Annotated in this window: 60 protein-coding genes, 5 tRNA genes and 1 other RNA gene (1 of these 66 running past the window's edge); 39 read left to right on the top strand and 27 right to left on the bottom strand. The window is 34.9% G+C overall.

Features of this window, described 5'->3' with window-relative positions:
• The 15 genes from A2530_RS09820 to A2530_RS09750 all read left to right on the top strand — a co-directional run.
• Positions 1-669: the 3' portion of a radical SAM protein gene (locus tag A2530_RS09820; RefSeq protein WP_294883638.1), read on the top strand. Its footprint begins 426 nt before the window's first position; the window shows 669 of its 1,095 coding nt (coding positions 427-1,095); its start codon lies beyond the left edge, outside the window; it ends in the stop codon at positions 667-669.
• Positions 666-1,325, top strand: coding sequence for a PDDEXK nuclease domain-containing protein (locus A2530_RS09815; protein ID WP_294883639.1), 660 nt, complete (start codon positions 666-668; stop codon positions 1,323-1,325). The genes A2530_RS09820 and A2530_RS09815 overlap by 4 nt, the downstream gene beginning before the upstream one ends.
• 42 nt (positions 1,326-1,367) lie before the next feature.
• Positions 1,368-2,366: an SDR family oxidoreductase gene (locus A2530_RS09810; protein ID WP_294883641.1), complete on the top strand. Its 999-nt coding sequence runs from the start codon at positions 1,368-1,370 to the stop codon at positions 2,364-2,366.
• Entirely contained in the window at positions 2,367-3,158 is a 792-nt protein-coding gene (locus A2530_RS09805; protein WP_294883643.1) for a 1-deoxy-D-xylulose-5-phosphate synthase N-terminal domain-containing protein, read from the top strand.
• Positions 3,151-3,639: a transketolase gene (locus A2530_RS09800; protein ID WP_294883644.1), complete on the top strand. Its 489-nt coding sequence runs from the start codon at positions 3,151-3,153 to the stop codon at positions 3,637-3,639. Before A2530_RS09805 ends, A2530_RS09800 begins: the two co-directional genes overlap by 8 nt.
• A 10-nt stretch (positions 3,640-3,649) precedes the next feature.
• Positions 3,650-4,759 carry a radical SAM protein gene (locus tag A2530_RS09795; protein WP_294883645.1) on the top strand — a complete coding sequence of 370 codons (1,110 nt, stop codon included), beginning with the start codon at positions 3,650-3,652 and terminating at the stop codon, positions 4,757-4,759.
• Between the two features lie 11 nt (positions 4,760-4,770).
• Positions 4,771-6,207, top strand: coding sequence for a radical SAM protein (locus A2530_RS09790; RefSeq protein WP_294883647.1), 1,437 nt, complete (start codon positions 4,771-4,773; stop codon positions 6,205-6,207).
• A gap of 37 nt (positions 6,208-6,244) precedes the next feature.
• Entirely contained in the window at positions 6,245-7,663 is a 1,419-nt protein-coding gene (locus tag A2530_RS09785; RefSeq protein WP_294883649.1) for a PfkB family carbohydrate kinase, read from the top strand.
• Entirely contained in the window at positions 7,664-8,377 is a 714-nt protein-coding gene (locus A2530_RS09780; protein ID WP_294883650.1) for a nucleotidyltransferase family protein, read from the top strand.
• 127 nt (positions 8,378-8,504) lie between these two features.
• Complete coding sequence (locus tag A2530_RS09775; protein ID WP_294883651.1) at positions 8,505-10,064, top strand: type I restriction-modification system subunit M; 1,560 nt, start codon at positions 8,505-8,507, stop codon at positions 10,062-10,064.
• Positions 10,061-11,113 carry a virulence RhuM family protein gene (locus A2530_RS09770; RefSeq protein WP_294883652.1) on the top strand — a complete coding sequence of 351 codons (1,053 nt, stop codon included), beginning with the start codon at positions 10,061-10,063 and terminating at the stop codon, positions 11,111-11,113. Before A2530_RS09775 ends, A2530_RS09770 begins: the two co-directional genes overlap by 4 nt.
• Positions 11,106-12,290, top strand: coding sequence for a restriction endonuclease subunit S (locus A2530_RS09765; protein WP_294883653.1), 1,185 nt, complete (start codon positions 11,106-11,108; stop codon positions 12,288-12,290). Before A2530_RS09770 ends, A2530_RS09765 begins: the two co-directional genes overlap by 8 nt.
• 1 nt (position 12,291) lies before the next feature.
• The gene (locus tag A2530_RS09760) at positions 12,292-13,530 is read left to right on the top strand and encodes an AAA family ATPase (RefSeq protein WP_294883654.1); all 1,239 of its coding nucleotides are present in this window, start codon (positions 12,292-12,294) and stop codon (positions 13,528-13,530) included.
• Positions 13,520-16,624 carry a type I restriction endonuclease subunit R gene (locus A2530_RS09755; protein ID WP_294883655.1) on the top strand — a complete coding sequence of 1,035 codons (3,105 nt, stop codon included), beginning with the start codon at positions 13,520-13,522 and terminating at the stop codon, positions 16,622-16,624. Before A2530_RS09760 ends, A2530_RS09755 begins: the two co-directional genes overlap by 11 nt.
• A 55-nt stretch (positions 16,625-16,679) precedes the next feature.
• Positions 16,680-16,982, top strand: a complete 303-nt coding sequence (locus A2530_RS09750) for a winged helix-turn-helix domain-containing protein (RefSeq protein WP_294883656.1) — start codon at positions 16,680-16,682, stop codon at positions 16,980-16,982.
• A 161-nt stretch (positions 16,983-17,143) separates the two neighbouring features.
• Here A2530_RS09750 and A2530_RS09745 read toward each other — a convergent pair whose 3' ends face one another.
• From A2530_RS09745 to A2530_RS09690, 12 genes are read right to left on the bottom strand one after another with little or no spacing between them, the layout of a single operon-like run.
• Positions 17,144-19,144, bottom strand: coding sequence for a 6-hydroxymethylpterin diphosphokinase MptE-like protein (locus A2530_RS09745; protein WP_294883657.1), 2,001 nt, complete (start codon positions 19,142-19,144; stop codon positions 17,144-17,146).
• A gap of 12 nt (positions 19,145-19,156) precedes the next feature.
• Positions 19,157-19,825, bottom strand: a complete 669-nt coding sequence (locus A2530_RS09740; RefSeq protein WP_294883658.1) for a PIG-L deacetylase family protein — start codon at positions 19,823-19,825, stop codon at positions 19,157-19,159.
• Positions 19,818-20,525 (bottom strand): WbqC family protein, encoded by a 708-nt coding sequence (locus A2530_RS09735; RefSeq protein ID WP_294883659.1) that lies wholly within the window; start codon positions 20,523-20,525, stop codon positions 19,818-19,820. The genes A2530_RS09740 and A2530_RS09735 overlap by 8 nt, the downstream gene beginning before the upstream one ends.
• A complete protein-coding gene (locus tag A2530_RS09730) occupies positions 20,522-21,832 on the bottom strand; it encodes a radical SAM protein (protein WP_294883660.1) in 1,311 nt (436 codons plus the stop codon). The genes A2530_RS09735 and A2530_RS09730 overlap by 4 nt, the downstream gene beginning before the upstream one ends.
• Complete coding sequence (locus tag A2530_RS09725) at positions 21,822-22,253, bottom strand: DapH/DapD/GlmU-related protein (protein ID WP_294883661.1); 432 nt, start codon at positions 22,251-22,253, stop codon at positions 21,822-21,824. The genes A2530_RS09730 and A2530_RS09725 overlap by 11 nt, the downstream gene beginning before the upstream one ends.
• On the bottom strand, positions 22,250-23,266 hold the full coding sequence (locus A2530_RS09720; RefSeq protein WP_294883662.1) for an N-acetylneuraminate synthase family protein: 1,017 nt from the start codon (positions 23,264-23,266) through the stop codon (positions 22,250-22,252). Before A2530_RS09720 ends, A2530_RS09725 begins: the two co-directional genes overlap by 4 nt.
• Positions 23,263-24,153 carry a UDP-2,4-diacetamido-2,4,6-trideoxy-beta-L-altropyranose hydrolase gene (pseG, locus tag A2530_RS09715; RefSeq protein ID WP_294883663.1) on the bottom strand — a complete coding sequence of 297 codons (891 nt, stop codon included), beginning with the start codon at positions 24,151-24,153 and terminating at the stop codon, positions 23,263-23,265. Before pseG ends, A2530_RS09720 begins: the two co-directional genes overlap by 4 nt.
• On the bottom strand, positions 24,150-24,845 hold the full coding sequence (gene pseF, locus A2530_RS09710; RefSeq protein ID WP_294883664.1) for a pseudaminic acid cytidylyltransferase: 696 nt from the start codon (positions 24,843-24,845) through the stop codon (positions 24,150-24,152). Before pseF ends, pseG begins: the two co-directional genes overlap by 4 nt.
• Entirely contained in the window at positions 24,838-25,989 is a 1,152-nt protein-coding gene (locus tag A2530_RS09705) for a tetratricopeptide repeat protein (RefSeq protein WP_294883665.1), read from the bottom strand. The genes pseF and A2530_RS09705 overlap by 8 nt, the downstream gene beginning before the upstream one ends.
• Positions 25,989-27,116 (bottom strand): UDP-4-amino-4,6-dideoxy-N-acetyl-beta-L-altrosamine transaminase, encoded by a 1,128-nt coding sequence (gene pseC, locus A2530_RS09700; RefSeq protein ID WP_294883666.1) that lies wholly within the window; start codon positions 27,114-27,116, stop codon positions 25,989-25,991. The genes A2530_RS09705 and pseC overlap by 1 nt, the downstream gene beginning before the upstream one ends.
• The gene (pseB, locus tag A2530_RS09695; RefSeq protein WP_294883667.1) at positions 27,117-28,124 is read right to left on the bottom strand and encodes a UDP-N-acetylglucosamine 4,6-dehydratase (inverting); all 1,008 of its coding nucleotides are present in this window, start codon (positions 28,122-28,124) and stop codon (positions 27,117-27,119) included. It lies immediately after the preceding gene.
• 47 nt (positions 28,125-28,171) lie between these two features.
• The gene (locus A2530_RS09690) at positions 28,172-29,071 is read right to left on the bottom strand and encodes a class I SAM-dependent methyltransferase (protein ID WP_294883669.1); all 900 of its coding nucleotides are present in this window, start codon (positions 29,069-29,071) and stop codon (positions 28,172-28,174) included.
• A 172-nt stretch (positions 29,072-29,243) separates the two neighbouring features.
• Here A2530_RS09690 and fliD point away from each other — a divergent pair, with 172 nt between their 5' ends.
• From fliD to A2530_RS09675, 3 genes are all read left to right on the top strand, one after another.
• Complete coding sequence (gene fliD / locus A2530_RS09685) at positions 29,244-30,611, top strand: flagellar filament capping protein FliD (protein ID WP_294883670.1); 1,368 nt, start codon at positions 29,244-29,246, stop codon at positions 30,609-30,611.
• Positions 30,612-30,701: 90 nt separating this feature from the next.
• Positions 30,702-31,076, top strand: coding sequence for a flagellar export chaperone FliS (fliS, locus tag A2530_RS09680; protein WP_294883671.1), 375 nt, complete (start codon positions 30,702-30,704; stop codon positions 31,074-31,076).
• Positions 31,063-31,317 carry a hypothetical protein gene (locus tag A2530_RS09675; protein WP_294883673.1) on the top strand — a complete coding sequence of 85 codons (255 nt, stop codon included), beginning with the start codon at positions 31,063-31,065 and terminating at the stop codon, positions 31,315-31,317. The genes fliS and A2530_RS09675 overlap by 14 nt, the downstream gene beginning before the upstream one ends.
• Here A2530_RS09675 and A2530_RS09670 read toward each other — a convergent pair.
• Both A2530_RS09670 and A2530_RS09665 read right to left on the bottom strand, forming a co-directional pair.
• Positions 31,312-31,998 carry an SDR family oxidoreductase gene (locus A2530_RS09670; protein WP_294884124.1) on the bottom strand — a complete coding sequence of 229 codons (687 nt, stop codon included), beginning with the start codon at positions 31,996-31,998 and terminating at the stop codon, positions 31,312-31,314. The two genes, A2530_RS09675 and A2530_RS09670, sit on opposite strands and share 6 nt — an antisense overlap.
• A 5-nt stretch (positions 31,999-32,003) precedes the next feature.
• Complete coding sequence (locus A2530_RS09665; RefSeq protein WP_294883675.1) at positions 32,004-32,537, bottom strand: hypothetical protein; 534 nt, start codon at positions 32,535-32,537, stop codon at positions 32,004-32,006.
• Positions 32,538-32,577: 40 nt separating this feature from the next.
• Between A2530_RS09665 and A2530_RS09660 the strand changes: the two genes are divergently transcribed.
• Both A2530_RS09660 and ffs read left to right on the top strand, forming a co-directional pair.
• Positions 32,578-32,916 carry an Hpt domain-containing protein gene (locus tag A2530_RS09660; RefSeq protein ID WP_294883676.1) on the top strand — a complete coding sequence of 113 codons (339 nt, stop codon included), beginning with the start codon at positions 32,578-32,580 and terminating at the stop codon, positions 32,914-32,916.
• Positions 32,917-32,959: 43 nt separating this feature from the next.
• Positions 32,960-33,057, top strand: an RNA gene (gene ffs / locus A2530_RS09655) — signal recognition particle sRNA small type.
• Between the two features lie 140 nt (positions 33,058-33,197).
• On the opposite strand, the gene A2530_RS09650 is transcribed toward ffs, so the two are convergent.
• Positions 33,198-33,425, bottom strand: a complete 228-nt coding sequence (locus tag A2530_RS09650) for a hypothetical protein (protein ID WP_294883678.1) — start codon at positions 33,423-33,425, stop codon at positions 33,198-33,200.
• A gap of 95 nt (positions 33,426-33,520) precedes the next feature.
• On the opposite strand from A2530_RS09650, the gene rpmI reads away from it, so the two are divergent.
• The gene (rpmI, locus tag A2530_RS09645; protein ID WP_294883679.1) at positions 33,521-33,712 is read left to right on the top strand and encodes a 50S ribosomal protein L35; all 192 of its coding nucleotides are present in this window, start codon (positions 33,521-33,523) and stop codon (positions 33,710-33,712) included.
• 105 nt (positions 33,713-33,817) lie between these two features.
• Entirely contained in the window at positions 33,818-34,177 is a 360-nt protein-coding gene (gene rplT, locus A2530_RS09640) for a 50S ribosomal protein L20 (RefSeq protein WP_294883680.1), read from the top strand.
• Positions 34,178-34,197: 20 nt separating this feature from the next.
• Here rplT and A2530_RS09635 read toward each other — a convergent pair whose 3' ends face one another.
• The 6 genes from A2530_RS09635 to A2530_RS09610 are packed head-to-tail and all read right to left on the bottom strand — an operon-like array spanning position 34,198 to position 41,331.
• Positions 34,198-35,889 (bottom strand): response regulator, encoded by a 1,692-nt coding sequence (locus A2530_RS09635; protein ID WP_294883681.1) that lies wholly within the window; start codon positions 35,887-35,889, stop codon positions 34,198-34,200.
• Positions 35,889-37,865: a methyl-accepting chemotaxis protein gene (locus tag A2530_RS09630; protein ID WP_294883682.1), complete on the bottom strand. Its 1,977-nt coding sequence runs from the start codon at positions 37,863-37,865 to the stop codon at positions 35,889-35,891. The genes A2530_RS09635 and A2530_RS09630 overlap by 1 nt, the downstream gene beginning before the upstream one ends.
• A 1-nt stretch (position 37,866) precedes the next feature.
• Complete coding sequence (locus A2530_RS09625) at positions 37,867-38,157, bottom strand: hypothetical protein (RefSeq protein ID WP_294883684.1); 291 nt, start codon at positions 38,155-38,157, stop codon at positions 37,867-37,869.
• Between the two features lie 56 nt (positions 38,158-38,213).
• Positions 38,214-39,398, bottom strand: coding sequence for a replication-associated recombination protein A (locus tag A2530_RS09620; protein ID WP_294883685.1), 1,185 nt, complete (start codon positions 39,396-39,398; stop codon positions 38,214-38,216).
• Positions 39,399-39,400: 2 nt separating this feature from the next.
• The gene (locus tag A2530_RS09615) at positions 39,401-40,372 is read right to left on the bottom strand and encodes a pseudouridine synthase (RefSeq protein WP_294883686.1); all 972 of its coding nucleotides are present in this window, start codon (positions 40,370-40,372) and stop codon (positions 39,401-39,403) included.
• Complete coding sequence (locus A2530_RS09610) at positions 40,369-41,331, bottom strand: SIS domain-containing protein (RefSeq protein WP_294883688.1); 963 nt, start codon at positions 41,329-41,331, stop codon at positions 40,369-40,371. Before A2530_RS09610 ends, A2530_RS09615 begins: the two co-directional genes overlap by 4 nt.
• Before the next feature lie 111 nt (positions 41,332-41,442).
• Between A2530_RS09610 and A2530_RS09605 the strand changes: the two genes are divergently transcribed.
• The 3 genes from A2530_RS09605 to A2530_RS09595 are packed head-to-tail and all read left to right on the top strand — an operon-like array spanning position 41,443 to position 44,346.
• Complete coding sequence (locus A2530_RS09605) at positions 41,443-42,177, top strand: ATP-binding protein (RefSeq protein WP_294883690.1); 735 nt, start codon at positions 41,443-41,445, stop codon at positions 42,175-42,177.
• 2 nt (positions 42,178-42,179) lie between these two features.
• Positions 42,180-43,544 carry an NAD(P)H-hydrate dehydratase gene (locus tag A2530_RS09600; protein ID WP_294883691.1) on the top strand — a complete coding sequence of 455 codons (1,365 nt, stop codon included), beginning with the start codon at positions 42,180-42,182 and terminating at the stop codon, positions 43,542-43,544.
• 22 nt (positions 43,545-43,566) lie between these two features.
• Entirely contained in the window at positions 43,567-44,346 is a 780-nt protein-coding gene (locus A2530_RS09595; protein ID WP_294883693.1) for a thiazole synthase, read from the top strand.
• A gap of 50 nt (positions 44,347-44,396) precedes the next feature.
• Here A2530_RS09595 and A2530_RS09590 read toward each other — a convergent pair whose 3' ends face one another.
• Together A2530_RS09590 and A2530_RS09585 are read right to left on the bottom strand one after the other, a co-directional pair.
• A complete protein-coding gene (locus A2530_RS09590; protein WP_294883694.1) occupies positions 44,397-44,672 on the bottom strand; it encodes a hypothetical protein in 276 nt (91 codons plus the stop codon).
• Positions 44,669-46,114 (bottom strand): sodium:alanine symporter family protein, encoded by a 1,446-nt coding sequence (locus A2530_RS09585; RefSeq protein ID WP_294883696.1) that lies wholly within the window; start codon positions 46,112-46,114, stop codon positions 44,669-44,671. The genes A2530_RS09590 and A2530_RS09585 overlap by 4 nt, the downstream gene beginning before the upstream one ends.
• A gap of 172 nt (positions 46,115-46,286) precedes the next feature.
• Between A2530_RS09585 and A2530_RS09580 the strand changes: the two genes are divergently transcribed.
• The 6 genes from A2530_RS09580 (at position 46,287) to A2530_RS09555 (ending at position 48,901) form a co-directional block, all read left to right on the top strand.
• Positions 46,287-46,364 (top strand) — tRNA-Pro (locus A2530_RS09580).
• A 29-nt stretch (positions 46,365-46,393) separates the two neighbouring features.
• Positions 46,394-46,470 (top strand) — tRNA-His (locus A2530_RS09575).
• A gap of 47 nt (positions 46,471-46,517) precedes the next feature.
• A tRNA-Arg gene (locus A2530_RS09570) sits at positions 46,518-46,594 on the top strand.
• A gap of 14 nt (positions 46,595-46,608) precedes the next feature.
• Positions 46,609-46,685 (top strand) — tRNA-Arg (locus A2530_RS09565).
• Positions 46,686-46,711: 26 nt separating this feature from the next.
• A tRNA-Leu gene (locus tag A2530_RS09560) sits at positions 46,712-46,796 on the top strand.
• A gap of 119 nt (positions 46,797-46,915) precedes the next feature.
• The gene (locus A2530_RS09555; RefSeq protein ID WP_294883698.1) at positions 46,916-48,901 is read left to right on the top strand and encodes a diguanylate cyclase; all 1,986 of its coding nucleotides are present in this window, start codon (positions 46,916-46,918) and stop codon (positions 48,899-48,901) included.
• 5 nt (positions 48,902-48,906) lie between these two features.
• Here A2530_RS09555 and A2530_RS09550 read toward each other — a convergent pair whose 3' ends face one another.
• Positions 48,907-50,520, bottom strand: a complete 1,614-nt coding sequence (locus tag A2530_RS09550) for a phosphoethanolamine transferase (RefSeq protein WP_294883699.1) — start codon at positions 50,518-50,520, stop codon at positions 48,907-48,909.
• A gap of 74 nt (positions 50,521-50,594) precedes the next feature.
• Complete coding sequence (locus A2530_RS09545) at positions 50,595-51,245, bottom strand: MqnA/MqnD/SBP family protein (RefSeq protein ID WP_294883701.1); 651 nt, start codon at positions 51,243-51,245, stop codon at positions 50,595-50,597.
• A 102-nt stretch (positions 51,246-51,347) separates the two neighbouring features.
• Between A2530_RS09545 and A2530_RS09540 the strand changes: the two genes are divergently transcribed.
• Genes A2530_RS09540 through glp form a run of 3 tightly spaced genes read left to right on the top strand, consistent with a single transcriptional unit; the run spans position 51,348 to position 53,218 of the window.
• Positions 51,348-51,569 carry a MoaD/ThiS family protein gene (locus A2530_RS09540; RefSeq protein ID WP_294883703.1) on the top strand — a complete coding sequence of 74 codons (222 nt, stop codon included), beginning with the start codon at positions 51,348-51,350 and terminating at the stop codon, positions 51,567-51,569.
• A gap of 3 nt (positions 51,570-51,572) precedes the next feature.
• A complete protein-coding gene (locus A2530_RS09535) occupies positions 51,573-52,010 on the top strand; it encodes a molybdenum cofactor biosynthesis protein MoaE (RefSeq protein ID WP_294883705.1) in 438 nt (145 codons plus the stop codon).
• Complete coding sequence (gene glp, locus A2530_RS09530) at positions 52,007-53,218, top strand: gephyrin-like molybdotransferase Glp (RefSeq protein ID WP_294883706.1); 1,212 nt, start codon at positions 52,007-52,009, stop codon at positions 53,216-53,218. The genes A2530_RS09535 and glp overlap by 4 nt, the downstream gene beginning before the upstream one ends.
• Here glp and A2530_RS09525 read toward each other — a convergent pair.
• Both A2530_RS09525 and A2530_RS09520 read right to left on the bottom strand, forming a co-directional pair.
• Positions 53,215-53,772, bottom strand: a complete 558-nt coding sequence (locus tag A2530_RS09525) for a ribonuclease HII (RefSeq protein ID WP_294883707.1) — start codon at positions 53,770-53,772, stop codon at positions 53,215-53,217. The two genes, glp and A2530_RS09525, sit on opposite strands and share 4 nt — an antisense overlap.
• Positions 53,773-53,777: 5 nt before the next feature.
• Positions 53,778-54,842: an ATP-binding protein gene (locus A2530_RS09520; RefSeq protein ID WP_294883709.1), complete on the bottom strand. Its 1,065-nt coding sequence runs from the start codon at positions 54,840-54,842 to the stop codon at positions 53,778-53,780.
• A 156-nt stretch (positions 54,843-54,998) separates the two neighbouring features.
• On the opposite strand from A2530_RS09520, the gene rpsJ reads away from it, so the two are divergent.
• Genes rpsJ through rplB form a run of 5 tightly spaced genes read left to right on the top strand, consistent with a single transcriptional unit; the run spans position 54,999 to position 57,631 of the window.
• The gene (gene rpsJ, locus A2530_RS09515) at positions 54,999-55,310 is read left to right on the top strand and encodes a 30S ribosomal protein S10 (RefSeq protein WP_011371921.1); all 312 of its coding nucleotides are present in this window, start codon (positions 54,999-55,001) and stop codon (positions 55,308-55,310) included.
• Positions 55,311-55,319: 9 nt separating this feature from the next.
• A complete protein-coding gene (gene rplC / locus A2530_RS09510) occupies positions 55,320-55,895 on the top strand; it encodes a 50S ribosomal protein L3 (protein ID WP_294883711.1) in 576 nt (191 codons plus the stop codon).
• Positions 55,895-56,509: a 50S ribosomal protein L4 gene (gene rplD, locus A2530_RS09505; protein WP_294883712.1), complete on the top strand. Its 615-nt coding sequence runs from the start codon at positions 55,895-55,897 to the stop codon at positions 56,507-56,509. The genes rplC and rplD overlap by 1 nt, the downstream gene beginning before the upstream one ends.
• A complete protein-coding gene (locus A2530_RS09500; protein ID WP_294883713.1) occupies positions 56,509-56,790 on the top strand; it encodes a 50S ribosomal protein L23 in 282 nt (93 codons plus the stop codon). The genes rplD and A2530_RS09500 overlap by 1 nt, the downstream gene beginning before the upstream one ends.
• A 1-nt stretch (position 56,791) precedes the next feature.
• A complete protein-coding gene (gene rplB / locus A2530_RS09495) occupies positions 56,792-57,631 on the top strand; it encodes a 50S ribosomal protein L2 (protein ID WP_294883715.1) in 840 nt (279 codons plus the stop codon).
• The last annotated feature ends 40 nt before the right edge of the window (positions 57,632-57,671 follow it).

Here is a 57,671-nt window from a genome sequence, read left to right as displayed (position 1 = left end):
TTAAATGCGGGGACAGCTAAAAGTTACGCCGAGATTCATAGAACAAAAGAGATGGATTTCAAGAGAGTTACGGATAATCTAAAATATGCTCTTGAGTATAGAAGGGCCAATAACCTTACATGTACAATCGGAGTGCAGATGCTTTTGCTTCCTGAAAACAAAGATGAAGCAAAAATTTTAGCCCTTACATGTAAAGAGATGGGAGTTGATTATCTGGTAATTAAACCATATTCGCAACATCTCTCAAGCAAAACACATAAATACGAAGATATAGACTACGCTACTATGCTTCATCTTGAAGAGGAGCTGAATGCAATTTCAGATGAGAATTTCAACGTAGTATTTCGCGCAAATACGATGAAAAAGTATGTTGAAAAAAAACAGCCATATACTACATGTCACTCAACACCGTTTTTTTGGGGTTACATTGCAGCAGACGGTAAAGTATTCGGCTGTAGCGCATATCTGGGTAAGGATGAGTTTTGCTACGGAAATATTTATGAGAACAGTTTTTCGCAGATTTGGGAAGGAGACAAAAGAAGAGTCTCCTACAACTATGTACAAAATGAGTTGGACATAAAAAACTGCAGGGTTAATTGCAGAATGGATGAGGTAAATCGCTATTTGTGGAGACTAAAAAATCCGCAAGAACATGATAATTTTATATGAAAACGCAAACTGCTAATATTCAAAAAAATGGCACTCTATATATAGAGATAAAAACTCTGCTGCAAAATGCAAGAAATAGAGTTTATCAAACCATAAACACAACAATGACAGAAACCTATTGGCAGATAGGAAAAAGAATTGTTGAAGAGGAACAAAACGGGCATAGCAGAGCGGAGTATGGAGCGGGACTTATAAAAAATCTTTCAGATGAACTCACAATAGAGTTTGGTAAAGGTTTTTCGGTAGATAATTTAGAAAATATGCGAAAATTCTATTTGGTTTACTCAAAATCGGAGACAGCGTCTCGGAAATTTGCTCTTAGCTGGTCGCATTATATTTTTCTTACCAGAATAAACCATGAAGACGAAAGAAATTTTTATGAAATAGAAGCTATGCAAAATAGCTGGACTCTAAGAGAGTTAAAAGATCAAGATATTGGGCAGATGATGATGTATGTAAACTATTTTGACCGAGTAGAAAAAACAGAAGATGAAAATCTAACTATTGGGATAATTCTTTGCAAAGATAAAAGTAAGGCACTTGTTGAGATGACACTTCCAAAAGAGAATAGACAAATTTATGCAAGTAAGTACCTCACAATCTTACCAAATAAAGAGGAGTTGCAAAAGCTTTTGCAAGAGGAAATTAATGAGTAAACTATATAAAAAAATGAAATTTAAATCTAAAAAGAGATGCAAATGAAAAAACAAAAAGCAGTTGTTACGGGAGGAGCTGGATTTATCGGCTCACACATGGTTGATTTGTTGGTATCTAAAAACTATAAGGTTACGGTCATAGATAATCTTGCAAACGGCAGATTGGACAATCTTGAACACCATAAAGGCAAGATAGAGTTTGTTCAAGTCGATATTGGGGATTATGAGGTTGATTTAACTCCTTACTTTGAAGATGCTCATTATGTTTTTCACTATGCCGCACTCGCTGATATAGTTCCATCTATAAACAACCCTCTAAAGTATCATAAAGCAAATGTTGACGGAACATTGCAGGTTTTAGAAGCTGCAAAAAAGAGTAAAAATCTTAAAAAATTCATCTATGCGGCTTCTAGCTCATGTTATGGAATCCCTGAAATCTATCCAACTCCGGAATCAAGTCCAATAAAACCGGAGTACCCTTATGCACATACAAAAACGGTAGGCGAACAGTATGCTATGCACTGGGCTAAGGTTTACGATATGCCGGTAATTTCTATGAGATTTTTTAACGTTTACGGTGTAAGACACAGAACAAGCGGAGCATACGGCGCCGTATTTGGCGTATTTTTGGCTCAACTGCTTAACGATAAACCTTTAACGATTGTCGGAGACGGAAAGCAGACAAGAGATTTTACTTATGTGACCGATATAGTCGATGCTTGCTATTTGGCAAGCCAAAGTAACTTTACGAATGAAATCTTTAACGTTGGAAGCGATAACACTTATAGTATTAACTATTTGGTCGATTTACTAGGCGGAGATAGGGTTTATATACCAAAAAGACCGGGTGAGCCTGATAGTACTTATGCAGATATTAGAAAGATTAAAAGAGAGTTAGGCTGGTATCCTAAGGTTAGTTTTGAAGAGGGGGTAAAGATAATGCTTGAAAATATAGAGCTGTGGAGAGAAGCTCCTCTTTGGGATGAAAATAGCATTAAAGAGGCTACAAAAGATTGGTTTGAATGTTTGGGAGATAAATAGGTGTTGAGTTCACAAGAGATACGAAAAGAGACGATAGCACTATCTTGTAATAGTCAAGCCGGACATTTGGCTCCATCGCTTTCAACTGTTGAGATGTTAATAGTACTTTTTCGAGATTTTTTAGAGTATGACAAAAACGATGCAAAAAGCCAGAAAAGGGACAGACTCATTTTTAGCAAAGGGCACGGCGCATACGCTTACTATGTTATTTTAAATAAACTCGGGTTTTTGCCTAAAGAGGAGTTAGAGACTTTTTACGGCAGTGCGTCCATAAAAGGGTGTTTGACTCAAAATTTAGACTATATGATAGAGGCTTCGACCGGTTCTTTGGGACATGGTCTGCCAATAGCAGTAGGTATAGCTCAAGCATTTAAAATGCAAAATAAAAAGAATAAAGTTGTTTGTATAGTAGGGGATGGAGAGATGCAAGAGGGAAGCAACTTTGAAGCACTTGCACTAGCATATAGATTTGAGCTTGACAACCTGCTTTTAATTGTTGATGCAAACGGACTTCAAGCTATGGATAGAGTTGAAAATGTAGGACTTGATAATGACAGACTATCCAAAGTTCTGAATGCTTATACGGATAATTTTAATAGGGTTGATGGTCATAATGAAGAGTTTTTAAAAAGTGCTATGAATAAATTTTTCAACGATAAAAACAATACTTTGTCAATTTTAGTATGTGATACCGTTAAAGGTAGAGGGATTGAAATGTGTGAGAACTCAATTGCATACCACTTTAGATGTCCGACTCAAGATGGATATGTAATAGGTTGTGATGATGAGTAAATTAGTTTCAAAACAAGAAGTTATGCGTGAGATATATCACTATTTTGCGAAAGATGACAAGATGACGCTTCTTGTCGGAGATATGGGTTTTGCTGTACTGGATGATTTTTTTAACAATCATAAAGAGAGAACTTTTAACACCGGAATTTGCGAACAGGCAACTATTAGTATGAGTGCAGGAATGTATCTAGCCGGTCTCAAGCCGATAGTTTATTCACAAGTGCCGTTTTTGATTATGAGAGCGTATGAGCAGATACGATATGATTTAAATGAACACAAAATGGATGTTAAACTAATCGGCGTAGGTGCCGATAACTACTTTGAGAAGCTCGGCAGAAGTCACTGTATGGATAGTGATGATGTGCAAATGATGAAAATCTTTAAAAATTTTATGATTTTTGCACCGACAAAAGAGAGTTTAAAAGAAGATATAAAAAGAATGTTTGGGTATAACGGTCCTACATATTTAAGATGCATATAAAGGGGTAAAAATGGCAGAATTAATTTTAGACGGCTCTAAAATTTTATGGCATCAAGATAGATTAAATGAGTGGAAAAGAGGTGATAGGATTGTTCCGATTACCATAGATATGGCTCTTACTCAGGCTTGTCAGTACAACTGCGAATTTTGTTATGCAAATATGCAAAGAAATAAACCGCATAAGATTACATTTGAAATTATGAAAAACTTTATGGATGATTGTGCAGAGGTCGGTGTTAAAGCAATAAGCTTAGTGAGTGACGGAGAGAGTACGGCAAACCCTATCTATGAAGATGTAATAGTATATGGGAAAAAAGTCGGACTTGATATGGCGATAGCTACTCATGGAAATACGCTCACAGAAGCAGTTCTACGAAAAATATTACCCGCTCTTACATATCTTAGGTTTAATTTCAGTGCAGGAGAACCTGCCAGATATAGTGAAATCATGGGTGTGCCGCAAGAGAAATTTTACGAGACATGTGAAAATATAAAAACTGCGATGAGGGTTAAAAAAGAGTTAGGTCTTGATGTAACAATCGGTATGCAGATGGTATTTATGCCAAAGTACAGTGACCAGATTATACCTCTTGCCAAATTAGGAAAAGAGTTAAAACCGGATTATCTTGTTATAAAACATTGCAGTGATGATGAACATGGAACTTTAGGTGTTGACTATAACGAGTATGAAAAATCTTATGATTTGCTAAGAGAGGCTGAGAGTTATAGTGATGATGAGTATTTAGTAAAAGCAAAATGGTCTAAAATAACATCAAAGGGGATAAGAAACTATAGTAGATGCTACGGGACACCATTTCATCTTCAAATGTCGGGAACAGGGCTTATAGCACCGTGTGGAAGTTTTTTTAACGAGAAGTATAAACAGTATCATATAGCAAATATCACAGAACCTGGTGTGAGGTTTAAAGATATACTAAAAAGCGACAGATATTGGGAAGTTATGGATTTTTTAGCATCAGATAAATTTGATGCCTGCAGTATGTGCGAGACTTTATGTCTGCAAGATAAAACAAATGAAGTGCTTGATGCTTATAAAAAAGGTAAAAATTCTCTTGATAAGCCAAGTGCAGATTTACCTCAGCATATAAATTTTATATAGGAAAATTTTTGATGGCTGATACAAAAAAAAGATTATTGCTTATATATCCAAATCAGAGATGGCAAAAAGATGATGTAAATACCGTATGGGATTTAAATCCTGCCACACTTTGTTTGCTCGCTGCCGTTGTAAAAGATATTGTAGATATAAAAATTATAGATGCTCAATTTTATGACATGAGTAAAGAGGATTTTCAAGCTCAAGTTCAAGAGTATAATCCTGATTTTTTTGGAGTATCTGTAATGACATCCGAATATCAGGATACTCTTGATATTGCAATAGATATAGCTAAAAAAATCAATCCTGCTATTATTACTATTGCCGGCGGTATTCATGTCACGACTAAATACAGCTATGCTATGAAAAACAATAATTTGGATTATGGAATAAGAGGAGAGGGCGAATATGCGCTAAGAGAACTTCTTTTGTATTTAACAAATCAGGCATCGTTTCCAAGCAGAGGGATTATCTATAGAAAAGGCAAAGAAGTTATTGCACAAGATCAGGTTTTTATTGAAGATTTGACAAAATTGCCATGGCCCAATTATTCTTTTGTAAAGTTTGAAGATTATGCAAACAGAGGTGCAAGAGTTAGCCCGAATAGACCTACTGCATATCCTACATACAGAATACTTACTACAAGAGGGTGTCCTTTTGGATGCTCTTTTTGTCAGGTTGAACTAATAGCAGGAAAAAAAGTAAGAGCAAGAGACCCAGAAGATGTGGTTAATGAACTTTTGTATATGAAGGAGAGATACGGCATTAAATCGATAATGTTTGAGGATGATAACTTGCTTATGGCACAAGCAGGAAATTATGCTAAAAAACTATTTAGATTAATGATAGAAAAAGAGTTAAATCTTGAGTGGGTAGGGATAGCATTCGCACTATTTTTATTTACAGACGAGATTCTTGATTTAATGCAGAAGTCTGGCTGTAAAGGGGTAAACGTATCGATTGAGTCTGGTACAAAAAGAGTTTTGAAAGAGATAGTAAAAAAACCGATTAAAGATTTAAAACTGATTCCTGAAATTATACAAAAAGTACATGATAGAGGTATATACTGTATTGCAAGTTTTATTATCGGATTTCCTGGAGAAACATGGGAAGAGATAAGGCAAACTATCTTTTTTGCGGAGCATTGCGGTGCAGATTATGTAAAAATATTTGTTGCCGTACCGCTTTATGGAACGGAACTCTACAACATAGCTTTAGCAACAAATTCACTTACGCATGATGATGAATTTCCAAAAACGGACTGGAGACACAGCCAAATAAAATCTGACGAATGGAGTGCAAAAGATATCTCTATTTTAAGAGCATATGAGTGGGACAGAATAAATTTTGCACCTCATAAAATAGATAAAGTGGCTGAAATTTGGGGCGTGGATAAAGAGCAGTTAAAAGAAATCAGAAAAAAAACCAGAGATAGTTTAAAGTTTGTATGATGTTAGATTACTTTAGTAAATTTGGGAAAAATCATAAATGAAAAAAATAAAAGTATTTGTAAGCGGTGACTTTAATATACTTCATCCCGGGCATCTAAGACTTTTAAAGTTTGCTAAAGAGAGCGGGGATTATCTGCTTGTCGGAGTGAACTGTGACAACGTTAGTAACAAAGGTATCAGTCAAGATATAAGATTGGAATCGGTTCGTGCAGCGAGTTATGTCGATGAAGCTTTTATTCTTGATATTCCCGCAGTCGAGTATATAAAAAAACATAAACCAGATATCGTCGTAAAGGGGAAAGAACACGAATTAAAAGATAATCCCGAGACGGATATCTTAAACGGTTACGGCGGAAAATTGCTTTTTAGTTCGGGAGAGATAGGTTTTTCTTCTATAGATTTGCTTAGAAAAGAGTTTTATCTTTTAAATAAAAACCTCAACCATAACAACGCCTATCAGTTGAGACACAACTTTAATTTTAACAGTCTAAAATCAACGATAGAGAGATTCTCAACTCTGAATGTCCTTGTTATAGGGGATACGATAATAGACGAGTATATTACATGTGAGCCTCTTGGCATGAGTCAAGAAGACCCTACCATAGTCGTCTCTCCGCTTATGAACGATAAGTTTATAGGCGGTGCGGCGATAGTGGCAGGACATGCAAAAACGCTCGGCGCGAAAGTAAAATTTGTATCCGTAATCGGCGATGATGCGAACTTCTCTTATGTGGAAGAGGGGCTTAAAAAGCTCGGCATAGAAACCTACCTTTATAAGGACTCAACGCGTCCCACAACTCTCAAGCAGAGATTTCGTGCCAACTCAAAAACACTTTTACGCGTAAACCATCTTAAACAGCACTCCATAAGCAAAGCTATAGAAAAAGATATTCTCAAAGAGATATCCAAACATGTAAAAGATGTCGATTTGATTATTTTCTCTGATTTTAGTTACGGTGTTTTGAATAAAAGTATTATTAACGGTATTATGGCTTTGGCTAAAGACAACTCAGTATTGATGGCGGCGGACTCTCAAAGCTCATCGCAAATAGGCGATATTTCCAAATTTGAAGATATGACTTTGGTAACTCCTACCGAGAGAGAGATAAGGCTCTCTTTGGGCGATTTTGAGTCGGGTTTGGTCGTGTTATCTGATAAACTAGCCCAAAAATCAAGAGCAAAATATATCTTCACAACTCTAGGTGCAGAGGGCGTTATGATATACAACAACACCAAAGGCGAACTCTTAACGGATAACGTAAACGCCCTTAGCTCTATAGTAAAAGACGTAAGCGGCGCAGGGGATTCGCTTCTTACATGTAGCGCTATGGCTCTTTGCGTGGGGGCAAGTGTCTGGGAGAGCGCTTATCTTGGTTCTATTGCCGCGGCTATTCAAGTAAGCCGCGTGGGAAATATCCCGATACAAAAAGAAGAAATCCTTAAAGAGCTAGAGTAGATGAAGGCACTGCTTTTAGCCGCCGGGCTTGGCACAAGACTGCGCCCAGTTACAAACCGTACCCCAAAATGTTTAGTTCCCATCAATGCAAAACCTCTCTTGGAGTATTGGCTTGAAAACCTTGCTCAAGCAGGAGTAGATGAGTTTTTGATAAATACCTCTTATCTCTGTGAGCAGGTCGAGGAGTTTGTCTCTACATGTAAATATAAAGATATGATAACTTTAGTACATGAAAAGGAGCTTTTAAATACAGGCGGAACGGTGTCGGCAAACAGCGATTTCTTCGGTGGCAAAGCGTTTATGCTTGTTCATGCCGACAATCTCTCTTTTTGCGATTTTAAAGCTTTTTTAAACTCACATGTAAACCGCCCGAATGGGTGTGAAATAACGATGATGACTTTTAAAACCGACAATCCTTCATCATGCGGAATCGTAGAGCTTGATGAGTTTGGAGTTGTACAGAAATTTTATGAAAAGGTACAAAATCCGCCATCTGATTTGGCAAACGGCGCAGTTTACATTTGTGAACCGAGTGTCATAGAGTTTATAAAAAGTCTGGGCAAAAAAGAGGTTGATTTCAGTCTTGACGTTTTGCCAAATTTTATGGGAAAAATAAACACTTTTTTAAATGATGTCTATCACAGAGATATCGGCACTGTCGAGAGTTACGCTTTGGCGCAGGTTGAGATAAAACTTAATTTTATTGACTTTTAGATAAAATTTTAATAACAGAATTAATCAATTATTTTCAAAATTTAAAAGCAGTAACTTCTGATGAAATGTATCAGTAAGTTAGGCTATTTGCATACAATAAAGAATAAAAATTACAAGGAACTATCTAATGACAAGTACACAACAACGAACCGAACTACAAAATCAAATTTGGAAAATCGCAAATGATGTAAGAGGGAGTGTTGATGGATGGGATTTTAAGCAGTATATTTTAGGTACTTTATTTTATCGATTTATTAGTGAGAACTTTGCCAATTACATTGAGGGTGGAGATGAGAGTGTCAATTATGCTTCTTTACCAAATAATGTAATAACACCTGAGATCAAAGATGATGCTATCAAAACAAAAGGTTACTTCATCTATCCAAAACAACTATTTGTAAATGTTGCTAAAAATGCAAATGATAATCCAAATCTAAACACAGAGTTAAGTGCTGCATTTTCTGCTATTGAAAGTTCGGCTAATGGGTATCCATCAGAACAGGACATTAAAGGACTCTTTGCAGATTTTGACACTACAAGCAATAGACTTGGAAATACGGTAAAAGATAAAAACAGTCGTTTGAGTTCAGTTTTAAAAGGTGTGGCAGGTCTTAACTTTGGTAAATTTGAAGAGAATCATATAGATCTTTTTGGTGATGCTTATGAATTTTTAATCTCAAAATATGCAGCAAATGCAGGTAAATCTGGTGGAGAGTTTTTTACTCCTCAAAGTGTATCTAAACTTATCGCTCAACTTGCAATGCATAAACAAGAGAAAGTAAATAAAATCTATGACCCCGCAGCTGGTTCTGGTTCACTACTTCTACAAGCTAAAAAGCACTTTGATGCACACATAGTTGAAGATGGATTTTTTGGGCAAGAGATAAACCACACTACTTACAATCTAGCTCGGATGAATATGTTTTTACACAATATCAACTACGATAAATTTAACATAGCTTTAGGTAATACTCTCATAGACCCCCATTTTGGAGATGATAAGCCATTTGATGCGATAGTCTCTAACCCTCCATACAGCGTAAACTGGATAGGAAGCGATGACCCGACACTTATAAACGACGATAGATATGCACCCGCTGGAGTACTCGCACCAAAATCAAAAGCAGATTTTGCTTTTGTGCTTCATTGTCTTAGCTACCTTTCGCCTAGAGGTCGTGCGGCTATTGTTTGTTTCCCCGGTATTTTTTATAGAGGCGGAGCAGAAGCAAAGATACGAAAATATTTAGTAGATGGCAACTATGTAGAGAGTGTTATATCACTAGCTCCAAATCTTTTTTTTGGAACATCAATCGCAGTTAATATCTTGGTACTTTCAAGACATAAAACCGATAATAAAACACAGTTTATAGATGCAAGTGGACTTTATAAAAAACAGACCAACAATAATATATTAACCTATGATGGCGAAAACAATCATATAGAACAGATTATGAAAGTGTTTGATAGCAAAGCTGACATCGCTCATTTTGCTAAGTGTGTGGATAATGAAGCAATTGCAGATGCAGATAATGATTATAACCTATCGGTCAGTTCGTATGTAGAAGCCAAAGATACAAGAGAAAAAGTAGATATAAAAAGTCTCAATGCTGAACTAAAAACAACCGTTTCAAAAATTAATACTTTAAGAAGTGAGATAGATAAGATTGTAGCGGAGATTGAGGCGTGAGCAAACAAAACAAAAATAATCACATCACAATAAGAAGCGCTACCGCAGAATATCTGACATTTATAGCCTCTACAAATGCGGTAAATGAAAATATAGAAATAAGATACGAAGATGAAAATCTATGGCTTACACAAAAACTCATTGCAAAGCTCTATAATGTTGAAGTCAATACCATCAACTACCACATCAAAAAGATATTTGCAGATAATGAACTGGAAGAAAATTCAGTTATTCGAAAATTTCGAATAACTGCAAATGATGGGAAAAATTACAATACGCAACACTACAATCTTTCTATGATTATCGCTATCGGGTTCAAAGTAGATAACGAAAAAGCCGTACAGTTTCGTAAATGGGCAAATAAAATCGTCAATGAATACACCATTAAAGGTTTTAGCATGGATGATGAGCGGCTTAAAAACGATGGTTCGATTTTGACTAAAAAGTATTTTGAAGAACAACTAACACGAATTAGAGAGATTAGACTTAGTGAGAGAAAGTTTTATCAAAAAATTACAGATATTTATGCTACTTCTATCGATTATGATGTCTCGTCCACTGCAACCAAAAGATTTTTTGCAACAGTTCAAAACAAGCTCCATTGGGCAATCCATGGACAAACAGCCGCAGAAGTTGTTTACAATCGCGCAGATGCCAAAAAAGAAAATATGGGATTAAACTCTTGGAAAGATGCACCAAATGGCAAAATACAAAAATTTGATGTAACCGTTGCCAAAAATTACCTAAACGATAAAGAGTTAGCAAGCTTACAAAGGCTAGTGAGTGCTTATCTTGATTTGGCAGAAGATATGGCACAAAGAGAGATACCAATGACCATGAACGATTGGGAGCTTAGACTAAATAGATTTATAGAAGCAACAGACAGAGAAATACTAAACGATAACGGCAAAATAAGTGCAGAAATTGCGAAAGCACATGCTCTAAGTGAGTTTGAAAAATACCGTATAGTACAAGATAAGCTCTATATATCTGACTTTGATAGACAAATAGCTATTTTAGACAACAACAAAAGTAGTGAAGATGAGTAGTATCAAAGAGCTGCTTGAGAGTGTGGAAGTTGAGTGGAAGCCATTATCAGATGGAGATAATTCAGTTGCAGAATTAAGACGAGGTAGAGTAATGTCTAAAACTTACCTTGCTGAAAATATTGGTGATTATCCTGTATATAGTTCACAAACTGCAAATAATGGAGAAATTGGAAAAATCGATACATTTGACTTTGATGGAGAATTTGTTAGTTGGACAACAGATGGAGCCAATGCTGGAACGGTTTTTTATAGAACGGGTAAGTTTTCTATTACTAATGTATGTGGGCTTATAAAAATTAACAACGAAACAGAATTAAACTATAAATTTTTATTTTATTGGCTATCTATTGAAGCTAAAAAACATGTTTATTCAGGAATGGGAAATCCTAAGCTAATGAGTCATCAGGTTTCTAAAATTCCAATTCCAATAATACCTTTGCATGTACAAAATGAAATTGTACGAATCTTGGACAATTTCACAGAGCTTACAGCAGAGCTTACAGCAGAGCTTACAGCAGAGCTTCGTGCGAGAAAAAAACAATATAACTATTATAGAGATAAGTTATTGACTTTTGAAGATGGGGAAGTTGAGTGGAAGGCTTTGGGGAAAGTTCTTGTTCGTACAAAAGGAACAAATATTACTGCTGGTCAAATGAAGGAAATACACAAAGAGGATGCTCCATTAAAAATTTTTGCAGGTGGTAAAACTATTGCATTTGTTAATTTTGGAGATATACCCGAAAAAGATATAAATAAAGAACCATCTATTATTGTTAAATCTCGTGGAGTGATTGAATTTGAATACTATGATAAACCATTTTCTCATAAAAATGAAATGTGGTCTTACCATTCTAAAGATAAAAATATAAATATAAAATTTGTTTATTACTTTCTAAAAATACATGAGGCTTATTTTCAAAATTTAGGTAGTAAAATGCAAATGCCACAAATTGCAACGCCCGACACTGATAAATTTCAAATTCCAATACCCTTTGCAGATGATTCAAAAAAATCATTAGCGGAACAACAAAGAATAGTTTCAATCCTAGATAAATTCGGCACCCTTACAAACTCCATAAGAGAGGGTTTACCGCGTGAGATAGAGCTAAGAACTAAGCAATATGAGTATTACAGAGATCTGCTTTTGAGTTTTCCAAAAAAAGAAGTGGAGGCATAAAATGGCACAAACATTAGAAGAAATCGCCAAACAACTATGTACATCTAAGATTATAAAAAAAATTGTAAAGACAGAAACTAAACAAATTACACCTAAGGAAGTTGAAGAAACAAAACAAGTTCCTAAAGTGCAACTTATTTATGCTTTTAATGGTACAGGAAAAACAAGATTATCAAAAGAGTTTAAAGGGTTAATTGCCCCTAAAATTGAGAGTGAAGATGATGTAATTCAACCATCTCGCAGAAAGATTCTCTATTACAATGCTTTTACAGAGGATCTGTTTTCTTGGGATAATGACTTAGAAAATGATAGTGAACCAAAATTAATAATTAAACCTAACTCTTTTACTGATTGGATCTTGCAAGAACAAGGACAAGATCAAAATATCATAGCTAATTTTCAGCGATACACTGATGATAAATTAACACCGAGATTTAATCAACAATATTTAAAAGATGAAAATGACCCACGTTCTATAGTAAGAGCTTTTTCTGAAGTTAGCTTTTCTTTTAGACGCGGAGATGAAAATAGTATAGAAAATATAAAAATCTCAAAAGGTGAAGAGAGTAATTTTATTTGGAGTGTTTTTTATACACTTTTAAAGCAAGTTATAAGTGCAAAAAATGAAGAAGAATCAAATCAATTTGACTCTTTAGAATATATATTTATAGACGACCCAGTAAGTTCACTAGATGAAAATCACTTAATAGAGTTAGCAATTGATTTAGCACAATTGATTAAATCTAGTAATTTTGAAAAACATAAACTTAGGTTTATTATTAGCACTCATAATCCCCTTTTTTACAATGTTCTTTATAATGAACTTGAAATTAATAAGAAAAAAAGTGGTTATATGCTCACTAAAAATGAGGATGGAACTTTTGAATTAAATGGAAAACATGGTGATTCAAATAAAAATTTCTCATATCATTTATTTTTAATAGAAACAATTAAACAAGCAGTCAAAAATAATGATATAGAAAAATTTCATTTTATGTTATTGCGTAACTTATATGAAAAAACAGCAAGTTTTTTAGGTTATCCTCAATGGTCTCAATTATTACCAGAAGAGGCTAGAGACTCTTATGTGAGACGAATTAATCTTTATAGTCATAAAAGTCTATCAGTTGAAGAAGTTAGTGCGCCAACTACTTCGGAAAAGAGTATTGTTAATTATTTACTTGAACATCTAATAAATGAGTATAGTTTTTGGAAAGAGGTAGAAAACAATGAGTCTTGAAACTAAAACAATAGCAGAATCAAATAACTTTATCGTTTTAGATAAATATACTAAGATTGACCAAGAGGGTAGCTCTTATCAAAGTGAAGCTGATTTGGAAAATGAGCTTATCAAAGATTTAGATGCTCAAGGTATCAAATATGAAAGTGATATAAACACTCCTGAAAAACTATTGGCAAATGTAAGAAAGCAATTTCAAGAATTAAATAAAGTAGAATTCTCAAATAACGAATGGAATCGTTTTGTAGAGGAATATCTGGACAAACCAAGTGATAATATTATAGACAAAACTCGTAAAATTCACGATAATTATATCTATGACTTTGTATTTGATGATGGTCGTATTAAAAATATCTATCTAGTTGATAAAAAAAATATTGCTAGAAACAGAGTACAAGTGATAAAACAATTTTCTCAAAAAGGGACACAATCAAATCGTTATGATGTAACAATCTTAGTAAATGGTTTGCCTTTGGTTCAAATAGAACTCAAAAAACGAGGTGTTGCTATTAGAGAAGCTTTCAATCAAGTGCATAGATACTCTAAAGAGAGTTTTAATAGTGAGAACTCATTATATAAATACTTACAGATTTTTATCATCTCAAACGGAACTGATAGCAGATACTTTGCAAACACTACAAAAAGAGATAAAAATAGCTTTGATTTTACAATGAATTGGGCAAAGTCTGATAATACGCTTATCAAAGATTTAAAAGATTTTACAGCTACATTTTTACAAAAAAGGACTTTGCTTGATGTACTAATCCACTATAGTGTTTTTGATGTTAGTAATACTTTGCTTATCATGAGACCTTATCAAATAGCAGCAACTGAACGACTTATTTGGAAAGTAAAAAGTTCTTATGAAGCAAAAAGATGGAGCAGTATTGAGAGTGGTGGATATATTTGGCATACAACGGGAAGCGGTAAGACACTCACAAGTTTTAAAGCTGCTAGACTAGCAACTGAGCTTGATTTTATAGATAAAGTGTTTTTCGTAGTTGATAGAAAAGACCTTGATTATCAAACTATGAAAGAGTATCAAAGATTTTCTCCTGATAGTGTAAATGGCTCAGATAGCACGGCAGGACTAAAGCGAAATATAGAAAAAGATGATAATAAAATCATTGTAACAACTATCCAAAAACTAAATAACTTAATGAAAAGTGAAAATGATTTGGAGATATATGCTAAACAAGTGGTTTTTATTTTTGATGAAGCTCATCGTAGTCAGTTTGGTGAAGCTCAAAAAAATTTAAAGAAGAAATTTAAAAAATTTTATCAATTTGGTTTTACTGGGACTCCTATTTTTGCAGGCAAAAATGCTTTAGGTGCTGAAGATACGGCAAGTGTATTTGGTCGTGAGTTGCACCCTTATGTAATTACCGATGCGATACGAGATGAAAAAGTTTTAAAGTTTAAAGTAGATTATAATGATGTAAGACCACAATTTAAAGAGTGTGAGAGTGAAACTGATGAGAAAAAGTTAAGTGCATTTGAAACTAAACAAGCATTACTCCACCCTATAAGAATAAATGAAATCACTCAGTATATTTTAAATAATTTCAATCAAAAAACACATCGTTTGCAAACAGGCTCTTATGGCTTTAATGCAATGTTTGCGGTAAGTAGTATAGATGCCGCGAAGCTTTATTATGAAGCTTTTAAGAATTTGCAAAAAGGAAAAGAGAGACCTCTAAAAATTGCTACTATTTTTTCATTTGCAGCAAATGAAGTGCAAGATGCCGTTGGAGATATAGCTGATGAGAACTTTGAACCAACTGCAATGGATGCAAGTGCAAAAGAGTTTTTAAGTGCCGCAATTGATGATTATAATAAAATGTTTGGAACAACTTATGGAGTGGAAAGTAAAGAGTTTGCAAACTACTATAAAGACCTTGCAAAAAGAGTTAAAAGTAAAGAAATTGATTTATTGATTGTCGTTGGAATGTTTTTAACTGGATTTGATGCACCAACTTTAAATACTCTGTTTGTTGATAAAAATCTAAGATACCATGGTTTGATGCAGGCATATTCAAGAACTAATAGAATTTATGATGCCACTAAAACTTTTGGAAATATTGTAACCTTTAGAGATTTAGAAGAAGCGACAATTGATGCTATAACTTTATTTGGGAATACAAATACTAAAAATGTGGTTTTAGAAAAAAGCTATACTGAATATATGCAAGGCTTTACTGATACAACAACAGGAGAAGCACGAAGAGGTTATCTTGATATAACCGAAGAGTTGCAACAGAAATTCTCTAATCCTGACGAAATAGAAAGAGAAAAAGATAAAAAAGAATTTGCAAAACTCTTTGGTGAATATCTCAAAGCTGAAAATGTGTTGCAAAACTATGATGAGTTTGCAGGCTTAAAAGCACTACAATATTTAGATATTGATGATTTAAAAGCAGTTGCAGAATTTAAAGTTAAACATTATTTAAGTGATGAAGATTTTAATAAAATGCAAGAGATTGAAATACCATCAGAGCGTTTGATTCAAGATTATAAGTCAACTTATAATGATATTAGAGAGTGGATTAGAACTCAAAAAGCATCTGATGAAAAAGAAAAATCTATTATTGACTGGAATGATATAGTATTTGAGATTGATTTACTTAAATCTCAAGAGATTAACCTTGATTATATTTTAGAACTGATATTTGAACACAATAAAAAAGTCAAAGATAAAGTAGCACTTGTTGAAGAGGTAAGAAGAGTAATTAGAGCTAGTTTAGGTAATCGTGCTAAAGAAAGTTTAGTTGTAGATTTTATTAATCAAACAAATTTAGATGAGATTTTAGATGCAGCTAGTATTATTGATGAATTTTATAAATTTGCACAAGCTCGACAACAAAAAGAAGCAAATGAATTAATAAGTGATGAAAATCTAAATGAAGAAGCTGCAAAGCGGTATATTATAGCTTCATTAAAACGAGAATATGCTAGTGAAAATGGTACTGAACTAAATGCAATTTTACCAAAAATGAGCCCGCTAAATCCACAATATTTAACAAAAAAGCGAACTGTTTTTCAAAAAATCGCTGCATTTGTTGAGAAATTTAAAGGTGTTGGTAGGAAAGTTTGATTTTAATCAAGAGAAAAGTTTACCCAATGGGTTGGGTAAAAAGTTGGGTGATAGGTTGGGTGATACACAACAAAATATCTTAGCACTTATGCAAAACAATCCAAAAATCTCCATAATTGTACTTGCATCTGAGCTTGGCATCAGTACAACAGCCATAGAAAAACATATTAAGACGCTAAAAGAGCAAAATATTATTAAACGAATTGGCGGTGCCAAAGGCGGATATTGGGAGAAGCAAACAGCAACTGTTTTAGTCAAAGAGTTTGAAGAAAAAGGTATTTTAAAAGAGATTACGGGATATGAGAGAAACAAGTTATTTGTATTTGATAAGTATCTGAGTATCTATAGTCAGAGTTAAGGCTCTAAACTTTTCTATAGATTTTTATAGTCAAGTTTAAGGCTCCAAACTTGACTAAGGATTTTTATAGTCAAACTTGAAGATGATGCGTAGGTGGATAAGAGAAGCACCGCACTTCTAAGGCACATTTAGGACGGGAATAATGGATATTTCTTAGATATTTAATAAATAGAGTTTTTATCCCTCTCTTGAAACTCCACTGATAAACTTAGTTTATTTGTGTATTCGTCTAGGATTCTCAAAAGTGCTTCGCATAACAGAGTGTTTAACTCTTTTACATGTATATCCGTATGAGTAAGTTCTTTTGTATTGAAAAAGTCAAATACAAAAGTCATAACTGCTTTAAAATACTCTTGCAAGATAAGCGATATATCATAACCGATAGTCGATGTCTCATTTGTTAGCCTTGAAAAGAGCAGTACCAAAGAGCCTAAAAATTCGCTGTAAGTGTCAAAATAGTAGCTACTTTGCGCAGCTACTTTTTCCCTTAGCCCTAGAGCGTGATAGAGTTTTTCTCTTAAAAGGTTCAGCTCATCAGCGCTCATTGATGATGAAGAGTTTTGCGTAAAAGCACTCTTTAGCTCATTAAATAGAGCTTTTTTATCTATTTTTGCAAACGTTTTCGTATCAATACTCTTTGGCTGTTTTGAAATCGTATTGTGAAAATATGCGCCGTTATTTAGGTTGTAAACATTTTGAGTCTCTTTTTTAAAGCCCAAAGATGAAGTGTTTATCGAATCTATGGATAAAAGAAATGCAGGAGTCGTAAAGACCTCTTTTTGGAAATTGCCGGCAGTTTTTATAACTGTTTTTGAAAACTCCATGACGTCATTGTGAGTGTGCGCAGAATCCAAATCGAGATTTTTGCTAAAGTGGTGTTTGCTAGAGTGTGTAGAGCCGGTTTTTTCATCAAGAGCCAAATCCAAACCAAGCAGATACAACTCTTTAACACCGAGTGCTAAGAGCATCAGGTAAGTCGTAGAGCCGACACATGCCGCAGATAGGTTTCCGATGTTTAGCTTATAAGAAGTACCGTTTTCATAAAAGAAAATATTCTCTTTTTTTAACTTTTGAACAACTGAGCCTTGAATCCTTGCAGAGAAGAAAAAGAGTGTGTCGTCTAAAAAACCGATGGATTTGAGCCTGTCAAAATGGGCGGTGCTTGATTCAAAAGCGTCCATGTGCGTGACTATGTCGGGAACAATCTCCTCTTTTTCCAAAATATTTAGAGTCGAAGAGAGCGCTACTATAATAAATTTATCTCTGTTTGGTTTTAGCCACTCTATGTTTGCTTGAAGTGATGGACCAGCCGCGAGCATGATAACGGGCTTTGTATCTAACGACGTATTTTCGTACGAGCAGAGCATATTTAAAAACATGTAGTTTTCGTCTATATATTTTAGCGGAGTCAGGTACTGTGTTAAGATATCTTTATAGAAAAATACATTTTGCGATTGTGAGACAACCCTTAAATGAAACTCTTTCATCTTCTCTTCGCTATGGCTTAGCATAGGAAAATACTTGATGTAGTGGTTATAGTAAAATTTGTCGCTTAAAAATTTGTTTGCTTTAGCGGCGAACTCTTCATTAGAGTCAAAAATACAAAACGTCAGGCGGCTTTTTTTTGCCAACTCATCATAGTTTGTAATAAATAAAGAGAGCTTAAACAGCTCTATATCGTCCTCAACTATTAAGTACATGTCGGCGTTGATTTTTTTATCTATCCCGGTAATGTGCGTTCCAAGTCCTACGCCAAAAAAGATAAATTTTTTTATACTCATCATTTCAGATTTTGACTCAAGATTATTTTTTATATATTTTAGAGTCGGTGCAATATCTATAAAATGCTCTGTATCTATTTCGATTGGGAGCTTTTTAAAGGTTTCAAACAGATTTTCATCTCTCTTGAAATTAACGCTTTTACTAGCCAGTGAGGCATACTCTTTACTGCTGGAGTTATAGAGATAGTTGCCGCTTGAGAGTTCTACGACATCAAAGTAATTATCTCTTACGATAAGCTCGTATCTGTTGTTATACATGTTATTCTCGATAGCCGTATCAAATGCTAGAAGTTTATTGTAAATATCTCTATGCTCTCTTGCTAAGAAGCGTATATTTTCATGAAATGTTATCGCAGCGCTCTCGTTTAAATCGTTTGACATGTAAAGATATCCTTATTTTATAACTCGCACAATCTCAAAAGCTTCGACATATTTTTTACCGACTCTCATACCGTTGTATTTAGCATTAAGTTCTATCGCTTCTAGGCTTCGCGGATGCGGGTATGGGCAAAGTTCCGAGCCGTACTCTCTCATAGCCTTAAGTTTTAAATCCAAAGTTTCGCTAATGTCAAAAAAAGTATTTGGAGAAAAGCAGAGCGGATAGTTCCACTCGGTAGAGCTTAAAACTTCAAAACTGTAAATCTCTTTTACACATTCCGCTTCCATGGGTCTTGTGGCTGTAATTACGGCGTTGTAAGTAATTCGGTGGTCTATATTTAAATCGTTTTTATAGTGCGTAAAAATAATTTCAGGTTGCACTTCATCTTTTACTTTTATTACGGCTTTTACGATATCTAGCAAATCGACGCTGTCAAATCTGTTGTCGGCAAAATCACATGTATATACTTTTTTTATTCCTATAACGGCATTTGCTTTTTGTGACTCTTCGTTTAAAACTTCTAACTCATCTTTGGAGTTGTTCGCCTCTCTTGATGTTTTGCCTTCTCCAAGTATAAGCGTATATGCCTCATAACCCTCTTTGATAAGCCTCGCAACAGTGCCAAAACATCCGAGAACTTCATCATCTGGATGTGCGGCTACAATCAGGATTCTTTTACTCATTTGGCACTCTCTCTTTTGTAATATTGTCTCTTAGAATAATCTCTTTTGGATTTTCTTCATTAAATAGCAAATCAATTATACCCATATATGGATGGAAGGTTTTTGAATTTTGAGCATAAATAGGGTGTTTATAGTTTTGAAAATAGGGTTTGATACCGTTTTGATTTAAAATTTTCTCATCCGCATATTCTTTGCCAAGCGCGCCAAAAATAAAGGTGTCGGCTTTTAGTTCTTTGCTCATCTCTATCACATAATCAAGTTTTTTTGACTCTATGTGAAGCGTTGAAGCGTAGATGATTTTTGTATCAATGCTCATATAATCAACCAAAAAATTCAAATAAGCATTTGTGTAGTCGATTAAAAAACTGCTTTTTATGTCATAAATTTTTCCAAGTTTGTTAAAAACTTTCTCAAAATAGGGAGATTTTTTATACGACTGTTCAATACTTTTTTTATGTTTTATTCTCCACATGTCGGTAGCAATTTTCATCTCTTTTATGCTCTTTGATTGATAATCTTTCATCTCAAGAGGAATCGTGAGCATTATCTCATTTGAGTTTTGAAGTATTTTGTTTCGGTTTATAAAAGAGTTTTTCTCAAACTGCACATCGTCCATAACGACAAAAATATCACTTAGCAATATTTTATGCATAAGCCCAAGCCAAGGGTTGTATGCGCTTTGGTGTGCAGAGATTATCATGACTCTCTTTTTTTGTTTAGCTGATTTTTAATGAGTGTCTCAACTTCGTCGCATGGAAATTCATAGATATCACGCTCTCTCCATTTTTTTCTTGCAAGTTCGACATAAGGCTCTATCAGTTTCCAATCATCCCCCGGAAAGTTTCTTCTTGTATTATCCATTCTAAAGTTAAGTCCTGCAATCCAGTAGATAGGAGAAACCATCAGTTTTTGATTTGCCCACCCCTTCATAGTCTTTGGCGGAGTAAATTTCGGATAACCTTCTACGCCGTTGATTGCATCTTCATACATAGGTCCGGGTGGGTAGGGAGCATAAGTGTAGATTGATATTCTGGCATGAGGGTCGGTTGCTACAATCCAGTCTATCAAATCAAGCGTATCCATAAGCATCTCATGCGTCTCTCTGGGCATTTGTGCCATAAAGCTGTACATAACGGAGAAATTTGCTTTGCTTACGTTTAAAACAGCTTCTTTGATGGCATCAACGCCGTGACCTTTTTTGATTATCTTTTTTAAAAAGTAGTCGTTTCCTGATTCACAGCCTACTTCCAAAGAGTAGCATCCCGATTCTTCTAGTGCTTCTACCATCTCTTTTGTCAGATAAGGCGTACGCAGATTTCCGTCCCATTTAACGCCAAGTTTTTTTAAAATCGCACCTATATCTTTGATTCTTTGAACTCTGTCCATTCTATGCGTTTTGTTTTCATCTTTGTCGAAATAGTTTCCAAACGTCATATTAGGGTCGGAAAATGATATCTCTTTAAAGGGAATGTCTTTATGCAGAGTGTTTAGCTCATACTCTATGGTCTTAATGTCTTTTGGAATCCAGAGAGATTTTACTGCGCAAAATGTACATTGATGGGGACATCCTCTTGATGTAAAGTACTGCATCTCCGTTCGTTCATAGTGGTATTTTGTTCGCTCGTTATATGGAAAAAGGTCTTCTCCGTAAACTTTTTCGCTATAAACTTTATCTACGAAATCTTCCGCTAAAACATCATTTGGAAATATCTGTGCATGATAACCTCCGACGGCAGTAATAATATCGGGATTTATATTTTTTGCTTTTATCAAAATATCGGCGGCTTGACCTGTTTGATAGCCTGTAAAAGCGCTTACTGCAATCTCTTTTGAGTTTTTTATCAACTCTTCAAGCATCTCATCGGAGTCAAATCTCTCATCGTAATATGCTACTTTTTTGCCCTGCGACTCAAAAAGCGCGCCCGGGTACAAGATGGAAAGAGGCGTTAGCTTTACGGGTGAATCGCTTGTAGGCTTAGGGTATGCCATCAAAATATCATATTTCATAGTATCTCTCTTTTACCGTTGCGGGGTTTCCCGCTATGAGTGAATAAGGTGGAATCTCACCCAGATTTATTAAAACCGCACCTGCTGCAACAACGCTGTGATGCCCTATTTTTACATATCCGCCGATAAAAGAGTGAGAACCGACAAATACGTTATCTTCTAAAATTATCTCTCTTCTTTGTATCTCATCGCTTAGTCCAAGTGTCAGTTTATGCGAATCGGCACAGTTTATAGAGACAAAAGAGGCGATATCGCAGTTTTTGCCGATAGCGACTTTTGATTTGTTGGCATTTACTTCACTAAAGAGACCTATTGTCGTACCTTCTCCTATGCTGTAGTTACCCGACATGTAAATAAGCGGATGAATATTGTTCTGTGGCAGTTCCAAGGAATCTATAACTTTTGTTTTGAACTCTTTCAACGTAAATCCTTCAATTTTATAGGATAATTTTTCTCTATCTTATTTTTTACTTCTCTGCCTAGAATATATTTTAGCTCTTTTGGCGTAAGCGTATCATCATTTTGTACTCTTTTAAAAGATACGTTTTTAGATGTAATAAAATCGCCGATTTCAAGCTTGACATCGGCTACAATCGACCTTCTTGCAATTTTTCTCATCTCCAACTCTTTTGAAGTAGGCTTTAGCTCTGAAGTGCCGATGGCTTTTTTGATAGACCTTATATCATCGACATATTTTTTAAGTTCGCTCGGATTTATGCTAAATCTATGGTCGGGTCCTGCCATAGAAGTATCAAGTGTGAAATGTTTCTCAATTACTTTTGCACCAAAACATACAGAGCCAACTGCGGCGGCACTCCCTATAGTATGGTCGGAAAAGCCAACCTTTACGCCAAAAGCATCTCTTATTGTCGGTATCTTTTTAAGATTTACTTCCTCTGCCTCGGCAGGATATGACGACACGCAGTGAAGAACGGTAATATCTTCGTTTTTGGTCTCTTTTATAGCACTTACGGCATCTTCTATCTCACTTGCATAAGACATACCTGCGGAAATTATCATCGGTATTTTTTTTGAAGCGTAATATTTTAAAAGCCCTAAGTTTGTCAAATCATCGCTTCCGACTTTGATAAAAGGCAGCTTTGTAAGCGAGAGAAGAAAATCCAAATCTGACGGATTTTGAGCGGTTGAAGAAAAAATAATCTCTTTTTCTTTGCAGTATGCGATTATCTCCTGCCATTCATCTTTGCTAAACTCATATCTTTTAAACATATCAAGCATAGACTCGGTAACTTCTTTGTCTTGTGATATGTAAGTGTAGGTCTGATTCGGGTCGCTTATAAACTCCTCGGCTTTAAACGTCTGAAATTTAACACAATCAACTCCGCACTCTTTTGCTTCATCTATCATCTTTTTTGCAATCTCAACACTACCGTTATGATTGATGCCGACTTCTGCAATAATGAATATACTCAAACTATACCCTTTACATGTTGTTTCAATTTTTTAGCATAAAATTTATCAATAGCCAAAAATCTTTTTCGTTTTAAATAGCGGTATATATCGTCCTGATTGGAGGCAGTTTTAATAGCAATGAAGGGAAGTTTCATAAAATAGACCTCATTTAGAATCACGCTCGGAGCAACAATAGCAAAATCGCTCTCTCTCATAAGTTTTGCAATGTTTTTTGAATCTACATGTAAAGTGACAAATTTTTGATTTTTAACATATCTTTTTAAACTCTTTAGATGTCTATTCGATGATGTGGTTACAAGATGAACTCTTATATTTTTAAACTCTTTTATGGCTTTTATGATTTTTTGACTTATATTTTTTTCATCTACTCCGCCCATAGCGATAAAGATAGTTTTTTTGTTGCCCTGCTTTTTTCTTTTTTCTTTTTGCTCGTAAAATTCATCTCGTAAAAGAGTATATTTGGCTCCGCATCTAAGCTTGCATCCATAAGGAACTAAGTCTTTATACTTTTTTTCATCTGCGCTTATGTTATGGTTTAGAAGTATGTCGCAGTCGTGTTTTTTATAAGTATCGTCAAAGCTCAAGATTTTAACACCGCTGTTCGTTTTTATAAAGCTCTCATACTTATAATCTATATCGTAGCTATCAATAATAAGCATATCTACATGTAGAAGTTTTACAAGCTCTAAAAGCTCCTCTTTTTTGTTTGAACGAAGGGTGTGAAGTCCATAGCCGGCTTCTAAAATTTTATGATTTATATTGCCATCTAGGTTTTGCGTCGCAAAAGTTATTTTGGCATCACAAAATTGTTTACACAAAACCAAATCACGCATTATATGACCTAGACCTATGTGCGATGATGAGTCTGCCCTTATTAAAATATTCATTTTTCTCTTTGCACCGCTTCATACATAAACTCGGCTCTCTTCCAATCTTCAGGAGTGTCTATATCTTGAACCAGATATCTAGGCAGTATTATAGGGATGCTCTCACATGAAAAGATTATTTTGCTAGGCGCCTTTCTTAGATTTGTCCAGTAAAACTGCCCCGCGTCTTGGTAGGCTTCAACCAGGTCTTGACTTCTTGATTCGTAAAATTCGGGAGTAAACATCTCACAACGTCCGTCTTTATCAAGAAAAAAAGTTCTCTGGACAGGAAATGGCATAGTCGTGCATGAAAAAGCATTGACTGCATTTGAAGCTTTTAGCTTTTCATAGCCCTCTTTTAAATATTTTATATCCAAAAACGGTGCCGTTGCATAGACGGTACAGGCAAAATCATACTCATGTCCCGCCGATTTTAGATAATCAACGGCATGTTTGATAACGTCTTCTCCGCTTGCAAAATCATCCGATAGCTCTTTTGGGCGCATAAACGGAACTTCTGCACCATACTCTTTTGCAATTTTTGCTATCTCTTCATCATCGGTAGAGACAATCACTTTGTCAAAAAGTTTACTTTTTAGAGCCGCTTCAATAGAGTAGGCGATAAGAGGTTTGCCGTGAAAATCTTTGATATTTTTTCGCGGGATTCGTTTGCTGCCGCCGCGTGCAGGAATTATTGCTACCGCATTAGCCATTTTGTATCCTTTGAACTACGTTTTGTAAAACACCTTCCCAATCATTAGGTTTGTTCTGGCGAATCAGCGTAAAATTTTTATACCAGTTTGTCCGCTCATCTCTAAGCCCCCATCTCCAGTCGGGATGAAATTTTAAAAGTGCGAAACTTTTTTTACCCAAAGCTCCCGCAAGATGTAAAAAAGAGGTGTCTATGCTGATAATAATATCCATGCTCTCGATAAGGAGTGCGGTATCGTAAAAATCTTTTATCTCTTTTCCCAAGTTTGGAATGCCATGTTCTTCTAAAAGGGCATCATCCGATTCGCTTCGCTCATACTGAAGGCAGTATAGTCTTACATGTGGAATCTGCTCAAGGTACTCAAGCATCAATGCAAGTTCAATAGAGCGGTTTTTTACGGCATCCGCTCCTTGCGAACCTTGATAGTTAAACCCTATTTTAAGCTTATCGCTTTTATCTAAAGAGTGTTTTATCTTAAAGTTTTGCAAATCTTTTTTATCTACATGTAGATATTTTTCACCGAAGGGGATACTCTCATAAGTAGTGCCAAAAAGATAAGGTGCTTCTAAAAGAGGCGTGTTGTAATCAAACGTAATATCGCTGTTTGGCGTGATAAACTCCACTTGAGGATAATTAAGTGTAAAAAGTCTGTTCATTGACTCAGGTACGTAGCAGATAAGTTTAGCGCCCGTTTGTAAAAATATAGGAATATAACGGATAAAATTTATGGTGTCTCCAAAACCCTGTTCATGGCTGATATAGAGTGTTTTTCCATTTAGCTCTTCATTGCCTTGAAGCTGTGTAGGAGGATAGGCGACGCCGCCGGGTTTATTGCCGCGAATACGTTCGTCATAACGCGAGCGGTAGTAAAAAAAACCCTCTTTGTAGTTTTTTTGCAAAAGCAGCAGATGGGCATAGTTATAGAGTGCCGATATATAGTTTGGGTTAACCTTATTCGCCGCGATATAGCACTCTGCGGCTTCTTCTAAAAGGTTTTGAACAAAAAAACAGATGCCTAGATTTGTATAAGCTGAGGCATTTGAAGGGTCTGATTCTATAATTTTAAGAAAGGCCAGCTGTGCATTTTCATAATCTTGCGCATTATAGTAGCTTGTTGCAATGCTCATAAGCTCTTTAGCATTCATTAAAAACTACATCCTCTGTATGAGTATTTCGAGATAATTTCCAAAAATTTATCCGCAAATTTTTTTGCATCCCGAAGACTCATTTTTTGATGGCAGGGTATAGAAATTTCAGAACGGTAAAAATCCTCTGTAACAGGTAAAAAAACTGTACCGAATTTTTCTCTGTAAAAGCTGTTTTGATAGATAGGTTTGTAATGAATCTGCACGCCGTATCCGCACTCATGAAGCTCTTTGTAAATCTCCTCTTTTTTGCAGTGAAGTTCGGGGTTTAAAATAATCGGATATAGATGTCTTGAGCTTTTTAAACCACTCTCAAGTTTGACGGTAGCAAAAAGTTTCTCATTTTTAAATCTTTCGTCGTAGTATGCGGCTATCTCGTTTCGTTTTTCTATGAAGCTATCTAGTTTTTTTAGCTGTGAAATACCGAGTGCGGCGGCGATTTCCGTCATTCTGAAGTTATATCCCAGAGTTGTCATATCAGAGACCCATAAACTCTTTTTTACCATTCCGTGTGAGCGAATCAGCCGAAGTTGCGCGGCATATTCGTCATTGTCAGTAAGAACGGCTCCCCCTTCGCTTGTAGTTATCGGCTTTATGGCATGAAAACTAAAAATAGTCATGTCGGCAAGAGTTCCTACCTTTTTGTCATTTACGCTCGAGCCTAGTGCGTGAGAAGCATCGTCTATAACCAAAAGATTGTGCTTTTTTGCAATCTCATTTATAGTTTTGCTCTCTACGGGCTTGCCTGCAAAATCAACAGGAACTATCGCTTTTGTCTTTGGAGTAATTAGCTTTTCTATAAATCGCTCATCTATATTTCCGTCAAGCTTTACATCGCACCAGATGGGCTTTGCACCAAGGGCTACAAACATATTTGATGTAGCGACAAAGCTTATAGGAGAGGTTATTACTTCATCGTCAATGCCGATGCCGCATGTAAGATAAGCCGAAAAAAGAGCGGTAGTCGCAGAGTTAAAAGCTATGGCGTGCTTTGCGCCCGTATATCTGCAAAGAGCTTCTTCAAACTCCTCTACTTTTTTATCTTGAACAAGGATTGGACTCTTTAGTGTTTCAACGACGGCTTGTATGTCTTCATCATCGATAAGTTGGGTAGAGTAGGGTAGCATTTAATTCTCTTCATCTTTTGTTTGTCGTATCTTTTGAAGAAGCTCTTCGTGTGAGAGCCAGATAGTATTGTCTTTTGAGTTGTATTCAAAACCTGATTCTACATTTTTACCGACCTCCCCTAGTGCATTTGTGCCGTAGTCTATAGGTTGGGTAAAAGTAATGCTGGGTTTTATAACAAAGTGGTCTTTAAACTCTATGGTTAAATGAGAGTCATCCAAAGGACACATTATCTCATGCAGTTTTTCACCGGGACGGATTCCTATAATCTCTTGAGGAAGATGTGGAGCGATTGCTTTTGCCATCTCCGTCATTTTCATAGACGGGATTTTAGGAACAAATATCTCTCCGCCTTGCATCCTTTGAAAGTTTTTTAGAACAAAATCAACACCCTCTTGAAGAGTAATCCAAAATCTTGTCATGTTAGGTTCGGTAATTGGAAGAGAAGCATAGCCCTCGGATATTAATTTTTCAAAATACGGGATTACTGAACCTCTTGAGCCTAAAACATTGCCGTATCTCACAACACTGAATTTTATCTCATGACCGCCTGTTAGATTGTTTGCCGCCACAAAAAGTTTGTCTGAAACAAGCTTGCTGGCTCCGTAAAGGTTTGCTGGAGAAGCCGCTTTGTCCGTAGAGAGAGCGATGGTTTTTTGAACATTATTGGCAATACATGCATCAATTACATTTTGAGCACCCATAACATTTGTTTTTATACACTCCATCGGGTTGTATTCGGCTATGGGAACATGCTTTAGAGCTGCGGCATGAACTACTATATCGACACCGTTCATAGCTTTTAAAAGACGAGGCAAGTCTCTTACGTCGCCTATAAAATATCTCATACATGTATCGTTGAATTTTTGCGCCATCTCATACTGTTTGAGCTCGTCTCTTGAATATATAATAATTTTGTTAGGTTTGTACTTTTTCAAAATAGTACGAACAAACTGTTTGCCAAAACTTCCCGTTCCGCCGGTAATTAATATATTTTTTCCGTTTAACATGTAAGAGTCTTTCATTTTAAGATAAACAGCAATTATAATACCATAATTTAATCTTCCATGATTTCTTGGTACTTGCTTGCAAAAATCCCGTTTTCTATTTTCAAACAAGCAATATCATCAAGAATAGGGTATGCCGTTAGTGATTCCGGGCTATACATGGCATTTGCTATTTTTTTTAGAGGCGTTTTTAATTTCGGACATGCAAAAACTTCGCTAGGCGAAGGTGTATCGCTCTGTTTTGAAATAATTGTCAATGCGGTAGGGTTTAGTGGGTTGTAACTAAGAGAAAAAGGTTCATGTTTTAAAACATTATAACCGAGAGAATGGGCAATCGTGTCTAGATTTTTACAGTATCCGTGTAAGTCCATTCTCTCTTTGGACTCTTTGCTTGATAACTTATAATCAGGCTCAAGAAGGATTAAAAATTTTCTTGTTACTCTATAGAGTTCACGAAGTATCTGCTCCTCTTGCCCGCCGTTTGGTTCAATCGAGTGTGACGTATATACGACGTCGATGGAGTCGTCTAAAAACGGAATATTTAACAAGTCGCCACAGCATAGCGATGTATTAGTTATGTTGTGTCTTTGCAGATAGTTCTTAGCATAAAAAGTTCTTGACCAACTCAAATCAAATCCGTAACTCTTTATATCTTTATTTAAATGTTTTAATACACTACAAAGTGTAGTTGCCTCTCCGACACCTGCTTCTAAAATGGATTTTGGTTCGCATAAAGAGAGAATTGTATTTGTAAGTTCTTTTGAGTATTTTTCTTTAAAATCTGCATACTCCTTTTCTTGCATCTTTTGAGTGTAACTTCCTGTTTGAATATCATATGAGATTTCAATAATCTCCTTAGTGTTACATGTAACATTTAACTCTTTACGTAGTATGGCGCTGATGTTGTACCCATCAGCATACTTTTTTTGAAGTTCTTTAGGTGAAATCATAAAGCATCCTTGTTCATTTTTGATAACTATACAATGCTTTGTATTTTATATAAATCAAGCTTAGTACAACTCTATAATATAATTCGGCAATTAAATTAATTGTATAATCTGTCGATTTAATGCTAGAGAAAATTTGAAATAATTGAAGTATTATTTAAAAAAAGGATTTATCATGGGTATCAGCTCACTAGGTGTCGGTTCAAGTATTTTGACACAAGATGTTTTAGACCAATTGAGAAAGGCTGATGAAGCACAAATTATTCAGCCAATTACGCTTAGCCTAGCAAATGAAAATGATAAGCAGGATAGTTTAGAAGTTATAGATGCCAGTATGACCAATTTTAGAGACAGTATTAACGAGTTAAAAAGTGCTACTCTGTTTGACGGCAGATCTACGACTGTTACGGGTACATCCGTTGAAGTAACGGCATCTGCAAACAGTGACGTTCAGGATTTTACTATAAACGTAGATCATTTGGCGACAAAGCAGATAGAGCAGTCTGGTGCTTTTTCTGCGAGTACGGACACGGTAGCATCAGGAGCCGGAACATTGACGCTTAATGTCGGAGCGGGTACGCCTGTAACTATTAACTACGATGCTACTACGACTTTGGATGATTTGAAAAAACTTATTAACGATAATGCAGGTGATCAAGTTGATGCAACTGTCGTAAAAATAAGTGCGACTGAGTCCCGTCTTTTTATAAGCTCAAAAGAAACAGGTGCAGCTCAAGATATATCCATTACAGATAATAGTGCATTATTAGATACAAAACTAACAACGGGGCTTACTACCATTCAAACAGGAATTGATAATCAGTTTACGTTTAACGGGCAAACAATAACTCGCAGTAGCAATACGGTTGATGATTTGATTACGGGCTATAGTATAAAACTCAAAGAAGCAGGTAGTTCAGATGTAAGTGTTGCACAAGACCGCGAAGCTATTATGACTAAAGTGGATAGCTTTGTCGAGAAGTACAATTCACTTATGACAGAGTTTTCTAAGCAGACAAAACCTAGTACAGATAGTGATGAGAGAGGGATATTTTCCGGAGACAGTACAATTAAAAGTATGCAGCGCGCCATACAAGATATGATAGCAAGTGTAGGTGGTGGAGTGGGTAGTATGGAAGATTACGGCTTTAGCGTCGATAGAGACGGAAAGATGTCTATCGATAAAACTATATTAACTGCAAAACTTGATGAAAACCCGACAAATGTAGAAGCTTTTTTCACGGGTGGCGATTATACGAAAGATGACTTGAGTGTAGTTACATTAACCGGTGCCTTCGTTGATTTTTATGAAATAGCAAACGGTTATGCAAAAACAAACGGCGGACTTGATCAGGTAAAAGATGCTTTAAGCGAGAGCATTAGCGCACTAGAAGATAAAAAAACAAGTGCTACTGAGAGACTTGATGCTAAGTATGAGATACTTAAAAAACAGTATGCAGCTTATGATGCTATGATTGCAAAAATAAATAATGCATCGTCTATGTTTACTCAACTGGCAAATGCTCAAACGTCAGATAGCTAAATTTATTTGTAAAATATTAAACAAACTCATTGAAGTGCCGATTTACTAGGTATGAATGAGATAAATGAAGATGATAAAAAAGGATTTAAAATGTATGGTAATGTAGCTCATAATATTTATGCACAAAATAATATTGGAATAGAATCTCCTGCGAAATTGGTAGAGATGCTATATGAAGGTGTGCTTCGTTTTAATGCACAGGCTAAAAAAGCGCTAAAAGATGGAGATATAGCAAAAAGAGTTTATTGGACTAACCGTTCTGTTGCTATTATAACAGAATTAATATCCATTTTAGACCTTAAGCAAGGGCGCGTTGCTCAGTATTTAGAAGGACTTTATAACTACGAAATTCAACTCTTGTCGTCTGCAAATGTTGAAAAAAGCGTAGCTAAATATGATGAAGTAAGTAATGTTTTTAAATGTCTATTAGAGGCTTGGAGAGAAACTACTAATGTGGCTCAATAAGCTAAAGATAGCAGTTGTTGAAAAAAATATCGATTCTTTGGGCAAGTTGTTGGATAACATTCCGCAGCTTGAGTCAAAAAAAGAGATGGAAGAAGCCCTCTATCTTTTAAGAGAAGCATCCGAGATAGTACATACTCTAAAGGATAAAACTTCAGCTTCAATGAAACAGATTAAGAAAAACCTTGACTTTCTGCGTTCAACTGATATTCCTACATACAAAAACCTTAATATAAAATCATAGTTTTTTCTTAGAAATTCCAAAATTCAGACTTCTAAGCGTGTATTCGCTAACAACAGCTCCTTTTCTCATACTTAATATATGTTCAACGGCATCTGCAATGTCTGAAGCAAGAAGTTTTTCATTTTCATTTTGGCTTGTTTCAAATCTAAGGTCGTTATAAAAATTGCTCTGCGTCATATCAGGATTTATATTTGTAACACTTAAAGTGCTTTTTCTTGTCTCTTCAAATAAAGAGTCGCCAAATGCTTTGAGCCCGGCTTTGGTCGCGCTGTAAAGAGCTGCGAATTTACTTGATTTTAATGCTTCAATAGAGTTTATGTTAATAAGATATCCGCTATTTTTCTTTAAATCTCTAAGAGTTGCATTTGTAAGAAGCATTGGGGAAGTAAGATTTAAAAAAACCATTTTAGTGATAGTTTTTGAACTTAGCTCTTCGTGAGGTTCAAATTTGCCAAATCCTGCACAATTAATCAACATATATATATTTTTGCAAGAGAGTTCTTTACATGTTAAAATAGTTGAGGCTTCGTCTGATAAATCAGCTTGAAGAGAAGTAAAGTTTTCATTTTCAAACTCATCTTTTTTTATGTTTCTGCTTATACCTATTACTCTATACCCGAGTTTTAATAACCTTAATGTTATCTCTTTGCCTATTCCACTGCTAGCGCCGGTTACTACCACATTTTTCAAATTTCAACCTCTTTCATTATCTCATCAATGAGACTAAAAATCAATTTTTTTGTACCCTCTTTTGTGACTTTATTCGGTTCAAAATTATCACTTACTACTTTGTACATGTAACGATTTTTAATCTCTTTTGTAGCTTCATAAAAGCCAAAAGATTCCATATCGACTATGTCGTAAACATCATAGGACATCTCAATATCTTTACATGTTATAGTAGTAAAAGTAGAATCATTTATGATATATTTTTTATCTTTATATACTATAGAGCCTATTTTAATAAGTTCTCCGATTGTATATTTCTGATTTGCACCGCATATGCCTACATTTATAAAAATATCATTATTTGATGGTTTAAACATTTGTATAAGAGCTAAAGTTGCGTTTTTTGCATTATGAACGCCAATGCCGCCAATAATAACTTTTAACTTTTCATCACTAAATAGAGTAAAATTATCACACTTTGACTTTTTTAGTTTATATTTATCTACAAAAGCTTGTGCTTCCGGTTTTAATGCGGTTACAATATACAACATATAATATTGTACCAAAATAAAAGTGTAACGGAATGTTATTATGCCAATTTTAAATGCGGATTATTCAGATATAAATCATGATGAGATGGCAGCGTCTATTGGACTTAAGCCTAAACATATTCCACTGATATTAGCTAATTTTTTAGAAGAAACGACAATTATTTTAAACTCTATTAGAGAGTCTATAGTCCTTAAAGATTGTGATAAAATCAGATTAAATGCACATGCTATAAAAGGAAGTGCCGGCAATCTTAAGTTTAATGAAATTTATGAGATGGCAAAAGAGGTAGAGTTTGCAGCCACAGAACAGAAGTGTTATTTTGAATATCATGCTTATATAGATGCTATCGGTAATTCTATAAATACGATTTCAATCTAACTCTTTGTTATTTCATCTTTTTTAGTTATAATTTCGCCGCTTCTCTTTAGACCTGTGCAATGGTGCTTTAGGATATTGTGTCAGGGTAGGAATACAGCAGCACACCTTAGAGTGTTATGTGCCGCAGGTATCTGGAGGGAAGTACTTCTCTAAGACAATGCTTTTGCTAAATTTCTTCGTTGAAATTAAGTGAATTTTCGTCATTTACCGCAAGTAAACTTCTCAAATTAACTTAATTTCGCCTTGAACTTTAGTAAAATCATTTGTCTTATATACTTTTATCAATCTTTTCTATATTTAGAAATTCCGCATGCCTGATTTGGCTTTGGAGGATTGTTTTTTAAATATGTTAAGTCCTCTAAAGTCTGAGTTAAAACTCTTTTTTGCTGAAGAATAGGAAGCATACGATTATCTTTTTCATTCATAGGCAGACTCATATCTGCAAGTATTGCCTCTACCTCTTTGTCCAAATCATTTAGTGCATTATTTATATGTTTAATTGAATTCATTTTGTGAGTATAACAAAAATTAAAAATATTTGGGTATAATTTCGCTCTCAAAGTACGTTTTTGTACTGTTAAGAGAATTTTACAAAGGAGTTTCGATGCCAAAGATGAAATCGGTTAAAGGCGCTGTTAAGCGTTTTAAAGTTAAGAAAAATGGTACTGTAAAACGTGGTACAGCGTTTCGTAGCCATATTTTAACTAAACAAGATTCAGATACTCGTAGTAAGCAACATAAACCAAAAGTTATTGCTAAAGTTGATGAAAAAAATGTAAAGGCTATGATTAACTAATATTAGTTAATTGTTAAATCTCCAGATTTGTATCTGGGCAAGACCACTCTGAATGTGGCACCTTGAGCACGAGAGAGTGACTAGGTAAAGAAAAAAGGAAATAATATGCCAAGAGTAAAAACAGGTGTTGTTCGTAGAAGAAGACACAAAAAGATATTAAAATTAGCAAAAGGTTTTTATAGCGGTCGTCGTAAACATTACCGTAAAGCTAAAGAGCAGTTAGAGCGCTCAATGTACTACTCATTCCGTGACCGTAAGCAGAAAAAACGTGATTTCCGTAAATTATGGATTATCCGTATAAATGCAGCTTGTCGTCTAAACGGTATGAACTATTCATCTTTTATGAACGGTATTCACAAATCGGGCATCGAGCTTGACCGTAAAATTCTTGCTGACATGGCAATGAATGATGCAGCGGCATTTAGTGCAGTTGTAAATTCTGCAAAAGCAGCGTTAAGCAAATAAGTTTGAAAGTGTAACTTTTGTTACACTTCATCCTCTAGTTTATGTAAAAAAAGTACAGTCGTTCCGGCAGAGTTGTAGTATATGCCAAGTGAAGATTGTCTTGAAATATAAACCCCTCGTCCGTTGAAATTTTTTCTATTTCTAAATATTTCACTGAGTATCTGAGTGTCAAAACCATTTCCCTCATCTTTTATTGTTGTAATTATATATTTTGTTGAATTATATACGATGGTATAAATACTTACGGTTATACTTTTTTTACAATTTTTTTGTAGCTCTTCTAAGGTAGTAAAATAGCTGTTATCATCTATAAGGGCATGTTTAGTATTTGAATCTATCCCAAGATTTCCATGTTCGTAAGCGTTCATAAAAAGCTCCGAAAAAACAACACCGGCATTGTAGGCAAGTTTATGATTATTGGTCATGTCGCTCCAAATACTACCATACCACTCATTTGCTTCATCAACAGCGTTTAGGTTGCATTGAAAAGTTTTTTTTATATGAGAGCCATGTGGATAAAGAGCAAGTTGATTTATAAATATAAAAGTCATATCATCTTCTTGAGCATCTGTTTTCCAGAGTATTTTCTCTCTTAATTCATCTTTTGTAAAAGATGATAAAAAATCTTCTTTAATAAAACTTGCATATAGCTCGTCACTGTATCTAACGCTATTCTCAACTATTCCATCACTAAAAAATAGGAATTTTGTAATTTTTGAAATATCCATATCTGAAACTGTAAACTCTCTTGTATATTTACTCATTGGAGAATTATTTGATTTAATATTAATAATTTTACCCTCTATTGACTGAGCAAGAGATGCAGGCATTGCAAATTTAGCATACTTCAATGTTGAAGTTTTGTAATCCATAACAATAAAATCTATAGCCAAAGCTTCATCCTCAAGTAATATTGGTTTCATATAGGATAGAGACTCTTCTATTAGTTTGTTTAAATCAAAATTACTGCCCATTTTGTCAATTAAATGATTTACAAATGATGTAATAAGCATTGAGCTGAGTGACGCCGAAAGACCCTTGCCCATTCCATCTACTATAAAATAAAATGCGGTTGTGCTATCAATTTTTCGAGCGCTGTATGCATCTCCGCTTAAAACATCAAGAGGTTTGTATAGAAAGTCGATAAGTGCTTCAAATCCGCTGTCTATCATTTGATAGTAAAAATCATTTCTAAGTATGTTAAGCTCTTTTGAGAATGCCAAATCTTCCTGATATGAGCTGTATTTCTCCTTTTTTTCTAACTCTTTTATCTTCTTTTCTTTTTGTTCTTCAAGATAATTATTTGCTATTAATAGTTTGGATATATTTTTTGTTGCTTGAAGCACTTCGGTGGACTTAATCGGTTTTTTGATAAAATTATTTACATTCAGTTGAAGTGCTTGTACTATGACGTCGATATCAGTTATTGCAGAGACTAGAAGAATTGGTATCTCTTTATCTTTTTCTCTAATTTTTTTAATCATCTCTATGCCGTTAAGCATAGGCATATCATAATCCGTAATTATTAAATCTATATCTTCATCACAAAATTTTTTATATCCGTCTTCGCCACTGTCGGCAAAAATAATATTCTTTACTAAATCTTCAAAAATAGAATTGTATATAAGCTGTGTAGTTTTATTGTCCTCAACACAAAGAAGTGTAAAAGATTTTAGAGAATCTAATACCGAATACTCAATATCATTATGCATTAGATTTTAAATTTACTTAGTTCGCTTTGTAATTTATGTGCATCGCTTGATAGCTTTGTAGCAGCATTATCTACAGATATTCTGTGTTTTGTATTTTCTTTTGATATCTCTATAACTTCATCCATACGATTTATAAGTTCTTTTGTTTTTGTAGCAATATAAGTGCTTTGGTGCATAACGTCACTAGATTTGTCAGTAGTTATTAAAAGATTTTCTTTTGTTTCTTGTGAAGATGCGATTAAGCTCTGTGCCGAGTCTGCGATATTGTGCATATTTTTTGATGTATTATTAGTCTCTTCAGATATTTCTACAACGTTTTGTGTAATAAGATTTACATTTGCACTAATTTCGCTAAGGCTTTTTTGCGTGCGTTCTGCAAGTTTTCGCACTTCATCGGCAACAACTGCAAAGCCACGCCCATGCTCACCTGCGCGTGCTGCTTCGATAGCGGCATTAAGAGCCAAAAGATTTGTCTGGTCTGCAATGTCGGATATTATTGCTAAAACATCTTTGATATTTTTTGCTTGTTCCGTTAGTGATGAGACCTTCTGAACCAAATCTTGTTGATGCTCGCTTCCCTCTTCAATTGCTCTAACAACTGAGTCTAATTCATCTATAAACCCGTCAAGTACCCCAAAAGTTTGTTTTAAATCTTCAGTTACGGTAATTGAAGCCTCTTCGATAGCATCAAGTCTGTTGCCTACTTCTGTAACCAAAATATTAATATCTGAAATTTTTGCATCTGCATGCTCCCCGTTTTTTGTTAGTTCGTCAACTATACCGTTTAGAACTTTACTCTCATGTGAAGTTGTAGCAGAAACATCTGTTGCCTGATAGACACTCATTTTAAATGCGACTATCATTACATGTATCGCTTTTGAGATTTGCGAAATCTCATCTTTTCCTTCAACGATAACATCACATGTCAAATCAAGATTTCCTGAGACACACTCTATTTTTTCTAGAGAGCTTCTAACACTTCTGTTAACCCCTCTGCTTATTGTAAATATAATGATAAATATAGCAATGGCAAAAACGGAGTAACTTATAAGAGTCATAATAACGCTTCCAATAGACTTTGCTTTTATCTCTTCTAAAAGCAGAGTGTTTTGTTTTGCAAGTTCATCGTCAACTTCTTTTAAAAGATTTATTTTTTGAGTTATTGTTTTAAACCAGACAACACTGTCAACTCCAAAGTTACCTTCCAAAAAGTTTGCTTTTGCAATATCTCTCATCTTATTTACTTCACCTATAACTTGAGAGTTCATCTTTTCTTCGTAAAATACTTTTGAAGATGTTGTTGCCATTGCTAAATATGTGTCAAGAAATGCATCTTGTTCGGCAACAAGCGTAATCCATTTTGCAAACATTCCATCACCAAATTTATCAGCTGCAAAAGTACTGCTAAGAACAGCTCTCTCTATTCCCGCTCTCTCTTTTGATTTTAAAAAGTTTGTATATGAGTCGAGTGCTTTTACAAGCTCATTTGTAGTTGCTAGTTTTGCAGTAAGAGAAACTATATTTAATATCTTTTTGTTCATGTTTGTATAGTAAGCTACTTCATCTTTAACACTAATTGAAAGAGTGTCGATTTGTGAGCGAATTTGTGCTATTTTACTCATGTCGGCATTAAAAGCAGATATCTGCTCATGAAGCTCTTTTGGAAAAGTGTCTAAATTAAGTGTTGTTATATACGTCGTTAAATTGTCATATTCTTTAGTTGTTAGCTCTCTTTGTTTTGGTAAAATATCTCCAAACTGATCACCCTTTGAGCCAAGATATCCGGCACTTGCCCCACGCTCTTTTTGTGTTTCATGTATTACTAGGCTTAGTTTTTGTGAAAGTATATTTAAGTCTTGTGCTAACATTAGGGTTGCTCTATCAGACAATGCTTTATTTAGGGCAATTGCTATAATAATAAGAGCAAATGAAACCACTATTGCGGTAATGAGATTTAATTTATATTTGATTGTCATGTTATCTTCTTTTTGCTTTGAAGGTTGATACTAAGTTTAAATCGTCTAAAAGGTGCAGAAGTTGGTCATTTCCTACATTCATGTAGATATTAATATTATCTTTTAAAACTAGCTTATTAAGGTAACCTATTATTGAGGATGTAATGGAGAGAGAATCGATTATGTTAATATTAATTTCTTTATAATTGTTAGCAATTACACTGTCAATAATCTGTTTAATGTGCTGAAAATCACTAACGCTTTTTATATTGCCGTTAATAACGATGTTATTTGATGATGCCTCAATTTCCATTATAATTCTCCTTTTTTATTATAAAACCTCGTAGTTTATAACTATAACTATTAAAGTTAACTAAAATCAGTAATGTTTCTTAACCAATCTTTAATTTTTTTTTCATAGCCAATATCTTTAAGTTTAACAAATGTTAAAGGTTTTTCAAGATATTTTTGCTTGACATATCCGCCATAATCATGCGGGTACATGTAGCCTTGATTTTGCTGAGTTATATTTTTAGGAATATTAAGAATAACACCGCCTTTAACTGCATTTAAAGCTTCATTTATTGCCATGTATGCCGAGTTTGACTTAGGAGATGCACATAGATATATTACTGCTTGAGCCAAAATTATTCTAGCTTCAGGATAGCCTATTTTTGATACGCTTGTCATAGCTGATGTTGTTAGTGTTAGAGCTTGAGGATTTGCGTTTCCGATATCTTCACTTGCCAGTATTACGAGCCGTCTAGCTATAAAATCAGCACTCTCACCGCCATCAATAAGTCTTGCCAGATAGTAAATAGCGGCATCCATATCAGAGCCTCTAATCGACTTAATCATAGCACTTGTCAAATCATAATGTACTCCGGCTTCACTGCTTCCTGCACTTAAAGCGTTTGGACGAAGTGATTTTAAAAGCTCTATGGTTATATTTTCATCTATGTTTGAAGCAAATTCCAAAAGTTTTAACATAGCCCTTGCATCTCCGCCGCTGCTACGAACCAAATACTCAGCAGCGTCTTCTTTACATGTAAGAGTTGATTTCTCTAATGCCAGGTTTAAAAGTTTAAAAAGTGCTTCATTTGAGATATTGTAAAGTTCAAAAAGCATAGAGCGTGAGCGGATAGCAGATGTAAGCGAGAAAAACGGATTCTCCGTTGATGCGCCGATAACTAAAACGGAGTTGTTTTCCATAACGGGAAGTAAAACTTCTTGTTGATTTTTTGCAAGGCGATGTACTTCGTCAATAAAAATCAGTGGTTTTTGCAGGGTGTTTTTGTATTGATCAAAAATTTTTCTTAAATTCTCGATTTTGATGCTTGTAGCATTAAACTCATAAAACGGTAAATCCATCTGTTTTGCAATTATTCTTGCAAGAGAGGTTTTTCCGCATCCCGTAGGTCCGAAAAAAAAGCTGTGTCCAAGAACATTTTTTTCGCACAATACTCTAAGCGGTGCATTTTTAGCGCTTAAATGCTCTTGTCCGACTATATCATCAAAAGATTGCGGGCGTAAAAGATGCGTAAAATCACTCAATCTCAGCTCTTCTTTTTAGAGAACTTTTTATCTTTAAAAGTTGGTTTTTTATTATCTTTAGAGGAGTGTTTTTTCTCTTTATCACTCTTTTTAAACTCAGGCTTTTTACCATCTTTAGCAAAGTGTTTCTTCTCTTTATCACTCTTTTTAAATTCGGGCTTCTTACCCTCTTTAGCAAAGTGTTTTTTCTCTTCGTTGCTCTTTTTCAGCTCCGATTTCTTCTCGTCTTTTAAAAATTTGCCTAAAGCAGAGTATTCGCTGCGGCTTAGAAATCTTACCTTTCCATCAGGGAGATTATTTAACTCTATTTCTGCAAAACTTATTCTTTTAAGATCAACTATATCTGTACCGAAATGTGCGAAAAAACGTCTAAGTTCGCGGTTTTTACCCTCATTAAGCGCTACTTTTAAAATAGAGTAGTTATGCTGATTTTTTTGAATTTTATACCCTATAAAAGGTTTAAATTCCATTTTTGTTACTTTTGAGTGGCTGTGTCCGCCCGCAGATGCATCATCAAGAATCATACCGTTTAGCATAGCGGCTTCCATCTCTGAAGTGACTTCGCCTTTGATTTTGATTTTATAGATTCTTTCCAAGTCTGATTCCATAAGCGCAGATGCAACTTTTGAAGCATCAGTTAGAAGAAGCAGTCCCTCAGAAGCATAATCGAGTCTGCCTACGGGGACGTAATGTTTATATTCTTTGCTTAAGCTGTCATATATGGTTCTTCTGCCTTTAGGATCGCTTTTTGTTACCAGCTCTCCTTTTGGTTTGTTATAAACAATTACCGTATATTTATCTCTAGGGCTTACTTGTTTACCGCTTACATAAACGATATTTACTCCCTCTTCAACGTCAGTTGCAGGGTTTGTTTCAATCTCTCCGTCAATCCTGACGTAACCGTCTTGAATCGCCTTGTCCGCTTCTCTTCTTGAGTAGCTTGAGTGGTGGGCAATGTATTTATTTAATCTCATGATATACCTTTTTCTATCAAAGTATGGATATGAAGCACACCATTAACTCTTCTTTCTTTATCCGTTACAACCAAAAGCTGTATCTTCATCTCTTCTATAATTACAAGTGCTTCGCTCGCAAGCATATTTTCATCATCTATTGTTTTTGGGTTTAGGGTGGCATATTTTAAAACGCTCTCTTCTAGTGAAAAATCTTCACTCATCAAAGCTCTACGAATATCTCCGTCACTCATAAGAGCTAAAAGTTTGCCTATTTCATCCGTTATTAAAACAGTGCCTAGTCGCCCTTCGCTTATTTTAACAATTGCATCTTTTAGTTTTGTGTCGCCGCTAATAACAGGTAGATTTTTTGTTCTCATTAAATCTTTGACTTTTACAAATAGCTGTTTTCCCAAAGATCCGCCCGGATGAAAAGAGGCGAAGTCACTTCTTTTAAAATTTTTTGCCTTCATTAAACAGACTGCAAGAGCATCGCCAAGGGCAAGAGTTAACGTCGTTGAGCTTGTAGGCGCAATATTTAGCGGACATGCCTCTTTTTCAACTACGACATTTATAACTAAATCGCTGTATCTTCCAAGCGTAGAATTTTTATCTTTTGTCATACCTATTAGTGGAATGTTAAATCTTTTTACATGTGGAAGTATTGAGCTTAACTCTTCACTCTCTCCGCTGTAACTGATTGCAATAACTACATCATCTTTGCCGATCATTCCCAAATCACCGTGAAGAGCTTCGGTAGGATGCAGAAAAAAGCTTGGAGTTCCCGTTGAAGCAAAAGTTGCAGCCATTTTTGCTCCGATTAGTCCTGATTTTCCTACACCTGAGACAATGAGTTTGCCTTTACATGTAAGAATAATCTCAACCGCTCTATCAAAAACGTCATCAATATTTTCGGCACTACGTAAAAGAGTATCTGCTTCAATTTTAAGGGTATCTTGTGCTATTTGTCTGTAATTCATAACGCAATTATACTCTTTTTGGGTACAAAAACGTAAAGAACCCTATAGAATATTTGGAATTTAATTTATAAGAGATATAATGTTTACTAAAAACTTTTTAGAGGGAAAAAAATGAGAGATAAACTCGGAAAATATGTGAGCAGTATTAATACGTTAAAAGTAGAAGAGAGAGTACTGTTTTTAAATACATTAATTTTAGCAGAAGAGGGCGCCGGTAAAACAAATCTTGCTTGTAAAATAAGAAACTATGTTATAGACAGCGGTGTTGCTACTCTATATCTTGATTTTTCTAATTCAGAAATAGACAATATTGAATTAAGATACAAGGATGAGCATTTTAACTATATAAGATTTGACGAGAGTGATGAGTTTCAAGTAGAGTTTAATAAATTGATTGATGATAAAAAACATATATATATGGCAGTTGACCCTGCTTATTTTTCAAATAAAAGAGATATAAAAAGTAAACTTACCGAAACACTTCAGATTAAAGGGCTTTTAGAAAATTATTACTATTTTTTCCATGATATTGAAAATTTAAACGGTTTTTATACCAAATTTGAAGACTTTTTGCTCTACATGTTAAACTTTTTAAATCTTAAAAAGTATGGACTTACATTTTTGGCTCAACCTCATTCTACATTTGAAAGCCCGCAAATTAAACTTTTATTTACATTTTTATATCTTGGAAGATGTTCTAATTTTGAGTATTTCAATACTGCAAATCTTAAAAAATTGCCGAAAAACAGATTTTTCTACCAATATAGAACAAACTATCAGACACTGTTATTTAACGATATAAAGAGCAATATAGTTCAAATAGATGAGTATATGCTTGAAGAGTAGAGATGCAAAAGCTTTTTGATGAGGTAGCATCTCTGGATAAAAGATGTTACGAGGAGTTTTTTTTAAGCGAAGATATTTTAATGGAGCATGCTGCTCGCGGCATGGCTGAATATATACGTGAAAACTTCCCTGAAAAATCAAAAGTTATTGTCGTATGCGGAAGCGGAAACAACGGGGCTGACGGTATAGCTCTTTCAAGACTTTTACATATAGAGTACGATGTCTCAATTTTATACGCAAAAAAACCGACTTCAAAAATGGCACTGCTACAACAAAAAAGAGCTTTTAGCATAGATGTAAAAGAGTCTGAAAAACTTCAAGATTGTGATGTTTTGGTTGATGCAATAGTAGGTACAGGTTTTAGCGGCGAATTAAGCAGCGAGCTAAAAAGTTTGATAGATGAGATGAACTCTCTTAATGCTTTTAAAATTGCATGCGATGTTCCTTCATGTTATATGTTTAGCGCTGATGTCACTCTCACAATGGGTGCTTTAAAGAAAAGTATGTTTCTTGATAGCTCAAAAGAGTTTGTAGGAAAAATCAAAGTTTTAGACTTAGGTGTGTCAAGAGAAGTCTATGAAAAATCAAGCAACTGGAATTTGCTTGATTTGGAAGATATACAACTGCCTTATAGAACGAGAAAAGATTCTCATAAAGGCAGTTTCGGTCATTTAGCGGTTGCATGCGGACAAATGAGCGGTGCTAGTATAATGAGTGCCTTGTCGGCTTTAAAGTTTGGAAGCGGACTTGTTACACTTGTGGGGTTTGAGAAGATAGAAATACCGCATAGTTTAATATACTCTCATGAAGTACCCAAAAACGCAACGGCACTGGCTTTGGGAATGGGACTCGGTGCTGAGTTTAGCAAGTTGGAACTTGCCAAATTTTTGGACAACTCTCTGCCTTTAATCGCGGATGCAGATATATTTTATATGGAAGCAGTTTTAGAGATTTTAAAAAGAGAAAAAACTGTTCTTACTCCACATGTAAAAGAGTTTGTTTCACTTTTAAGATTGACGGGCATAGCTGATATTTCTGTCGATGAGTTGCAAAAAAACCGTTTTAAATATGTAGAAATGTTTTGCAATAAGTTTGTACATGTAACACTGCTTTTAAAAGGTGCCAATGTAATAATTGGACAAAACAACCAGTTTTATGTCAATCCTCATGGAATTTCTGCTTTGGCAAAGGGCGGAAGCGGTGATGTTTTAAGCGGTTTGATAGGTTCACTTTCGGCTCAAGGTTATGCTCCGCTTGAAGCAGCAATTCATGCTTCACTGGCACATGTTAAACTTGCGTTAAATTACGGCGGTGCTGATTTTTCACTTACGCCTGATGATTTAATAGATGGAATTAGTAAATTATAGATAAAAAAAATTAGGAATAAAAATGAGAGATATTTTAAAAATCGGAAAGTATGAATTAGGCAGTCGTTTAATAGTCGGAAGCGGAAAGTATAAAGATTTTCAAACAACAAAGGATGCAACGTTAATAAGCGGTAGCGAACTTATTACGGTTGCAGTTAGGCGTTTAAATATAACAGATCCGGACAAAGAGAATCTTCGTGATACTTTTAAAGGTACAAATGTTAAGTTTTTACCAAACTCTGCGGGGTGTGTAACTGCCGAGGAAGCTATAACTACTTTTCGTCTAACTCGCGAGGCTACGGGAATAGACTTGATAAAACTCGAAGTTATAGGCGACACCCAAAAAACTCTTTATCCCGATGTTTTAGAGACTATAAAAGCTTGTGAAGTTTTGGCACGTGATGGCTTTACTATAATGGCTTACACTTCAGATGACCCTATAATGGCAAAAAGACTCGAAGATGCAGGTGCTCATGCCATAATGCCTCTTGCCGCTCCTATTGGAAGCGGGCTTGGAATTCAAAACCCTTACAATATAGTCTTTGTCCGTGAAGCGGTAAATGTTCCTGTAATTGTTGATGCGGGAATAGGTTGTGCAAGCGACGCTGCTTATGCTATGGAGTTAGGTGCTGATGGAGTTTTGACAAACACTGCAATAGCTCAGGCGCAAAATCCGATGATGATGGCTGAGGCTATGAAACATGCGGTAATTGCTGGAAGAATGAGTTATTTATCAGGAAGAATCCCAAAACGTCCTTATGCAACAGCTTCTTCGCCGATTAACGGGATGATACAGTTTTAATAGTCAGAAAAAGGAAGTAATTCCTTTTTCTTCGCTAATTAGTATATTGTTTAAACCTCTATTTTGTTAGATAGATGAGTCATAAGCAGAAGCTGTCCCATTCCTTCAAAAAATTTATTTATTCCTATATTTTTAGATTCTGATGCTTTTTTTAAAGCCGTTAAAAAGACAAGCTTTGATTCTTCTGAAGCTTTCATGTAAGTATCTATAATATATTTATAAGAGAGAGTATGAATATCTCCGTTTACGTTAAAATCAATCTCTGAGAATATATCAATCTCATGTACATGTAAAAGTTCTTTACATTTTTGTTTTATATCACTCATCTAATCGCCTCTTTATCTAATTCTCCGCTTTTTAGTTTTCTAAGATACTCTTCAAGCTGCTTTTTCACATCTCCGCCTAATATAAAAAGTCCTAGGATATTTGGCAGTGCCATGGCAAGCATAAGCATAAAACTAAAGTCCACCATTATTCCCGTACTCACAACCGTTGCAATTACGGATAGAGATAAAAACATAATTTTATATACAATAGAGAATTTTGAGCCAAAAAGATAAACCCACGCACGTTCGCCATAGTAAGACCAAGATATCATTGTAGAAAAAGCAAAAAGAAATATGCTAACAGATAAAATAGAAGGAAACCACTCAATTACAGTTCCATAAGCGGCACTTGTAAGCGCCGCTCCCTCTTTTGCAGCGATAAGAGGAGCATAAATGCCATCTGGCTCATAAACACCCGTAATAATGATAACTAAAGCAGTCATAGTACAGATAACTACGGTATCTACAAACGGCTCATAAAGAGCTACAAAACCTTGTCTAACCGGATATTTTGTTTTAACCGGAGCGTGTGCAACCGGCGAAGAGCCTATTCCCGCTTCACTTGAAAAAACGGCTCGCTGGAAGCCTTGAACTAAAGAGCCGATTATCCCGCCATATACGGCACTTGTGCTAAACGCTTCTTTAAATATAAGTATAAAAGCATCATCTATTTTGTGATAAAATGAGCCTAAAATCCATAAGGATGCACCGATATATATGATTACCATAATAGGCACGAGTCTTTCGGTAAAAGCAGAAATTCTTGTAATTCCGCCTATAATAACTGCACCTGTTAAAGATGCTATTGCAAAACCGAATATTAAGGGATTTTTTTCAAAAAATACAACTTCATGTGAAATTGCGCTGTATGCTTGAGAAACTTGAAATATATTTCCTCCGCCGATTGCTCCGCCTATCATTAATACGGCAAATAAAACTGCTAACACTTTTCCAAATTGTGCATAACCCTTTTTTGCAAGACCTTTTGAGAGATACTCCATAGCACCGCCCATAATAGTTCCGTCTTTTAAAAATTCTCTATATTGAATTGATAGTGTTACCTCTGTAAACTTAAGGCTCATTCCTAAAAAACCTGCAATTATCATCCAAAATGTAGCACCCGGACCGCCGACTCCAACGGCAAGTGCAACACCTGCAATATTTCCAAGACCTACGGTAGCACTAAGTGCAGTTGTTAAAGCACCAAAAGGTGATATTTGTCCAATATCATCAAGTGTGCTGTATTTGCCTCTGACTATATCTAATGAGTGTTTAAATGCCCTGATATTTATAAACTTAGTCAAAAATGTTAGATAAATACCGCCAATTATTAGCCAGACTACCAAAAAAGGTAGATTGACATCTTTTACAGTTCCAAAAAGAATGTCAAAAAATAGAAATGTTTCTAAAAAAGAGTTTATACCACTAAAAAAATCACCCAAAAACTGCCCTTTACAACTATATAAAAGTATTGTAACAAAGTAATCTTAATCTCTTTTTGTGTCAGCTATTTAAAAGTTTTTAAATAATGCAAAATTACTATTGACTTTTTAAAAGTTATTGACTATAATTTCGCCTCATTAATCAGCTCTCGGGTTGTTTTAATGTGCAGGTCGGGGTGTAGCTCAGTATGGTTAGAGTACTTGGTTTGGGACCAAGGGGCCGAAGGTTCGAGTCCTTTCACCCCGACCACTTTATATTTTTATTCTTATTATAACATGGTGGGATTAGCTCAGTTGGTTAGAGCATTGGTTTGTGGTGCCGAGGGTCACGGGTTCGAGCCCCGCATCCCACCCCATAAAAATAAAATATAAAAACTTAATAATAAAAATAATAAACTTTGTGGCGTTCGTGGCTCAACTGGATAGAGTTTCGGACTTCGGATCCGACGGTTATAGGTTCGAATCCTATCGGGCGCACCATTTTTATAATGTATGCGTCCTTAGCTCAGCTGGATAGAGCAATGCCCTTCTAAGGCATCGGTCAGAGGTTCGAATCCTCTAGGGCGTACCACCTTTTTATATTGTTAATAATCACATGCGGATGTGGTGAAATTGGTATACACGCCAGACTTAGGATCTGGTGTCGCAAGACGTGGAAGTTCGAGTCTTCTCATCCGCACCATCTTCTCTTTTATTATTCCTATCTAGTAATTAAACGCAACAATCTAATTTTAATGAATTTTTGTAATATGCTAAAACTGTCTTTAAATTAGATATAATGGAGCAAAAAAATGGTTTGGAATGAGTATAAAATATAAAATAATATTTTTTATTTCTGCAATCGTGTCATTTACTATAGTTATAATTAGCTATAGCTACGTTAACTATACTCAAAAAAATATCAAAGAACTTTCAGTCAAACAATTAGAGTCTATAGGATATATTACATTTGAAAGATTAAAAGAGTATCTTTTCCATAACAAGGAGAAGGTTGAACTTTTTAACAGTCGTTTGCTTTTACAAAAAACCCTTCTAAGTTATCTTGAAAATCCCGATAAAAAATTAAATGAAATACTAGAAAATATTTTAAAATTATTATATACGGAGCGTGGAAACATAGAAGACATAATTATTTTGGATACAAATGCAAATATAATAGTTTCTAAAAGCAATAATATATATGATAAGCAAATGATGAAAAAAATGTTCACCAAATCATTAAGCGGCAGTTATTCGCATCTTAGTTTTATATACAATAATGTAGCGTTATTATGCATATCTTCGCCTATTTATAAGGATAAAACATTTGTCGGAACAACTATATTTAAAATTAGATTGAATACTCTAAATGAAATGTTAGAACAGCGAGGTGGATTGGACGACACTGGAGAAGCACTTCTTGGGAGTTATGATGAAAAAGGCAACATTATTATTTTTACTCCTCTTAGATTTTCAAAATATCCTTTAATCATGTTAGAAAAAGATATAGATAATGCAATTCCGATGAAAATAGCGTTGCAAAAAAAAGAGCATCAAGTTGTCGATAATGAGCTTGATTACCGCAGAGAAAAAGTTATATCAACGGTGCATTATTTTGAGCCGCTAAATATAGGAATCGTTGTAAAAAAAGATATTAAAGAGATTATGCAACCAATTAAAGAGCTCAAAATAACACTGTTTAAAATTATGTTAATCGGTATTGTCATCTCAATTATAATTAGTTATATTTTTTCATTGTATATATTTAGATATATAAATATGATATTAGATATAACATCAAAAATCTCAAACGGCGATTTTACTCAAAGAATTAAAATATTTACAAATGATGAGATAGAGATGATTTCTAATTCAATAAATAAGATGGCAAATACACTTGTAAATATAAACTCAAAACTTGAAAAGAGAGTAGAGGAAAAGACACATTTATTAAAAGAGTCTAATTATAAATTAAACTATATTTTTAATATAACGCCAAATATAACAATCCTAACAAACGGAGAGACGATTATTAAGGCTAACAATAAATTTTTTGAATTTACCGGTTTTAATAGTTTGGAGGAATTTTTTACGAAGTATAACTGCATCTGTGATATGTTTAAAGCTAGAAGCGGATGTCTAAAATCTAAAATGGAAGATAAAAGTTGGATTGAATATGTAGTTTCTTATCCTGAAAAAACTCATAAAGTAGTAATTAAAAAAGATGATGTAGAACATATGTTTTTAGTTAATGCAACATCTTATACCGAAGCGGCAAAAATAAACTATATAGCCGTATTTGAAAACATTACGGAGATACAAAAAATTGCACATACGGATAAATTAACACAATTGGCAAATCGTCTTAAAATTGATGAAATACTAGAGAGATGCTTTCAAAGCGGTAAAAGATATCAGAGAATCTTTACTATAATATTGATAGATATTGATTTTTTTAAAAAAGTAAATGACCATAAAGGTCATTTAATAGGCGATGAAGTTTTAAAAGATATAGCAAAAATTTTAAATACTCTAACAAGAAGGGTTGATCTTTTAGGACGTTGGGGTGGCGAGGAGTTCATTATTATCTCAAAAGAGACTGATATGGACGGAGCTTATATATTGGGAGAAAAGATCCGTCATGCAGTAGAGTCTTACCTATTTGCGGCAGATTTAAAACTAACAATAAGTGTAGGCATATCAGAATATAGAAATGATGAGAGTATAGAGGCTCTTATAAAAAGAGCCGATGAGGCATTGTATATGGCAAAAGAAAAAGGAAGAAATAGAGTTGAGATTATAAAATAATCTAATTATCTGTTTATAGTAGCAGGAGCAAAGATATCTTTGTTCTTTTCGTACACACTTGTGCTTACATTAAACACACCTAAGAGAGTGTGAAAAAGATTGTCATGTGAAAACTCTTTATCTGAGTATGATTTTAGTTTTTTCAAATCTATCTCTTTTGTGATTTCATCTCCAAACCACATAAGAGATGCTACATGTGTTTGATTTTCAGGTGCCATAAAATATGGAAGTCCATGAAGATACAGACCATTTTCGCCTAAACTTTCACCGTGATCACTCATATATATCATAGCAGTTTCATGAGTGTTTGAATACGGTTTTAAGAAATTAATAACTTTTGATAGAAAATAGTCCGTATATAAAATAGCATTGTCATAGGCATTTGATATCTCCTCTTGTGAGCAATTTTCAAGCTGATTTGTTCTACAAACCGGTGTGAATTTTTCAAACTCTTTCGGGTATCTTTTATAATAAGCCGGACCATGATTACCCATTTGATGCAGTACTATTAGAATATCTTTTGTCTTGTTAGTCTCAATGTACTTATCAAGTCCTACAAGCATCCCCTCATCGCGCGGTTCAATGTCGCAAACGGTGTTGGTTGTACCGTTTTTAAAATCTTCGCATAAAATACGCGCTCCTACACCTTTTGAATCAGAGTTGTTGTCTCTCCATAAAATCGCAATTTTATCCGTGTAGTTTAACACGTCAAGAACATTTTCCGTAGTTTGACCTTTGGAGTCTGAAAAATCTTCACGGTTATAGATGGAAAACATACAAGGCACTGAGACGGCTGTTGAAGTACCGCAAGAGTGAATGTTAGAAAAATTAATTATCTCTTCTTGTTTTAAAAGAGGGTTTGTTTCACGCGTATAACCATTTAATGAAAAACGGTTTGCTCTTGCTGCTTCGCCTACAACCATAATAATAAGTTTACTTTTGTTCTGTTTTTGGTTTATTGTAGCATCTCTGCCGATAGGTTTTAGCTCTTTTTTACCATCTTTTAAAGAGTCTATTATAAACTTCACACTGCTGTAAATAGGGTAGGTTGGATTTGTGTAGTAGCGAAGAGGCTTATGCTCTCTAAAAAATGAGGTGTAGAATTTACTAAAAATTAAAAGCAGCAGAACAATTATGCTAAGGCTTATACCGATAACTTTAATTTTTAATAGAGCTTCTTTTTTAAATGAAGTAAATTCCAGTGGATATTTATATACTACAATAGATGGTAGTATTCCTAAAAAAAGAAGATATCCTACAAGCTCAATACTTAAAAGATCCATAGACTCATGTAAATCTGTCTGGATAGAATTGCGTATCATGCTATCATCGATAACGATATGATAGCTGTTCATAAAATAGCTTGTAAATGCAGAGATAATAAGAAAAGATATTAAAAGTGTTTTGGTTGTATATCTTGAACTAAGTAGAGTTAAAAGCAGTACTATAAATGCAGCTAAAACTACAAATAAAGACAAGACAAATGCACTGTTTAGAGCGTTTAACGGATATACCTCTATAACATTTTTTAAAAATGGTATATTGGTAAAAATGGTTAAAAATATAGCTGTTATTATAATTAGTCTATATTGCGTTACCGGCTGGATGTTTTTAAACATTAAATAGTTACTTTGAAGTGAATTTTGTCATAATTTTAGCATAAAGTTACAAATAGTTTGTAACTATCCGTACACTATAGCTTTATAGCTTCTTTATAAAATCTTCTAAGACCCATTTTTGCTTTTGTATCAAGATGGTATGAGATATGTTTTAAATAATTCAGTATATTGTTTTGAGAAATTTTTGTTCTTGTGGAAGCTTCATTTAGCATATATCTTGGAATTTTTACTCTGCTTTTTAGGAAATTCTTTTCAATTTTTTTATAAAACTCTTCGTCTTTGTGATAGCATAAAAGCGCAAAAACAAACGGAAGATTATATTTTTCATGCCACTTTTCGCCCAAATCTACATGTGGTTTGTTTTGAAGGTAATAACGAAGAGCATTGTCGCCTATTATAACTTCGCCTCTAATGTTTAATATCTTTGCAAGAACGTTAGAAGTCTCCGATGCGCTATCATTTACACTATCTACATGTGGAATAATCAATACGCTTAAAACTTCTTTTTTAGCGATTATCCCTAAGTTTACATTTTTATAGTTTTTTGCTCTTATGCTTGAGATAAAAGCTGCATCGACTCTATGTGATAGAAATTGTTTATTTATTTTTGATGGAACTCCGCGTTTGTAGTGCATACTCATACTCTGCTGGCTGCTTTTTGTAAATCGTTTCATAAAAACATGAAAAGGTAAAAGATTTAGATACTCTATTTTGCCAAAAACCACACACTTCTCCAACTAACATTTGGCAAAATTATACAGCTCTTAACTTATAAAAAAGATGAGTTTGATATAATCATGGCAAGAAAAAGTTTCAGGAGCAATCTTTTGGTAAGAGTAGAGTTTTTAGGACCGATACAAAAAGAGCCTATGCAGTTAGAAATAACGAATTTAAGTCAATTAGCCGTAATACTGCAAGGTGATGAAGAGATGAGAGAGTGGCTGGAAAATTCTGCCGTTGCGGTAAACGATACTCTTGTAAGCAGTAAAGACGTAGAGTTAAAAGACGGCGACAGAGTTGCTTTGCTTCCGCCTGTTTGCGGAGGTTGAGAAGTGCTTTACTTATATGACGGTCCTCTTGACGTTCCTTTGATTTTAAAAGATTGGTATGAACAAGAAGCAGCGAGTAACTACGGAGCATATATTCCTTTTGTAGGAACTGTAAGAAGCGAGGACGATATTGAGGGACTTAGTTTTGACATTTACGAGCCGATACTGAACTCTTGGTTTGATGCATGGCAAAAAAAAGCAAAAGAGAGGGGTGCCGTTATAAAAATGGCACACTCCCGTGGAGATGTAATGCTTCATGAGTCTTCATATATAGCTGCTGTTTTCTCTCCAAAACGCCGTGTTGCTTTGGAGTTTATAGACGAATTTGTAGAAGACTTTAAGGCATCGGCTCCAATATGGAAATATGATATCAAAGAGGGTAAGAGAATTTATGCACTTGATCGCTCAACTGCTATAAAAGGGAGCGGAATTTTAAAATGAGCCTATTATCTTATGAAACAAGCCAAAACATGTTGGATTTATTACATGTTAACTCATCAAGAAGCGAAAATATAGCACTTAGTTCATCTCTTGGAAGAGTATTAGCAGAGGATATCGTTGCCGAGTTCAACGACCCGCAGTTTCCTACCGCTTCAATGGACGGATATGCTGTAATTCACACTGATTTGGATGGAAAAAGTATAACAATTCTTGGAGACAATCCTGCTGGGAGCAACGAAATCCGAACTATTAAAAATGGCGAATGCATAAAAACATTTACCGGTTCTATGATGCCTCACGGTGCCGACACGCTTATTCAAATAGAAAATGTTAGTGTAAACAACGGCAAAATCACGGTAGATGAAAAAGTGCCTTTTGGTAATGCCGTTCGTCCTATCGGAGAAGGCTACAGAGCGGGAGACATACTTATCAAAAAGGGTACGAAAATAGGTTTTGTAGAGATTGGCGTAATGGCAGCTTTAAACAAAGTGATGGTAAAAGTTGCACTTAAACCTCGTGTTGCCGTTGTTTCAACAGGGAGCGAAATTTTAGATTTGGGCATAAACAGCGATAACCCTTCGCAGATAAGAAGTTCAAACAATTACACCTTAGCGGCACTTTTTGAACAATCAGGTGCAGAAGTTGTACAGCTTGGAACAGTCGGCGATGATAAAAATTCAATAATGCAAACGTTTCAAAATGCTCTCTCTTGTGCTGATATACTCGTAAGTACGGGCGGAGTCAGTGTGGGCGATTATGATTTTGTAAAAGATATAGTTCCGCGTATAGGGGCTGAAGTTGTCTATAAAGGCGTGGCAATTAAACCGGGTAAGCATATTTTAGTGGCACAAAAAGAGGAAAAATTTGTTTTAGCACTGCCTGGATTCGCCTATTCATCCACCGTTACGGCTATACTGTACGTACTTCCGCTTATTGCAAAAATGTTAGGACGCGACTCTGCATACAAAACAGTAGCGGCAAAACTTAGCGAAGAGTTTACAAAAAGAAGCCGCCTTACTGAATTTACGGCTTGTAACGTAGTAGTAGAAGACGGTGAATATTTTGTAAATTTTAAAGATAAAAAAGTTGGAAGTTCTGCGATACTAACCAACATGTTAAACTCAAGTGCGTTGATGATTACAGGTGAAGAGGACGCTAACCTCTCCAAAGGTACTTTCGTAAACGTAATACTGCTTGATAATTTTTAAAACAGTGTAGGTGCAAGAGCTTTTAGTTTATAGCTTCTTCTGTGTATCTCGCAGTAGCCGTGTTTTTTAATCATCTCTACATGTAGAGCCGTGCCGTATCCTTTATGTTTTTCAAATTCATACAGAGGATATTTTTTAGCATCTTTGATAATGTTTCTGTCATGTGTAACTTTTGCAAGTATTGAAGCGGCACTAACTTCAGGAATTTTACCGTCGGCTTTTATCATAGTATTTAATCCGCTTACGCCAAACGAAGAGTTTCCGTCAAACAGATACTCTTTACATGTAAGATGATTCATAATCTCTTCAAGCCCTCTTTTTAAACAAAATGAAATTCCGTTGTCGTCAATCTCTTTTGGAGAAAAAACTACTATATGATAAGCAGAATTTTTGATAATTTCTTCATAAAGAGCCTCTCTTTTTTTCTCGGTTAATTTTTTTGAATCGTCCAATCCATCTACATGTAAATTCAAAATACATCCTGCAATTACCAAGTCTCCGGCAATGGGACCACGACCTGCTTCATCAATACCACATAAATTTCCAAATTTCATTTTTCTTAGTCTCCTATTGCCCAAATATCAAACGGAATCATATCCACGCGCGATAAAGGGTGGCTTACACTTCCTTCTCTGCTCATGGTTATCGCCGTTACTTTTTTAATTTGGTATCTAAATAAAAAAGCTTCAATGGCTTCCATCTTTTTAAAAAGCGTTCTCTCGTCCGCAAAAGGCATTCCCAAAATCACTTCATCGTTTTTTGGAAGATAAAAATCAATTCCGTCGTCATAGAAGCAATCTCTTTGTGATTTTAGCAGTTCCAAATATATCATATTCTCAAAAAGTCTGCCGAAGTTCTTTTCAATAGTTAGAACCGATTTTAAAGATATATCGCAAAGGTATATCTTTCTAATTGCCTTTGGATGATTTACCTTTTGCAGCTGATGTATATAGTTTTTTTCACTAAGTGCTTCAAATGATTTGTAGAGTTTATCTTTTGATATTTTTCTGCCGTGCCTTATTCTTTCATATATAGAATATGGCGATATCTTTTGTGCCATCATTTTTGCACAAAATATCAAAATATCCAACTCAACATCGTTAAGTTTGCTCTTTAGAGCTTTTTGAAGATATATAACTCTCTCGTCACTGTTTATTTTATGCATAGAAGGGAAACCGCCTAATTGAAAAAAATGATTTAGTGCAGTTGAATCATACTTGTACTCATAAGCCAAAAACTCCTCATAATCAAGCGGATAAAGTTTTAGAGTCGTTAAAAAATCTATCTTGTACTCTATTTCGCTACAGATGATAAGTTGAGGTACGTTCACGATATTTATACTTTGTATGTAATTATCCAAAACAAGAGTGTTAATCATATTTTTAATACAAAAATTTGAGAGAGTTTTATTTAACTCATCTACATCAATACGCAAGTCACTGCAATCTATATACATGTAACTGTTTTTTTTAAGCCCAAAAAGATAGTTTTTGACTATTTTAGTTTTTCCGCTTTGCGTAATCCCGTTTATCTGATAGTTTAAATCTTCTAAGTAGAGTTTTCTAAAATGAAATTTATCTACATGTATATCCGTTTTATATAGTTCTTCAAGTAATATTTCCATGTGTTAATTTTACCATTTCCTTGCTTAAAGGAAATAAATTTATAGATATTTCAAATTTTTGCCTACATTTACTTGAATTTTAGAGACGCTTTGGATACAATTCCGCTCCCTTAACATAGTTAGGCTAGACCTGACGAGTTCTTTAGAAGGAAAAACATGGAAAAAATTCGTTTAAAATTGAAAGCTTACGATCATCGTGTACTTGATAGATCTGTAGCATCAATCGTAGAGGCTGTTAAGCGTACAGGCGCGGTAATTCGTGGTCCGATACCTTTACCAACAAAGATTCGTAAATATACTGTTATCAAATCTCCACACGTAAATAAAAGTTCACGTGAGCAATTTGAAATTCGTATGCACGCTAGAGTAATCGACATTGTTTCTGCTACGCCGGAGACTGTAGATTCTCTAATGAAATTAGATCTTGCACCGGAAGTGGACGTTGAAGTTCGCTCTATGGATAAGTAGGAGGTCATCGTGGAATATATTGTTGAAAAAATCGGTATGAGCCGTACTATCACAGTTCCTAGTAAGCCTGTTACTCTATTAAGAGTATTGGATGCTAAGGTATGTGAAGTTAACGAAGGTAGCGCAATTGTAGCTTACAATAGCGGTAAAAAAATGAATAAGTCAATTGAAGGTCAGCAAAAAAAATACAGCCTTTCATCTGAGTTTAACCGTTTTGTTACTATTGAAGTAGCAAACACTGAAGCTGGTGATTTAGATTTAGCACCTTTAGCAGAAGCTAAAGTTGTAAAAGCTACATTCAACACAAAAGGTCGTGGTTTTACTGGTGCAATGAAACGTTGGAATTTTTCTGGTGGTCCTGCTGAACACGGTCATAGATTTGGTCGTAGAACAGGTTCTATCGGTAATGCAGAGTGGCCAGGTCGTGTTATGAAGGGTAAAAAAATGCCTGGACAATACGGAAATACACAAAATAGTGTTAAGAACGAAATTATCTCTTTTGATGCTGAAAACAAAATCATTGCGGTTGTTGGTTCAGTTTCTGGAGCTAATGGTTCTTTAGGTCGTGTAAAGGTAGCTAAATAATGAGCGCAATAGTTCTAAATGAAAAAATGGAAAAAGCTTCTGAGTTAGCTTTGCCGGAAAGTTTTTCTGGTATTAATCCTCATAACTTATACCTGTACGTAAAGTCAACACAAGCAGCTATGAGAGCTAACAGTGCTACGGCTTTAACTCGTGCAGAAGTTAGAGGTGGTGGTAAGAAGCCATGGGCTCAAAAAGGCGGCGGTCGCGGTCGTGCCGGTTCTAAACGTGCTCCAACATTTGTTGGCGGTGGAAAAGCGTTTGGACCAAGTAACAATCGTAACTATGATTTAAAAGTTAATAAAAAGCAAAAAAAACTTGCTCTTAACTTTGCTTTAGCTGAGCATGCACAAAAGGGTAGTTTATTCATCGTAGAGAGCATTGAAATAGCATCTGGAAAAACAAAAGATGCTGCGGCTTTGTTTAAATCGTTAAATCAAAGAGATACTCTTTTTGTTAAAACGATATTGGATGAAAAAACTTATTTAGCATTTGAGAATCTTTCAAGCACGTATGTAATTGAAGAGAATGAATTAAATGCTTATTTAGCTGCGAATTATCGTTCACTTGTGATCGAAAAAGCGGTATGGGAAAATCTTGTAGGTGAGGCTAAATAATGGCAGATATTACAGATATTAAATCTATACTATATACAGAAAAGACACTTGCTATGCAAGAGGATGGAATGATTGTTGTTCAAACATCTCCACGTATGACTAAGTCAGGTCTTAAAGAGGTTTTTCGTGAGTACTTTGGAATCGTTCCATCAAGAGTAAACTCACTTAATCAAAGCGGAAAAACAAAACGTTTCCGTGGTGTAGCCGGTAAACAAAACGACTTTAAAAAGTTTTACGTTAAGTTACCAGAGGGTGCACAAATAGAAAGTTTGGCGGTTTAACATGGCAATTAAAACTTATAGACCGGTAACTCCGTCTCGTCGTTTTTATACGAATGTTGAAAATAGTGATATCACTTCTAAAGCGAGCGTGCGTTCATTGCTTGTTAAACTTCCTGCAACTGCTGGACGTAACAATAACGGACGTATAACTTCTCGTCATAAAGAAGCGGGTGCTAAAAAACTTTACCGTATTATCGATTTTAAAAGAAATAAATTCGGTGTACCTGGTACAGTTAGCACTGTTGAGTACGATCCGTACCGTAACTGCCGTATTGCACTTGTTACATATGCAGACGGTGATAAAAGATATATCCTTTTACCAAAAGGTTTAAATGTAGGCGATGCTGTTATCTCTGCTGAGTCTGGCGTAGATATTAAGCCTGGTAATGCGATGAAACTTATGAATATTCCTGTTGGTACAAATGTACATAACATTGAGTTAAAAGTTGGCAAAGGCGGACAAATGGTTCGTTCAGCTGGAACTTCTGCTCAAATTATGGGACGTGACGGCAAATATGTTTCACTTCGTATGCCTTCATCTGAAATGCGTTTAGTATTAGGTGAGTGTATGGCTACTGTCGGAACTGTCGGAAACGAAGAGTATATCAATATTGTTATTGCAAAAGCAGGTCGTTCTCGTCATATGGGTATCCGTCCTCAAACTCGTGGTTCTGCGATGAACCCGATAGATCACCCGCACGGTGGTGGTGAAGGTAAAACGAATTCAGGTCGTCATCCAGTTACTCCATGGGGTAAACCAACGAAGGGTTCAAAAACTCGTCGTAAAAAAGCAAGTGATAAACTTATTATTACTCGCCGTAAATCTAATCCGAAGAGGTAGTTAAATGGCAAGAAGTGTAAAAAAAGGTCCATTTGTTGAT

It is taken from the genome of Sulfurimonas sp. RIFOXYD2_FULL_34_21 (assembly GCF_001830805.1).
In the GTDB taxonomy this organism is placed as follows: domain Bacteria; phylum Campylobacterota; class Campylobacteria; order Campylobacterales; family Sulfurimonadaceae; genus Sulfurimonas.
This window is presented reverse-complemented; position numbering and strand designations above follow the sequence as displayed.

Excerpts from the sequence above, each read along its gene's own strand:
- A2530_RS09815 (WP_294883639.1), top strand. The coding sequence starts at position 666 with ATGAAAACGCAAACTGCTAATATTCAAAAAAATGGCACTCTATATATA.
- A2530_RS09810 (WP_294883641.1), top strand. The coding sequence starts at position 1,368 with ATGAAAAAACAAAAAGCAGTTGTTACGGGAGGAGCTGGATTTATCGGC.
- A2530_RS09800 (WP_294883644.1), top strand. The coding sequence starts at position 3,151 with ATGAGTAAATTAGTTTCAAAACAAGAAGTTATGCGTGAGATATATCAC.
- A2530_RS09795 (WP_294883645.1), top strand. The coding sequence starts at position 3,650 with ATGGCAGAATTAATTTTAGACGGCTCTAAAATTTTATGGCATCAAGAT.
- A2530_RS09790 (WP_294883647.1), top strand. The coding sequence starts at position 4,771 with ATGGCTGATACAAAAAAAAGATTATTGCTTATATATCCAAATCAGAGA.
- A2530_RS09785 (WP_294883649.1), top strand. The coding sequence starts at position 6,245 with ATGAAAAAAATAAAAGTATTTGTAAGCGGTGACTTTAATATACTTCAT.
- A2530_RS09780 (WP_294883650.1), top strand. The coding sequence starts at position 7,664 with ATGAAGGCACTGCTTTTAGCCGCCGGGCTTGGCACAAGACTGCGCCCA.
- A2530_RS09775 (WP_294883651.1), top strand. The coding sequence starts at position 8,505 with ATGACAAGTACACAACAACGAACCGAACTACAAAATCAAATTTGGAAA.
- A2530_RS09765 (WP_294883653.1), top strand. The coding sequence starts at position 11,106 with ATGAGTAGTATCAAAGAGCTGCTTGAGAGTGTGGAAGTTGAGTGGAAG.
- A2530_RS09760 (WP_294883654.1), top strand. The coding sequence starts at position 12,292 with ATGGCACAAACATTAGAAGAAATCGCCAAACAACTATGTACATCTAAG.
- A2530_RS09755 (WP_294883655.1), top strand. The coding sequence starts at position 13,520 with ATGAGTCTTGAAACTAAAACAATAGCAGAATCAAATAACTTTATCGTT.
- A2530_RS09745 (WP_294883657.1), bottom strand. The coding sequence starts at position 19,144 with ATGTCAAACGATTTAAACGAGAGCGCTGCGATAACATTTCATGAAAAT.
- A2530_RS09740 (WP_294883658.1), bottom strand. The coding sequence starts at position 19,825 with ATGAGTAAAAGAATCCTGATTGTAGCCGCACATCCAGATGATGAAGTT.
- A2530_RS09735 (WP_294883659.1), bottom strand. The coding sequence starts at position 20,525 with ATGATAATCTCTGCACACCAAAGCGCATACAACCCTTGGCTTGGGCTT.
- A2530_RS09730 (WP_294883660.1), bottom strand. The coding sequence starts at position 21,832 with ATGAAATATGATATTTTGATGGCATACCCTAAGCCTACAAGCGATTCA.
- pseG (WP_294883663.1), bottom strand. The coding sequence starts at position 24,153 with ATGAATATTTTAATAAGGGCAGACTCATCATCGCACATAGGTCTAGGT.
- pseF (WP_294883664.1), bottom strand. The coding sequence starts at position 24,845 with ATGGCTAATGCGGTAGCAATAATTCCTGCACGCGGCGGCAGCAAACGA.
- A2530_RS09705 (WP_294883665.1), bottom strand. The coding sequence starts at position 25,989 with ATGAATGCTAAAGAGCTTATGAGCATTGCAACAAGCTACTATAATGCG.
- pseC (WP_294883666.1), bottom strand. The coding sequence starts at position 27,116 with ATGCTACCCTACTCTACCCAACTTATCGATGATGAAGACATACAAGCC.
- pseB (WP_294883667.1), bottom strand. The coding sequence starts at position 28,124 with ATGTTAAACGGAAAAAATATATTAATTACCGGCGGAACGGGAAGTTTT.
- A2530_RS09690 (WP_294883669.1), bottom strand. The coding sequence starts at position 29,071 with ATGATTTCACCTAAAGAACTTCAAAAAAAGTATGCTGATGGGTACAAC.
- fliD (WP_294883670.1), top strand. The coding sequence starts at position 29,244 with ATGGGTATCAGCTCACTAGGTGTCGGTTCAAGTATTTTGACACAAGAT.
- fliS (WP_294883671.1), top strand. The coding sequence starts at position 30,702 with ATGTATGGTAATGTAGCTCATAATATTTATGCACAAAATAATATTGGA.
- A2530_RS09675 (WP_294883673.1), top strand. The coding sequence starts at position 31,063 with ATGTGGCTCAATAAGCTAAAGATAGCAGTTGTTGAAAAAAATATCGAT.
- A2530_RS09665 (WP_294883675.1), bottom strand. The coding sequence starts at position 32,537 with ATGTTGTATATTGTAACCGCATTAAAACCGGAAGCACAAGCTTTTGTA.
- A2530_RS09660 (WP_294883676.1), top strand. The coding sequence starts at position 32,578 with ATGCCAATTTTAAATGCGGATTATTCAGATATAAATCATGATGAGATG.
- A2530_RS09650 (WP_294883678.1), bottom strand. The coding sequence starts at position 33,425 with ATGAATTCAATTAAACATATAAATAATGCACTAAATGATTTGGACAAA.
- rpmI (WP_294883679.1), top strand. The coding sequence starts at position 33,521 with ATGCCAAAGATGAAATCGGTTAAAGGCGCTGTTAAGCGTTTTAAAGTT.
- rplT (WP_294883680.1), top strand. The coding sequence starts at position 33,818 with ATGCCAAGAGTAAAAACAGGTGTTGTTCGTAGAAGAAGACACAAAAAG.
- A2530_RS09635 (WP_294883681.1), bottom strand. The coding sequence starts at position 35,889 with ATGCATAATGATATTGAGTATTCGGTATTAGATTCTCTAAAATCTTTT.
- A2530_RS09630 (WP_294883682.1), bottom strand. The coding sequence starts at position 37,865 with ATGACAATCAAATATAAATTAAATCTCATTACCGCAATAGTGGTTTCA.
- A2530_RS09625 (WP_294883684.1), bottom strand. The coding sequence starts at position 38,157 with ATGGAAATTGAGGCATCATCAAATAACATCGTTATTAACGGCAATATA.
- A2530_RS09615 (WP_294883686.1), bottom strand. The coding sequence starts at position 40,372 with ATGAGATTAAATAAATACATTGCCCACCACTCAAGCTACTCAAGAAGA.
- A2530_RS09610 (WP_294883688.1), bottom strand. The coding sequence starts at position 41,331 with ATGAATTACAGACAAATAGCACAAGATACCCTTAAAATTGAAGCAGAT.
- A2530_RS09605 (WP_294883690.1), top strand. The coding sequence starts at position 41,443 with ATGAGAGATAAACTCGGAAAATATGTGAGCAGTATTAATACGTTAAAA.
- A2530_RS09600 (WP_294883691.1), top strand. The coding sequence starts at position 42,180 with ATGCAAAAGCTTTTTGATGAGGTAGCATCTCTGGATAAAAGATGTTAC.
- A2530_RS09595 (WP_294883693.1), top strand. The coding sequence starts at position 43,567 with ATGAGAGATATTTTAAAAATCGGAAAGTATGAATTAGGCAGTCGTTTA.
- A2530_RS09590 (WP_294883694.1), bottom strand. The coding sequence starts at position 44,672 with ATGAGTGATATAAAACAAAAATGTAAAGAACTTTTACATGTACATGAG.
- A2530_RS09555 (WP_294883698.1), top strand. The coding sequence starts at position 46,916 with ATGAGTATAAAATATAAAATAATATTTTTTATTTCTGCAATCGTGTCA.
- A2530_RS09550 (WP_294883699.1), bottom strand. The coding sequence starts at position 50,520 with ATGTTTAAAAACATCCAGCCGGTAACGCAATATAGACTAATTATAATA.
- glp (WP_294883706.1), top strand. The coding sequence starts at position 52,007 with ATGAGCCTATTATCTTATGAAACAAGCCAAAACATGTTGGATTTATTA.
- A2530_RS09525 (WP_294883707.1), bottom strand. The coding sequence starts at position 53,772 with ATGAAATTTGGAAATTTATGTGGTATTGATGAAGCAGGTCGTGGTCCC.
- A2530_RS09520 (WP_294883709.1), bottom strand. The coding sequence starts at position 54,842 with ATGGAAATATTACTTGAAGAACTATATAAAACGGATATACATGTAGAT.
- rpsJ (WP_011371921.1), top strand. The coding sequence starts at position 54,999 with ATGGAAAAAATTCGTTTAAAATTGAAAGCTTACGATCATCGTGTACTT.
- rplD (WP_294883712.1), top strand. The coding sequence starts at position 55,895 with ATGAGCGCAATAGTTCTAAATGAAAAAATGGAAAAAGCTTCTGAGTTA.
- A2530_RS09500 (WP_294883713.1), top strand. The coding sequence starts at position 56,509 with ATGGCAGATATTACAGATATTAAATCTATACTATATACAGAAAAGACA.
- rplB (WP_294883715.1), top strand. The coding sequence starts at position 56,792 with ATGGCAATTAAAACTTATAGACCGGTAACTCCGTCTCGTCGTTTTTAT.